The organism is Paenibacillus guangzhouensis (assembly GCF_009363075.1).
GTDB lineage: Bacteria > Bacillota > Bacilli > Paenibacillales > Paenibacillaceae > Paenibacillus_K > Paenibacillus_K guangzhouensis.
On record NZ_CP045293.1, the window covers coordinates 3229599 to 3287269 of the forward strand.

At 45.8% G+C, this 57671-nt stretch carries 48 protein-coding genes, 1 pseudogene and 1 riboswitch (2 of these 50 cut by a window edge); of the genes and pseudogenes, 6 read left to right on the forward strand and 43 right to left on the reverse strand.

The genetic code is table 11. From position 1 onward, the window contains the following. The 34 genes from GCU39_RS14530 to pyrH form a co-directional block, all read right to left on the reverse strand. Window positions 1-1210, reverse strand: the 5' end (the start) of a protein-coding gene (locus tag GCU39_RS14530; protein ID WP_152394183.1) for a transglutaminase domain-containing protein. It extends 1412 nt beyond the left edge of the window; only the first 1210 of its 2622 coding nucleotides appear in the window; it begins with the start codon at window positions 1208-1210; the stop codon falls past the left edge of the window. A gap of 179 nt (window positions 1211-1389) precedes the next feature. Further along, window positions 1390-1602 carry a CAT RNA binding domain-containing protein gene (locus GCU39_RS14535; protein ID WP_227793577.1) on the reverse strand — a complete coding sequence of 71 codons (213 nt, stop codon included), beginning with the start codon at window positions 1600-1602 and terminating at the stop codon, window positions 1390-1392. Window positions 1603-1809: 207 nt separating this feature from the next. Further along, a complete protein-coding gene (locus GCU39_RS14540; protein WP_152394184.1) occupies window positions 1810-4143 on the reverse strand; it encodes a M60 family metallopeptidase in 2334 nt (777 codons plus the stop codon). Between the two features lie 34 nt (window positions 4144-4177). Further along, window positions 4178-5836, reverse strand: a complete 1659-nt coding sequence (locus GCU39_RS14545) for an extracellular solute-binding protein (RefSeq protein ID WP_152394185.1) — start codon at window positions 5834-5836, stop codon at window positions 4178-4180. Window positions 5837-5880: 44 nt separating this feature from the next. Beyond that, window positions 5881-6765 carry a carbohydrate ABC transporter permease gene (locus GCU39_RS14550; protein ID WP_152394186.1) on the reverse strand — a complete coding sequence of 295 codons (885 nt, stop codon included), beginning with the start codon at window positions 6763-6765 and terminating at the stop codon, window positions 5881-5883. Window positions 6766-6781: 16 nt separating this feature from the next. Further along, window positions 6782-7732, reverse strand: a complete 951-nt coding sequence (locus tag GCU39_RS14555; RefSeq protein ID WP_193726929.1) for an ABC transporter permease — start codon at window positions 7730-7732, stop codon at window positions 6782-6784. Between the two features lie 146 nt (window positions 7733-7878). Further along, window positions 7879-8940, reverse strand: coding sequence for a LacI family DNA-binding transcriptional regulator (locus tag GCU39_RS14560; protein WP_152394188.1), 1062 nt, complete (start codon window positions 8938-8940; stop codon window positions 7879-7881). Window positions 8941-9522: 582 nt separating this feature from the next. Continuing rightward, on the reverse strand, window positions 9523-9714 hold the full coding sequence (locus GCU39_RS14565) for a hypothetical protein (protein WP_152394189.1): 192 nt from the start codon (window positions 9712-9714) through the stop codon (window positions 9523-9525). Window positions 9715-9726: 12 nt separating this feature from the next. Further along, complete coding sequence (locus GCU39_RS14570) at window positions 9727-9969, reverse strand: hypothetical protein (protein ID WP_152394190.1); 243 nt, start codon at window positions 9967-9969, stop codon at window positions 9727-9729. A gap of 352 nt (window positions 9970-10321) precedes the next feature. Next, complete coding sequence (locus GCU39_RS14575) at window positions 10322-10657, reverse strand: hypothetical protein (RefSeq protein WP_152394191.1); 336 nt, start codon at window positions 10655-10657, stop codon at window positions 10322-10324. A gap of 412 nt (window positions 10658-11069) precedes the next feature. Further along, the gene (locus GCU39_RS14580; protein WP_152394192.1) at window positions 11070-11441 is read right to left on the reverse strand and encodes a DUF779 domain-containing protein; all 372 of its coding nucleotides are present in this window, start codon (window positions 11439-11441) and stop codon (window positions 11070-11072) included. A 15-nt stretch (window positions 11442-11456) separates the two neighbouring features. Then, window positions 11457-12977, reverse strand: coding sequence for an aldehyde dehydrogenase (gene adh / locus GCU39_RS14585; RefSeq protein WP_152394193.1), 1521 nt, complete (start codon window positions 12975-12977; stop codon window positions 11457-11459). 194 nt (window positions 12978-13171) lie between these two features. After that, window positions 13172-14542 carry an MATE family efflux transporter gene (locus GCU39_RS14590; protein ID WP_152394194.1) on the reverse strand — a complete coding sequence of 457 codons (1371 nt, stop codon included), beginning with the start codon at window positions 14540-14542 and terminating at the stop codon, window positions 13172-13174. Window positions 14543-14557: 15 nt separating this feature from the next. Continuing rightward, window positions 14558-15442 carry a CehA/McbA family metallohydrolase gene (locus GCU39_RS14595; RefSeq protein WP_152394195.1) on the reverse strand — a complete coding sequence of 295 codons (885 nt, stop codon included), beginning with the start codon at window positions 15440-15442 and terminating at the stop codon, window positions 14558-14560. 39 nt (window positions 15443-15481) lie between these two features. After that, entirely contained in the window at window positions 15482-16351 is an 870-nt protein-coding gene (locus tag GCU39_RS14600; protein ID WP_407671712.1) for a carbohydrate ABC transporter permease, read from the reverse strand. Between the two features lie 231 nt (window positions 16352-16582). Beyond that, a complete protein-coding gene (locus tag GCU39_RS14605; RefSeq protein ID WP_152394197.1) occupies window positions 16583-18304 on the reverse strand; it encodes an extracellular solute-binding protein in 1722 nt (573 codons plus the stop codon). A gap of 75 nt (window positions 18305-18379) precedes the next feature. Next, entirely contained in the window at window positions 18380-19348 is a 969-nt protein-coding gene (locus tag GCU39_RS14610) for an ABC transporter permease (RefSeq protein WP_152394198.1), read from the reverse strand. A gap of 28 nt (window positions 19349-19376) precedes the next feature. Continuing rightward, window positions 19377-20120 (reverse strand): glycerophosphodiester phosphodiesterase, encoded by a 744-nt coding sequence (locus tag GCU39_RS14615; protein WP_152394199.1) that lies wholly within the window; start codon window positions 20118-20120, stop codon window positions 19377-19379. A gap of 289 nt (window positions 20121-20409) precedes the next feature. Continuing rightward, the gene (locus GCU39_RS14620) at window positions 20410-21198 is read right to left on the reverse strand and encodes a DeoR/GlpR family DNA-binding transcription regulator (protein ID WP_152394200.1); all 789 of its coding nucleotides are present in this window, start codon (window positions 21196-21198) and stop codon (window positions 20410-20412) included. Between the two features lie 22 nt (window positions 21199-21220). After that, a complete protein-coding gene (locus tag GCU39_RS14625) occupies window positions 21221-22975 on the reverse strand; it encodes a LamG-like jellyroll fold domain-containing protein (RefSeq protein WP_227793578.1) in 1755 nt (584 codons plus the stop codon). A gap of 12 nt (window positions 22976-22987) precedes the next feature. Further along, complete coding sequence (locus GCU39_RS14630) at window positions 22988-23530, reverse strand: 5' nucleotidase, NT5C type (protein WP_152394201.1); 543 nt, start codon at window positions 23528-23530, stop codon at window positions 22988-22990. Window positions 23531-24623: 1093 nt separating this feature from the next. Continuing rightward, window positions 24624-25088, reverse strand: coding sequence for a C40 family peptidase (locus GCU39_RS14640; RefSeq protein WP_152394203.1), 465 nt, complete (start codon window positions 25086-25088; stop codon window positions 24624-24626). Next, window positions 25089-25224: riboswitch (cyclic di-AMP (ydaO/yuaA leader) on the reverse strand. A gap of 273 nt (window positions 25225-25497) precedes the next feature. Continuing rightward, window positions 25498-26640, reverse strand: a complete 1143-nt coding sequence (locus tag GCU39_RS14645) for a response regulator (RefSeq protein WP_152394204.1) — start codon at window positions 26638-26640, stop codon at window positions 25498-25500. Between the two features lie 760 nt (window positions 26641-27400). Then, complete coding sequence (gene srtB / locus GCU39_RS14650) at window positions 27401-28180, reverse strand: class B sortase (protein WP_152394205.1); 780 nt, start codon at window positions 28178-28180, stop codon at window positions 27401-27403. Window positions 28181-28199: 19 nt separating this feature from the next. After that, complete coding sequence (locus GCU39_RS14655) at window positions 28200-34598, reverse strand: DUF7601 domain-containing protein (protein ID WP_152394206.1); 6399 nt, start codon at window positions 34596-34598, stop codon at window positions 28200-28202. A gap of 459 nt (window positions 34599-35057) precedes the next feature. Next, the gene (locus tag GCU39_RS14660) at window positions 35058-36395 is read right to left on the reverse strand and encodes a GntT/GntP/DsdX family permease (RefSeq protein ID WP_152394207.1); all 1338 of its coding nucleotides are present in this window, start codon (window positions 36393-36395) and stop codon (window positions 35058-35060) included. A 32-nt stretch (window positions 36396-36427) separates the two neighbouring features. After that, window positions 36428-37780, reverse strand: coding sequence for a D-serine ammonia-lyase (locus GCU39_RS14665; protein ID WP_152394208.1), 1353 nt, complete (start codon window positions 37778-37780; stop codon window positions 36428-36430). Between the two features lie 20 nt (window positions 37781-37800). Beyond that, a complete protein-coding gene (locus tag GCU39_RS14670; RefSeq protein ID WP_152394209.1) occupies window positions 37801-38175 on the reverse strand; it encodes a RidA family protein in 375 nt (124 codons plus the stop codon). Between the two features lie 277 nt (window positions 38176-38452). After that, the gene (locus GCU39_RS14675) at window positions 38453-39007 is read right to left on the reverse strand and encodes a helix-turn-helix domain-containing protein (protein ID WP_152394210.1); all 555 of its coding nucleotides are present in this window, start codon (window positions 39005-39007) and stop codon (window positions 38453-38455) included. Between the two features lie 117 nt (window positions 39008-39124). After that, window positions 39125-39673, reverse strand: coding sequence for a sugar O-acetyltransferase (locus GCU39_RS14680; protein WP_152394211.1), 549 nt, complete (start codon window positions 39671-39673; stop codon window positions 39125-39127). A gap of 182 nt (window positions 39674-39855) precedes the next feature. Then, window positions 39856-40668 (reverse strand): hypothetical protein, encoded by an 813-nt coding sequence (locus tag GCU39_RS14685; protein WP_152394212.1) that lies wholly within the window; start codon window positions 40666-40668, stop codon window positions 39856-39858. 289 nt (window positions 40669-40957) lie between these two features. Next, on the reverse strand, window positions 40958-41242 hold the full coding sequence (locus tag GCU39_RS14690) for a GHKL domain-containing protein (protein WP_193726930.1): 285 nt from the start codon (window positions 41240-41242) through the stop codon (window positions 40958-40960). 67 nt (window positions 41243-41309) lie between these two features. Beyond that, window positions 41310-41510, reverse strand: coding sequence for a DUF6366 family protein (locus tag GCU39_RS14695; RefSeq protein ID WP_152394214.1), 201 nt, complete (start codon window positions 41508-41510; stop codon window positions 41310-41312). 241 nt (window positions 41511-41751) lie between these two features. Beyond that, the gene (pyrH, locus tag GCU39_RS14700; protein ID WP_152394215.1) at window positions 41752-42489 is read right to left on the reverse strand and encodes a UMP kinase; all 738 of its coding nucleotides are present in this window, start codon (window positions 42487-42489) and stop codon (window positions 41752-41754) included. Between the two features lie 1046 nt (window positions 42490-43535). Between pyrH and GCU39_RS14705 the strand changes: the two genes are divergently transcribed. Beyond that, the gene (locus GCU39_RS14705; protein WP_152394216.1) at window positions 43536-44648 is read left to right on the forward strand and encodes a DUF4303 domain-containing protein; all 1113 of its coding nucleotides are present in this window, start codon (window positions 43536-43538) and stop codon (window positions 44646-44648) included. Window positions 44649-44940: 292 nt separating this feature from the next. Here the strand turns inward: GCU39_RS14705 and GCU39_RS14710 are convergent, their stop codons facing one another. From GCU39_RS14710 to GCU39_RS14720, 3 genes are all read right to left on the reverse strand, one after another. Further along, entirely contained in the window at window positions 44941-45618 is a 678-nt protein-coding gene (locus GCU39_RS14710; RefSeq protein ID WP_152394217.1) for a hypothetical protein, read from the reverse strand. Window positions 45619-46040: 422 nt separating this feature from the next. Beyond that, entirely contained in the window at window positions 46041-46853 is an 813-nt protein-coding gene (locus tag GCU39_RS14715) for a helix-turn-helix domain-containing protein (RefSeq protein WP_152394218.1), read from the reverse strand. Window positions 46854-46871: 18 nt separating this feature from the next. Then, complete coding sequence (locus tag GCU39_RS14720) at window positions 46872-47663, reverse strand: VOC family protein (RefSeq protein ID WP_152394219.1); 792 nt, start codon at window positions 47661-47663, stop codon at window positions 46872-46874. Between the two features lie 332 nt (window positions 47664-47995). Here GCU39_RS14720 and GCU39_RS14725 point away from each other — a divergent pair. Further along, window positions 47996-48088 (forward strand): annotated as a pseudogene (locus GCU39_RS14725) (IS3 family transposase); the annotation flags it as partial. Window positions 48089-48188: 100 nt separating this feature from the next. Here GCU39_RS14725 and GCU39_RS14730 read toward each other — a convergent pair. The 6 genes from GCU39_RS14730 to GCU39_RS14755 all read right to left on the reverse strand — a co-directional run bounded on the left by GCU39_RS14730 (window position 48189) and on the right by GCU39_RS14755 (window position 52113). Next, window positions 48189-49046, reverse strand: a complete 858-nt coding sequence (locus tag GCU39_RS14730) for a putative RNA methyltransferase (protein WP_227793635.1) — start codon at window positions 49044-49046, stop codon at window positions 48189-48191. Between the two features lie 506 nt (window positions 49047-49552). Beyond that, window positions 49553-50323, reverse strand: a complete 771-nt coding sequence (locus tag GCU39_RS14735; RefSeq protein WP_152394220.1) for an ABC transporter permease — start codon at window positions 50321-50323, stop codon at window positions 49553-49555. Then, the gene (locus tag GCU39_RS14740; protein ID WP_152394221.1) at window positions 50324-51082 is read right to left on the reverse strand and encodes an ABC transporter ATP-binding protein; all 759 of its coding nucleotides are present in this window, start codon (window positions 51080-51082) and stop codon (window positions 50324-50326) included. It abuts the gene before it with no gap. Between the two features lie 15 nt (window positions 51083-51097). After that, on the reverse strand, window positions 51098-51448 hold the full coding sequence (locus GCU39_RS14745; RefSeq protein WP_152394222.1) for a DUF1048 domain-containing protein: 351 nt from the start codon (window positions 51446-51448) through the stop codon (window positions 51098-51100). Window positions 51449-51460: 12 nt separating this feature from the next. Then, a complete protein-coding gene (locus GCU39_RS14750; protein WP_152394223.1) occupies window positions 51461-51808 on the reverse strand; it encodes a DUF1048 domain-containing protein in 348 nt (115 codons plus the stop codon). After that, window positions 51805-52113 (reverse strand): PadR family transcriptional regulator, encoded by a 309-nt coding sequence (locus tag GCU39_RS14755; protein ID WP_152397254.1) that lies wholly within the window; start codon window positions 52111-52113, stop codon window positions 51805-51807. The genes GCU39_RS14750 and GCU39_RS14755 overlap by 4 nt, the downstream gene beginning before the upstream one ends. Window positions 52114-52378: 265 nt before the next feature. On the opposite strand from GCU39_RS14755, the gene GCU39_RS14760 reads away from it, so the two are divergent. From GCU39_RS14760 to GCU39_RS14775, 4 genes are all read left to right on the forward strand, one after another. Then, complete coding sequence (locus GCU39_RS14760; protein WP_152394224.1) at window positions 52379-53752, forward strand: response regulator transcription factor; 1374 nt, start codon at window positions 52379-52381, stop codon at window positions 53750-53752. After that, window positions 53749-55467: a cache domain-containing sensor histidine kinase gene (locus GCU39_RS14765; protein WP_152394225.1), complete on the forward strand. Its 1719-nt coding sequence runs from the start codon at window positions 53749-53751 to the stop codon at window positions 55465-55467. The genes GCU39_RS14760 and GCU39_RS14765 overlap by 4 nt, the downstream gene beginning before the upstream one ends. Before the next feature lie 153 nt (window positions 55468-55620). After that, a complete protein-coding gene (locus GCU39_RS14770; protein ID WP_152394226.1) occupies window positions 55621-57282 on the forward strand; it encodes an extracellular solute-binding protein in 1662 nt (553 codons plus the stop codon). A gap of 85 nt (window positions 57283-57367) precedes the next feature. Further along, window positions 57368-57671, forward strand: partial view of an ABC transporter permease gene (locus tag GCU39_RS14775; RefSeq protein WP_152394227.1) — the start only. Its footprint extends 587 nt past the window's final position; the window shows 304 of its 891 coding nt (coding positions 1-304); its start codon is at window positions 57368-57370; its stop codon lies off the right edge, out of view.

Here is a 57671-nt window from a genome sequence, read left to right on the forward strand (position 1 = left end):
AGGTCTGCTCATAGGAAGCACGAATGCTCGCACCCTCTTGCACCCGGCGCGTATTCTCTTGCTTCTCTTCATCCGTAATCCCTGTATTGGCCGAATCCGGTTGCTCTACCGGAGGCACCATATCGAACTCCAAGAATCCATCCTCAGGCTGCTGCTCCGAAATAATGATTTCCATCTCGCTTGCGTCTGCGACACGAAGCTTTTGCACGCCCCAGCGATTGCCGCTCACGGCATGAATCCACAAGTCGCCGTAGCCTGTCGTCAAGGATGCTTGACCTTGCTCATCGGCCGTAATCGTTGCAATCGAGGTAAACTCCGCCGAGTTATACAGTTGGAATTGGACCTTCGCGCCTGAAACGGCATCCCCCTGCTCATCCTTCACCTGAATCGTTACCTTCTTGCTCTCTGCATACGTCGGCAGCACATTGATCTCGGTGTACCACGTCTCGGATAGCGTCGCTTCCTCTGGACCTGGATAGTTCGCGGGAACACGAGTATTCACGAGCATCGCACGCAGAGCAGGCGCACGGAACCAGCCTTCATTTAATCTTGCTTCAGGCTCGCAGGCCCCTAAGAAGTACCATGTTCCATCCGCGTAAGCTTCGACCCATGCATGGTTCGAATCGCAGTGCGCCCAGCGCGGCGTATAACATTGGCGTGCCGGAATGCCCAAGCTGCGAAGTGCAGCTACAGCGAGTGTGGACTGTTCTCCACATCTCCCGAGCGTCGTACGAATCAAAGTAAGCGGAGAGACCGTTCTCGGGTCATTTCCGATATATGTCGCTTTCTCATGACACCAATGGTTAATCTCGAGAATCGCCTGCTCCATCGACAGAGCCTTCACCCGATCGAAGATTTGATCGAAGAACCAACCGCGGCAATCTTCAATATTCTCATTGTTGACGCGATACGGTAGAACGAAATGAAGAAACAGATGATCTGTAATTTTCTGTCCCCAAGGTACTTTCTTCCGGATATCAAGGGAGGTTCGTACATGGCTCAAGAAGAGCTCCCCATCGTAATCCGCCAAATCATTTAATGGCATATAAGCATATAAAAACGTAAGCGCGAACCTTTCTTCCTCACTCATCGGCTGTTCGAATACATCAAAAAGTTCCTTTTCTTTCGCTTGCGCTAATTTCTTCTTCAACTCAAACTTCTCTACAATGTTTTGAACTTGACGATCGTCTAACGAAAACGGATTCTTCATTCGTTCAATCCACTCCTCACCCATGATTACCTCGAATCGAATTAAAAGGATATACCTTTTATTCTATTCTAAACAATTTGGTATACTTAATTCAAGTCCCTTAAATCGTTTGTTCTTCCAAAAATAAACAAAAAAAGACTGAACCCTTATCATTTGGCTCAGTCGCTTCATGTTCTGATTTACATCGATTTCGAGCCGGTAACCGGCTGCATCATATACTCCTGAATAATATCCGATTGTTGGATCATCATGCCTTCTTTTTTCTTAAATCCGATTCCTTTACCGAATGCGACGAAATGTACATTACTCGAACCTTTCACAATCACAGCATTATGGGAAATAATTTGAACGATCTCACGATCCATCCCTGTCATCTCTCCATTCCTCTTCAATGTTATCCAGACGAGTCAACGACAACCTCTCTATCTATTGTAATTGAATTCGCTTTCATTTTAAACAATGAAATGATTGAAATTTTCTTTATTTTGATTGAAAAAATTACTTTTTTATCGTAAAAATCCCGCCAAACCTTAACTTGACGGGACTTTACACGCGATTACGGTTTACTCACACCAACCTCAAACCGAACATGTCTTAACTTAAGATTGCTCCGTCCATGTCCAGATCGGATCTGCAGGCGGAGCCAAGCGAAGCTCGGCAACCTTCCGTCTCGCCTCGTCCGTCATCGGGATTCCCCAGTGCTCGAAGAACTCAACAAGATCGCAGCCGCTAACTTGGGAAGCCATGACAACAAACAGATCGATTTTCTGCTGCTCATCCTCATCTTCATCCATAGATACCTGCTCCCTCGGAAGCTCCCGATAAGCGATATGCAGATTCGTATAGAACCCCCAACCGAAGGCCATCTGCAACTGTTTGATCATCACGAGTCGCTCGAAGTAGCCGGTGTCCTCGAAATTTTTGCCGGGATCGTCGCTGTTCACGAACGCCATCGCCTTCTCGTAGTAATTCTTACCGTTCTTATCCAGCTCGAACAGTCTCGATCGATTCCCATATGCTATCTGAATATGCAGCGAATGCAGATTAACGGATACTTCAACGATCGGCTCCCAGAACCACGGAATCTGCTGATAGTTATGGCCGAGCTCATGCCAGAATCCCCACGCATTCGTCTGGATCACGTTCACGTCGACCGCTTCGCGGGAGGTCACGCCCTCGAAGAACATGATCGGATAACCGGAATGCATCCAACCGGCGCTAATCTGGATATCCGCGACGAGCCGTTGTGGATTGTCTGGACTCCGGTGCGGCATATCAAGATCATGTCCGACACCGACCAACGCATCGTACCTCTCCGCGATTTCATCCCACTTCGCCATCAGCTGCTCGGGATGCGTAAGCGCCAAGACATCAGCTGTTGGGACCGTCACGATAATCCGTTTGCCCTGCAGCTCCGCCCATGGCGCAGGATAATGCTTGATCGTCTCATGCCACTCCTGATCCGTTGTCTGGCCCAACACGAAATACGGAGCCCGCACAGCGCCATGGATCGTCACCTGTAACCGCACACCTGCTTCCGACTTCCGCGGAATGAGATAGATCAGCCCGCCGTACGGGCTATTCAATCGGTTTACACCGGGATGCAGCCTCTCCTTCAATGCGACCACCGGCACACGATCCCATACAGGAAGATCACACAGATGGTCCGTGTGGATGCCGATTTGCGCATCGAAATGCAGGTACCCTGCATCCTCAGGCACGACAATGGTAATCACGCTGCCAGCTGGCGCATACAGGCCCGTGCTATGCCAGTTCTCCGGTGCAGATAACATACGCATATAGCTTAAATCCAAATAATCGAAATTGACATCGATGACTTGATCATTCACGATCGATGCATCTTCGCGGACGGCTCGCGGGAATACGTCGGCATACGGCGACTTCACATTGTCCGGATCCAGCGTCACATGCTGAAACGCATAGGATAAGATCGTCGCTGTATACGGCAGCTTCGCTCGATCGAGCGGCAGCGTAGCCGGCTCGATGACAGCCGCTTCCGCTTGAATTGTCCGCAGCAGCGGTGCTTCGTTCGGCAGGGCACGGACGACGCCATCGACGATCGCGGTCATCACCCGCACCTTGTCTTCGACGCTCGCGTCCGATCTGCCGATCTCAAGCTGCTCGAACGTCAGCATGCCGCTCTCAATCGCTGCCATCTGCTCCCACAGCTGCATCGCGTGCGTATGGATCGCTTGATCGGCGGCTAACTTCGGCAGTTTATCCGTAGGCCGCACGTACCACTGCGCTACGCTGTCGAGCATTAGCAGCCCAAATTCGTACAGCAGCTGCTGCAGCGGGTGATCGCCCAGCTTCGTTGGCCGGCCCACAGCACGGGCACTGAACGCCTCCGCTGGCGATGCGCAGAGCTGCCATCCTTTTTGGGCGACGATGATCGCCCCGCCACAATGGACATATGACGCAAGGACAGGAATAGCTGCAGCATCGATGGAAGCATCGACATTCAGAACGGGATAACGAGACGGATCGAGATCCGCCGACGACCAATCCTGGAATGGCATAATCTCGATAGGCAGGGCCGGATCAACGGTGAGTGTCTCCACAGCCGTTGCGAGCAGCAAATACTTGCCGCCTTCCAATGCCCCTTGATAATTCCCTTTGTCCTCCGTCAGCCATAGCAATAGATTACGTGCAAGTGTGCTGCATACAGTATTCGAACCCGTAAGATCGAAATAGGACGCGTTACCCAGCAGTACGACACGCCCTTCGCCGTAACGTGACGCTGCGATGATTGGACTCGACTCCGGTGCGATAAGTACAGAGAATGCTTCGTCGCCGATTGCAGCGACGCCACCGCTCTTCACGAACACGGGAAGAGATTCGATATCCCGATAGATCAGATCAAAATCATCTTGCAAGCCTGCCCACTGTCGTTTTTCAACTTCGATTCCCATCCTTCAACCTCCCGTATCAGCTCTCGATTTTCTTCTATTTTTCACCCATATATCGGTCATACGCTTGTTTATAAATCTCCATATACCGTGCCAGGTTCATCTTCTGAATCGTCGATACGTATTCATCCCATTTGTCGAAGGATTCGTCTCCGATAATGAACTTATCCCGCATTTCGCCTACATAGGTCGTAATGTCGTTCGCGATCGTCGTCAGCTCTTCCGTCTCCTCCGCTGTATAGTTGAATGATGGCCATACGTCGTCGATCTTGATCGTGAACGGCTCCGCTTTTTTCGCATTGTCGACCGAGGTTGGACGTCCTTCCGCACCTTTGAAGAACTTCTGCTTCACGATGCCAGGATAATAACCGCCCGGCCACATGAGGTATTGACTGATCGCTTGGTCGAGCGTTAGGCCTTTCGGATTTTTCGTGATTTCATCCGTATATTCGAATTCGCCGTTCGGCATTTCCTTGTACGTCACGTCTTTCCAACCGAGGAAGAACATTTTGGCTCCTTCATCGCTGTAGAAATAATCCATCCATCTAACCATTTCAGCTGGATTTTTGTTATTAGCGGTCAATACGAACATACCAAGTCCGCCCACCGGTGAACCAAGCATCGTATTTAGTCGGTCGCCATGCGGTCCTTCGAGCACCGGTGTGCCAATGTACCCCTCTTGGCTGAATACTGCTGTCGGATCTACACTGTCAAGGAACCCGTACACGCCGGTCGAGGCTTTGGACGTGAATTCTGTATCTTTACCGTTCAATGTGAACAACTCACTGTCGAGTAATCCGTCTTTGTAGAGTTTGTGTGCATATTCGAGCAATTCCTTATAACGCGATTCCGTCGGGATGAAGCGCAAGCTGCCGCTGCTTGGATCCGTATCGACGTAAGGATGCGTCGAGCCATGGTTGCCGAGACCGAACGAACCTTTCAAGAAACTAATAAGTCCGTCCGCACCGTAGCCGCTGCCCCAACCGATTTCATCCGCTTTGCCATTCTTGTTCGGATCTTTTTCCTTAATGGCTTTGAGCACGTTATAGAAATCGTCTAGCGTCTTCGGCTCCTGCAAGCCAAGATTGTCGAGCCATTCTTTCTTCATCCACGGCGTACCATAGAACAAGGACTTGAATTCCGGATCGTAAATCGTTGGCATCCCATAGATGCTGCCATCCGGCATCGTGATCGCCTTCCGCACCAGCGGGTATTTCTCCATAATCGCCTTGAAATTCGGCGCATATTGATCGATGTAATCATTCAGTTTCAGGAACGCGCCTTCTTGTCCATATTTAATCAAGTCCGCACGTGGAATCGCTGCGGCGAAGAACATATCCGGCAAATCCCCGCCGCCCAGCACGATATTGCGTTTCTCCTTCAAATTCGATTGCGAAGCAACCGTCCAGTCAATGTGGATGTTCGTCATCTTCTCATATTCTTGCCACAGCTTTAGCTTATTCCAATCCGCAAAATCATACAGCTTGGAGCCGAACCCTTTAATCGTAATTTTATCTTTGACGATCGGAAAACCTTCCGCTGTCGCATTCTCTGATGCTGGCGCCGAATCTCCTGCCCCTTTCGCTGAATCTTTGCCACGCTCTGATGACGCATTGTCCCCTCCGCTGCATCCTGCAAATAATGAAACCATAAGTGTAAGCACGAGCAGTAGTAGACTGAACTTTCTTCCCTTCATGTCGTTACCCCTCCATTATTTTTTTCATATGGTCATATCGTCGGCTAGCCCTTCAGCGCACCGATCATAACGCCTTTCACGAAATACTTCTGCAAGAACGGGTACAACAGCAAGACCGGCAAATTGGCGACAACGATGATGGCATATTTGATCCCCTCTACACTCATCGCCTGCTTCGCGACCGCTTCCTGCGTCAGCTTCGCCATATCCTTCATCGAGTTCTGAATGAGCATTTCCCTCAAGATAAGCTGCAGCGGAAACTTATCCTTGTCGTTCAAATAGATCAAGGCATTAAAAAACGCGTTCCAGTGGCCGACAGCATAGAACAGAATCATGACCGCAATGACAGGCATCGATAACGGTAGCACGATTCGAATCAAAATCTGCCAGTTGGCGCAGCCGTCGATCATCGCGGACTCCTGAATTTCATGCGGAATGCTGGATTGGAAGAACGTACGCATGATGATAATGTTCCAGACGGATACGGCATTTGGAATCACCATCACCCAGAACGTGTCGAGCATATGCAGTTTTTTGATCAGCAAATACGTCGGAATGAGGCCGCCGCTGAAGAACAGCGTGACCACCATCATCGCCATCACGAAATTCCGGCCTGCAAAATCTTTGCGAGACATCGGGTACGCAGCAAGAATGGTCATCAGCAGATTAATCGATGTGCCAACGAGCGTATAGACTATCGTATTTCTGTAGCCAATCCACAAATCTTTGTTCTGAAAAATTTTCGAGTATGCATCCAAGTTAATGCCTTTTGGCAGCAGCCACATTTCGCCGCGCAGCACAAAATCCGGTTTGGAAAAAGAAGCGCTAAGCACGAACACCAGCGGATAAATGACAACGGCGGCGATCAGCGCGAGTAGGATATAGTTGATAATCTCGACCAGACGGTCTCCACGGCTTTGCAATCCCATAGCATTATTTCACTCCTTACCACAAGCTGGTATCGTTCACTCGACGGGCCACATAATTGACCGTGACGAGCAAGATGAAATTGATGATTGAATTGAACAGATCTACGGCTGTAGAGAAGCTGTATTGCGCATCCAGAATCCCGCTGCGATAGACGTATGTCGAGATAATATCCGATCCAGACATGTTCAAGTTGTTCTGCATGAGGAGCACCTTCTCAAAGCCGATGCTTAAGACCGAACCGAGATTCAAGATCAGCAAAATGACAATGGTCGGCATAATACCTGGAATATTGATGTGCCAGATACGCTGCAGCTTCGTCGCGCCGTCGACTTTGGCTGCCTCATGCAGCTGCGTATCGATACCCGCCAACGATGCTAGATAAATGATGGAGCTCCAGCCAGCTGTCTGCCACACATCTGAGAATACATATAGGGTCTTGAACCATCCCGCACTTGTCATGAATGCGATCGGGTCACCGCCAAAAGCTTGAATAATATGATTGATGAGGCCTGTTCTAGGTGAGAGGAAGATGAAGAGCATCCCAACGATTACAACGGTGGAGAGAAAATAGGGTGCATAAGTAATCGTCTGAACGAATTTCTTGAACCGGTTCGATTTGACCTCGTTCAGCATAAGTGCAAGGATAATTGGAATTGGAAAGCCGATCGCGAGAGAGTAGACGCCTAGCAGGAAGGAATTGCGAATCAACCGCCAAAAATAATAGCTGTCAAAAAAGCGTTCGAAATGTTTGAAGCCGACCCATGGACTGTCCCAGATGCCTTTGAATGCGGAAAAATCTTTGAAAGCGATTTGTATGCCGTATAGCGGAAGGTAAGCAAAGATCACGAAGAAAGCGATTACAGGAATAATCATGAGATATAAGTCCCAGTTTCGTTTGACCGTTTTGAGTAGCGGTGAGGTCGCTGTGCGGGTTCGGTCTTGCTCCACTCGGAGTTCAGGTGTCATTTGTTCCAAAAATTCATCGACCCTCTTTCATAAAATCGGGTATTGAAGCTTACATAGTTGGGCACAAAAATATGACAACGTTTGCCTGTAGGGCATAGGAAATGATAGGCATCTCAGCTGACGGATCGAACGTCCCGTAAATGCCCTTAATCATTCCGATGGTAATCTGAAGACTGACGTGTAATGAGCTCATGCGGCATTAATAACTGAAAGGTAGGCCGGAAGTCGCTCTGCATGTAGTCGATCAATGTCTTGATCGCCGTTATGCCCAGCTCGAATTTCGGCACATGTATCGTTGATAATGGGGGTGAAGTATATTGCGACAATTCAATATTATCGATCCCGATAAACGCGATGTCCTCCGGAACACGGAATCCCCGTTCAATGGCTGCTCGCATAGCCGGAAGCGCCAATCGATCGCTTGCTGCGAATATCGCCGTAGGCAGCTGCTTGCCTTGGTTCCGATCGAGCATCTCCAGCATCCAGCTGTAGCTCCGATCAACGACCCACTCCGTATTGATGAGCCATTCTTTTCGGATTTCTAGACCCGCTTTCTGCATCGATAACTTATACCCGATATACCGATCTTCGCTCTCGAGTTCGCCGTCGTAACCATATCCACCAATATAGCCAATGTGCCGATGGCCTTGTTCAATCAAGTGATTGACGGCTGTCTCCGCAGCGGCAATGTGATCGAAATTGATATCTTGGATATTCGGGCTGTCAGACATTACACCTACGATTGCCGGGACATGCTTCTGAATCAAGCTGACCATGTCGTTATCCTCGTAAACATCCCCGAATATGACGACGCCGTCGACGCGCTGCTCATAGAGCACCTTTTGTAATGCAGCTTCATTCCGTAGCTCCTTGAACGTGTACATATAAGCGAACGTATAGCCGAAGTCCTCCAGCATCTTGCGCATGCCGGCAAAAATCGTTGTGAAGAACGGATCCTGCTCTGCGGAGTATAGTGTCCAAGAAGAGATCAGCCCGATTTGCATGGTAGGCTGCTTCGATCCCGCATGTTTTTTCATCACCAGCTTGCGGGCAGATTCGTTGGGCTCATAACCAAGCTCTTGAACTGCGCGCCATATCTTGCTCCTTGTCTCCTCACTAACATGTTTGGTTACATCGCTGTTGATGACGCGGGAGACCGTAGAGATCGACACGCCGACAGCTTCTGCAATATCTTTTAATGTTGTCACTTGCGGTTGGCTCCTTTACTGCCATTCATGTATGATTCGTAACTGCACTCTTCCATTGTACTGGAAGCGCAAACTCAAATCATACCCAAATGTGCTGGCACTGGCACATGATTATCTGCAAATCACCACCCCAACTTTTGCCCAAAAATCAGGGCAAATATGTGTAAAATGTCATTGATTTTTCACCCAAATCTTTACAAGGCTCATTGTATTATGAATGCGTTTTCACGTCAACTGATTTTGATCAAATATTAAATAACTGCTAAAAAGCAGTTATTGAGCTCAAATTGGCTGCGGCGCGCTGAATTAACTGCAAAAAAGCAGTTATTCGGCTTGGATTGGCCGCGAGGCGCTGAATTAACTGCAAAAAAGCAGTTATTGAGCTCGAATCGGCCGCGGGGCTACGAAATAACTGCAAAAAGGCAGTTATTTTGCTCGAATCGGCCGCGAGGCACCGAAATAACTGCAAAAAAGCAGTTATTGAGCTCAAATTGGCTGCGTAGTGCTGAAATAACTGCAAAAAGGCAGTTCTTTTGCTCGGATCGGATGCGGGGCGCCGAAATAACTGCAAAAAGCAGTTATTCAGCTCGCATTGGCCACATCGTGCTGAATTAACTGCAAAAAGGCAGTTCTTTTGCTCGAATCGGCCGCGGCGCGCTGAATTAACTGCAAAAAAGCAGTTATTTTGCTCAAATCGGCTGCAGGGCGCTGAATTAACTGCAAAAAGGCAGTTATTTTGCTCGAATCGGCTGCGGCGCGCTGAATTAACTGCAAAAAAGCAGTTATTTAGCTCGGATCGGCTGTAGCACGCCAAAATAACTGCAAAAAAACAGTTATTCGGCTTGGATTGGCCGCGGCGCGCCGAAATAACTGCAAAAAGGCAGTTATTTTGCTAGAATCGGCCGCGGCGCGCTGAATTAACTGCAAAAAAGCAGTTATTTTGCTCAAATCGGCTGCAGGGCGCTGAATTAACTGCAAAAAGGCAGTTATTTTGCTCGAATCGGCTGCGGCGCGCTGAATTAACTGCAAAAAAGCAGTTATTTAGCTCGGATCGGCTGTAGCACGCCAAAATAACTGCAAAAAAACAGTTATTCGGCTTGGATTGGCCGCGGCGCGCCGAAATAACTGCAAAAAGGCAGTTATTTTGCTCGGATCGGCTGTAGCACGCCGAAATAACTGCAAAAAGGCAGTTATTCGGCTCGGATCGGCTACGGCACGCCGAAATAACTGCACAAAAGCAGTTATTTGGCTCGCATCGGCCGCGGCGCGCTGAAATAACTGCAAAAAAACAGTTCAACACCGACCACCTTCGCAGAGGCGAAGGTGGTTACACGTGCTCGCTCACGCCCACGGTGCCCACGATGCGATACACGACCGTTGCTTACCTCGTAGCCAACAACAAAAATCCCGTCAAGCCGATCGCTGGACGGGATCCCAAAGTATCATCTGAATTATGAACCTGCAATGATTTTACCTGCGATCGCAGCCAATGCTCATCGCCATTGTAATTGCCTGTCACGCCGGTACTCGTTCCCCAGGGGCCGACGTATTGAAATTGATTCACATCCGGTCCAACCTCCGTATCATTGATGATTATTGTCGTCTGCTCCCCTGCAGCAGCATTCGCTCGCGACAGGAGAAGCCCGTTCTGGACAAATGCTGTCAGCAGCATACATAAGATGAGCGTCCGTGCGACGATTGATTTCTTCATCAACATTCTCCATAAGCCTCCTTTGAACATCGATTAACCTTAGCCACGCTTCCAACGATGCTGAGAACCACTCGATCTATGATGTGATCAACCACCTCCTCTGACAAATGAAAAAGACACGAGCTTAAGAGATTTCCCTTAAGCTCGTGCCCTCGTAATACCGGTAACACGCCTAACGAATAGCGCTGACGGTATGAAATTGTGAATAAATATGCTCGCCGTTACTCCTCTAAAATATAGAGAATGCGCTTACAGTTCAATACCTTCGACAAAGGTTCTAATAAAGATGCAGAAGTCAACAAAAATCACGCAGTTCCAGCCACCGAAGCTCTTCGCCCCTATCTCAAAATCATAAATATTCCAATATAGAAAATAACCCTGCTCTCGTCTCGCGAGACAGCAGGGTTCGCTGTACTTCTTATGATTCCATTAGACCTAACGCACGCCGTTCTTCTTCGGTGAACAACCTAGATCGCGTCAGGAACCGCTTGCCCTCCGGTCCTTCAAGGGAGAACATCCCGCCTCGTCCTGGCACGACGTCGATGATCAACTGCGTATTTCTCCAATAATCGTATTGGGCTCTGCTCATATAGAACGGCGCTCCACCAATCTCCCCGAGCCGCACGTCGCTGTCTCCGATCAGGAACTCCCCTTGCGGATAGCACATCGGTGAGCTGCCGTCGCAGCAGCCGCCAGACTGGTGGAACATCACAGGACCGTGCCTTGACTTCACCATCTCGATGAGCGCTAATGCTGCGTCAGTCGCGATGACTTTCTTCACCTCTGCCATCGGATGCCGCCGTTCTTAGAAGAACCCGAGTGCATCAGGACTGTAGCTGACAAGCAGGTTCTTCGTCTGTTGATAATGAGCGAGCATCATTTTATGATTCTCGCGTCCGATGCCTGAATGCTTGTAGCCGCCAAATGCCGCGTGAGCAGGGTATGCATGGTAGCAATTCGTCCATACCCGGCCCGCTTGAATGCCCCGGCCGAATCGGTAGGCCGTATTCATGTCGCGCGTCCATACACCGGCGCCAAGTCCGTACAATGTATCATTGGCAATCGCCATCGCTTCTTCTTGATCTTTAAAGGTCGTTACCGAGACCACGGGACCGAAGATTTCCTCTTGGAAAATTCGCATTTTATTATGTCCTTGCAAGACGGTAGGCTGAACATAATAACCATCAGACAGATCGCCTTCCAGCGCTGCCCTGCCTCCGCCGATCAGGCATGCCGCACCTTCCTGCCGCCCAATGTCAATATAACTGAGAATTTTCTCGAGCTGCTCCGTGGATGCTTGGGCTCCAATCATCGTCTCCGTATCCAGCGGGTTCCCTTGTTTGATTGCGGCGACCCGCTGCAGCGCCCGCTCCATAAATTGGTCATAGAACGATTCCTGAATGAGAGCACGCGACGGACATGTACATACTTCACCTTGATTCAAAGCGAACATCGTGAAGCCTTCCAGAGCTTTATTGAAGAACGCATCATCCCTTGCGAATACATCCTCGAAGAAAATGTTCGGAGACTTCCCGCCGAGTTCTAACGTCACCGGAATAATGTTCTGCGATGCATATTGCATAATGAGCCGACCTGTCGTCGTCTCCCCTGTGAACGCAATTTTCGAGATCCGGCTGCTCGAAGCGAGCGGTTTGCCGGCTTCAAGACCAAATCCGTTCACAATATTAACGACACCCGGCGGCAGAAGATCTTCAATCAGCTCCATGAGGACTAGAATGGATGCTGGGGTCTGCTCGGCCGGCTTCAATACGACGCAGTTGCCTGCGGCGAGTGCCGGTGCCAGCTTCCAAGTCGCCATGAGCAGCGGGAAATTCCATGGAATGATCTGACCGACAACGCCAAGCGGCTCATTGAAATGATACGCCACGGTATTGTCATCCACTTGGCTGAGTGATCCTTCTTGCGCGCGGATGCATCCGGCGAAATAGCGGAAATGATCGATCGCAAGCGGCAGATCCGCATTTAACGTCTCCCGAATCGGCTTGCCGTTGTCCCACGTCTCTGCAACCGCTAACAATTCTAGATTCGCTTCAATCCGATCAGCGATTTTGTTCAGGATGACAGCCCGCTCTGCAACGGATGTGCGCCCCCATGCTTCCTTCGCCGCATGTGCAGCGTCCAGCGCCAGCTCAATATCCTCCGAAGTAGAACGCGGTACCTCGCAGAATATGCGATGATTGACCGGCGATACATTCTCGAAGTATTCGCCCTTCACCGGCGCTACCCACTTCCCGCCAATATAATTCTCATAGCGCTTCGCAAATGTTATCTTAGCTCCTTGTTGACCTGGTTGTGCATAAATCATTCCATTCAGCCTCCTCATCATTTGTTCACATTACTGATGTATATAGGACAAGACCTGAATGTAGTACGAATTCATTATGCTAGAACGAAAATTCCTCCAAGTAAGACAATAAAAAAGTGTGCTGACCGATGACAGTCAACACACTTCGATAACATCCTAATTCGCCAGGTACCCGATTTGTAGCATACCATGCATTATCCCACTTTCCTCGTCCCTAACTCGCGTGCTGCAAATAGATTCAATTGCTGCCATCCCCGATGCTGCCAGCGCAGAAGCATAACGAGCGAGCGGACCCATTCGTCCATAGCAAACGCGATCCAAATGCCTACCAGTCCCAAGTTGAACACAATCCCCAGCACGTAGGCAAGCGGAACGCTGATTCCCCACATGGAGATGAGACCGATCATCACAGGGAATTTGACATCTCCTGCGGCATTTAAACAGCTAATGAGCACCATATTGCTCGCGCGTGCAGGTTCCAGCAGGATAGACAGCAGCATGAGCAGCTTCCCTAGCCGAATAATCTCAGGATCCGTAGTGAAAAGTTTCAGCAATGGCTCTGCCGTCACATATAACAGGCCACTGATCACGAAGGAAACTAATACAGCCAACTTGAGATATTGTATACCCGATCGATAAGCATCCTCTTTATAGACTTTGCCAATCAAATGCCCGACGATGATTTGCGTCCCCTGACCAATCGCCATGGAGAAAATAAACACAAAGGAGGTAATATTCTGCGTATAAATTTTGGTCGTTAATGCTGCAGCACCAAGGATTGTTACGAGATAAGTAATGACAACCTGAGAGAGATTGTATGATATATGCTCTCCTGCAGAAGGAATACCAAGCTTGAAAATGAGGCTGATATCCGCCTTCTGCATTCGCCAAGGAGCTGCAAGGCGTACAGGCTGATCCAACTTGTGCTTACATACAATAAGGTATGCGATGACAGCTACGCCGCGGCTGATCCACGTCGATACCGCGACGCCATGAACACCGAACGTCGGTAAACCGAAGGGTTCCATAAGCGCCACGTAATTTCCTATAATATGAAAGACATTGATACCAAGTGAGATCAACATCATCTCCTTGACCATCCCTCTGCAGCGAAGCATCGTGCCAAGCGCCATGTTGATCGCAATCATGAATACGGAGCTGCCGACAATCGATAAGTAGATGCTTCCCTCCGCTAATAGATTCGAGGGCAGCTTGAAGAGCAGCAAGGCCTCATCCGCGAATACCAATAACCCAACGCTCATTAAAAGACCCATTCCTACATTCAGCGTGAGCGCTGTGCTGCTCAATCGGTCCACATCACGGAGCTTCCCCGCACCAAGCCATTGATTCAGAATGACACCCATCCCGACGGTAACGAAGCCGAACATCAAGGAGGCCACTGTCAGAATCTGATTGGCCACCCCGACAGCCGCTACGGCGCCATCAGAGTTATGACTTAACATCAGCGTGTCTGCTGTACCAAGAAGCATGCCGAACAATGACTCCAAGAAGATTGGCCAAGTAAGTGACAGAATCCCGAAACGCATACTTTCTTTTTTACTCATATCAATTCCCATTTCCTATTCGATGAACAATGGCTGCGAGAAGGCGCCATAGCCTCCTTCTAAATAAACCGCAAGGCGGACATACCCCTCGTCTCCTTTGCAGTCGTATACAATCTCTTGAAAGCGCCCCGTCTGTTCATGCAGTACTTGTCCATACTTGCCGATAAGTGTGGCATACTTGTACATCCCGTCCAGCTGATCACTGCTTCGAAGCTTAGCCACAATCGTTGATCCCTCGACATGAATGGACTCAAACCCATACCCCGTTGATACATAGAAGCTGCCTTGCCGAATGGCTTCCAGTACAGCTTGCGGATTGTTCTCCTTCACCAGCACCATGTTCCATGCTCTGCGCTCTTGACCGTAGGCATGAAAATCATCATTGCCGAACCCCCACACTTGACGGCCGGAAGATAAGACGGCATCCCATTTGTCGAACGCGATATCATACTCTGGATGGCCATCCCCGTTAATCACCTCGATGCCTGTATACGAAGCCATGGCCAGCATATCCGGAAGCTTCCAATACTGCGAATAGTAGCGGTTCGGGTGAACAAGAACAGAGAATCCTCCATGCTGGACACACATCTCCGATAACCGCTCATAGTTATCGATGGTGAATTCGTTCGTATATCCGTTCATGATCTCCTGCGGAGGCTGCACAAGGAGCATATGCGCCTGTGGACTGCTGACTTCAATCGCTTCATACAGCGTTGGAATCGAACTCTCCCCCGTATGTGGTGTAATCCGATCGTGATCGGAAATCGCGAACACGTCATAGTCGTTATACATGCGATAGACCGTGCTGATCGGGTGGTGGCCGTCACTGTTCGTCGTATGGTTGTGGAAGCTGCCGCGCAGCCATTTACCTTCTTGGGCATAAGGATTATGAATCTTCATCGTTGTTCCTCCTGCGATGCGTTGTTTTTGATTTGTTTTCTATTCCTTCATAGAGCCGATCATGACTCCCTTGGCGAAGTACTTCTGCAAGAAGGGATATACAACGATGATCGGCGTCACGACGATAATGATCGTCGCCATTTTCAGCGATGTTCCCGTCACTTGAATTTTGTCGAGCATTTGCATCTGCATCGAGCCGGTAGAGCTCATGAGCGTATCGGTGAGCGCCTGCTGCTTCGTTAGCATCTCCTGGAGCACCGTCGAGAGCGGCTTCATACTCTGATCACGCACATAGAAGGAACCCGTGAACCAATCGTTCCAGTGACCTACCGCATTAAACAGAGAGATCGTGGCTATGACCGGCTTACTCGTCGGCATAAGGATGCGGAAGAAAATACCGAGATCACTGCACCCATCAATCCGCGCCGCTTCCTCAAGTCCTTCGGGCGTCTGCTCGAAGAAGGAGCGCATAATCATCATGTTCCACACGCTGTAGAGCGAAGGGATGATATATACCCAGATGCTATTCGTCAGGTGGAGCTCCTTGAGCAAGATATAATACGGAATCAACCCCCCGCTAAAAAGCATCGTGAAGAAGACAAAGAACGTCAGCTGCTTCTGTCCAGGCATGGTTTTGCTCTTCAGCGCATACGCAGCCATCGCCGTCAACACGACGCTTAACAACGTGCCGAGCACGGTACGGAAGATCGAAATAAAAAATGCATTTAGGATATTCGACTGTTTGAACACTTCCTTGAAATTATCCAGCGTGAATTGTCTCGGCCAGAAATAAACGCCGCCCTTTGCCGCATCTGTCCCTACATTGAGCGATAGCGCGAGTACGTTTAATGTCGGCAGAATAATAGACAAGCACAGTAGGACCAGTAGTCCATAGTTGAACACCGTCATCAGATTGCCAGGTGTTGCACCAAGCGACCACTTCGTCTTTTTCATCACCGTTCCTCCTATTCGATACAGAGAGCCCTCCCACAAGGAGGGAAGGCTCGCATTACAGTTGCGTGTGGTGAGAAAACCTCTATCGATGCCTGTCCAAGATGAGCGACCGCGTTTAGATGTAGGTTTTATCGCCAAATAGAATTTTTAGTTTCGATACGTCGAAACTTTTAAATTCTATTGTGGTTAGAAAATCAGCTTCGTCTTTGGATCCTGATCCTTTTGTTCCAACAGCTTGATGTAATCTTCCAAACCTGCAGTTTTCAGCTGCGCTGCGGCCGCATCCATGATCGACTTCGCTTCCATCATACCCTTCGCATAGTACGCACGGATCAAGCTTTCTTTGTACTTATCCAGCGCCATCGTCAACATCGAGCCTTTCGTAAATTCGCCAATGAAGGCAAGAGGCGCGTAACCGTCACGCAAATCAATCTGTTTCTTCTTCTCGTCATAGTGCCAGTACTCTGCGATGTCGAGCGGACCTTTGTTCATGTCTTTGTTGACCGATTCTCCGTAGCTTGCTTCGCCGAAGTCAGCCAAATCGTTCAAGTCCGTTCCACCCAAATACCAGCCCCAGTCATTGCCTACGCCTGCAAATCCTAGCTCCTTCGCTTTCACCGGATCTTTCTCGAGCAAGTCAAGCACTTCTTTCTTCGGAACAGGATTGCCTTTCGCATCCAGATCATAATCTCGTCCCTCTAGACCATACTTCCACAATAACTTCCCTTCACGGCTCGCAAGGAAGTCTGCCAGCTTCACAATATCTTCAGGATGCTGCGTTGTCGTTGGAATGGACCACGCACCGTAACCGCCTTTGAACGTTGAGGTCATGCGATATGGACCATCAACCGTATTGAGTGGACCGATCGGGATGTAACGATTGTCTTTGTTCTCCATGACGTAGTTGTGCATGTCACCAACAATCGCGAAGGAATCACTCAGCACGCCCTCTTTAGCACGGTTTTCCTCCATGGAGTAATACTCTGGGTGCATGAGCTTCTCTTTTAGCAGCTTTTGTACGAATTCCACACGCTTCATGCCATAGTCAGTCTGACTTTCATGAAGAATTTTGCCGTCTTTACCACGGCCGAACCCTTCGCCGTTAAAGCCTGTCCATACTAAATCGTTATACAAACCACTGCGGTCGATGCCGCCCCATACGGTTGGCCCGATCGGGTACACTTCTTTGCCGTTCTTGTCCTTGAAGTTGCCTGCCTTAATCTTCTTTGCAAGCTCATAGAGCTGCTCCGACGTTGTAATCGTGCGCGGATCTACGCCGAGCGCATCAGCAATGTCTTTGCGAATGTAAGGACCAGATACATACTTGCGTACCTCATAGCCGCCCTCGCGTGCAACATTCAAGTGAGCCACATAGGCAGAGCCATTGAATTCCGGGCGGAACATGACGCCATATTGCGTATCCAGCGGCAAATAGCCCTCCTCGGTATACTTCTTGTAAATTGTTGTATTTTTCAAGAGCGGAGCAAGATCATGGAACATCTCTTCACGGGCAGCCTTGTTAATCATCTCCATCTCAGGTCGTCCACTATGATTCAAGTAATAGGCAATAAAATCTGGCAAGTCGCCTGCAGCAAGACCGGCAGCGAGCGCCTTCTGCGAACCGTCATGTCCGACCGCTTGAAGCTCGAGTTCGATCCCTGTCATTTCTTTGAGCTTGGCTGCAATCTCCGGGTTCATCCCTTCCGTCACATCACTGCCCATGAAGACAAGTCCCTTGATCTTGCGATCAGCAATCCAAGTGGATGGTTTGCCGGCAGCTGGTTTGTCACTTGCGCCTCCGTCCTGAGCGCTAGGCTCTTCCTTCGTTCCGCACGCCGTCATCAGCATGGAAATGACGAGCGTAAGCGCCATGAATTTAGACCAGACATACATTCGATTGTGAGACATTTCCTTCCCTCTCCTTTAAATCATTTATATTTATATTGAATGGTACAGCGTCGAAGCGAACTTCCACGCCGCGTCTTACCACAGAGATGATTGGAACCACTTTTTGGCTACCTTATTGACAGTCAATACCAAGAACAGACCGACGATGCCCTGCATCATGCCAATCGCTGTACCGAAGCCGAATTGGCCGCTTTCGAGCCCCATATAAATGATGTATGTGTCAAGAATTTCGGAGACATTCATATTGCCTGGTGTCTTCAAGAGATAGATCTGGTCGAAGCCAGCCGACAAAATATTGCCTAGTGATAAGATGAACAGTACAATGATAGTCGCGCGAATGCCTGGCAGCGTAATATGCCACATCTGACGCCATTTGTTCGCGCCATCGATCTTCGCTGCCTCGTATAACGCGGGATTAATGCCAACGATCGCCGCATAGTAGATAATCGAGTTCCAGCCGATATCCTTCCATATATAGCTCCAGAACATCATCGGGTGGAATGCGCTCTCCTCCATGAGGAAGAAGGTGCTGCCGTCACCGCCGAACCACTGGATGATCTGATTGACAAGCCCTGTATCCGGTGCGAGAATTCGCTGCATCATCCCGACTACAATGACCCAAGAGAAGAAATGGGGCAAATACACAATACCCTGGAATACATTCCGAAGCTTCGAGTGCCTCACTTCATTGAACATGAGGGCGAGAATGATCGGAAATGGCATCGCGAAGAATACCTTCATCCCGCTAATAACAAGTGTGTTGCGAATAATTTTCAAACTTTGCGGATCTTGAAAGAACATTTCGAAGTAAGTTAGTCCGATCCAAGGACTGCCGAAGATTCCTTTGTTGAACTGATACTCTTTGAAGGCAAGAACAAGTCCCGCCATGGGGATATACGAGAAAATAATGAAGAACACGATACAGGGCAGCAGCAGCAGGTACAACTGATAATGAGACAACATCCTCTTCCCTAAGCGAGATCGATGTCGGGCCGAAGCATACCCATCGAGAGACGATTCCATGACCGATGTGTTCTTATCCATTACCACGTTCCCTCCCTCTTTCGAGTGATCATTGAGCTTCGCATGAAGCTTGTCCACCTTTCTTGAGCTGCAGCAGCCGTTCCGGCATCATCGTCGTAATACTATCTACCCCAAGGTCGATCAGCTGTTGCATCCGAGCCAAATCATCTACCGTATAGACCGAGACAAATAGATCATGGACATGTGCCGTATCAACGAATGCCTTTGTTACCATCTCGACATGGAGATTTACACCGCAATACCCCGCTCGGCTTGCCTGCTCGCAGAACTGCTGAATCTTCTCCCGATCTTCCTTATCATCCAAGATCATCGACATCGGTGCGTTGAGAAGGAGCGAGATGCCCGATGTATCCACGAGAATCCCCTCCGTACATCCTGTCACATAAGTGAGATGCTCTGCACCAAGCGCCTTCACCAATTGCAATGTGGGATTGACCGCCTCTCCGTTCTTAATATCCAGATTCAGCTTCATGCCTCGGTATAGCGCAATGCGAAGTACATCCTCCAGCTTCACGAGTTCATGGTCCATATAAGGGGCTCCTAAACGAGATCGAAGCGGCATCCGATTGAGTTCATCCGCGCTATACTGTTCAAGGAGAGTAGAGTGGTCATGCATTAGGACAGGTTCTTGCCTATACGTTACACGAATGTCTATTTCAGCGATGTCTACACCTAGCGCACATGCCTCCATAAAGGAGGCCCAGGTGTTCGCTGGCGCTCGTCCGGATCCCGTGTGTGCGGTTATGAAAGGCCGAACGTTGTTGTTCAACATAAGGTTCACCCCAATCTGGTTGCTGTACCTATTTGATAGGCCGTTTACTTCCGGTTAACGATTGCAAATTCAACTATTTTTCGCAAGCCGCTTATTCTTTTACCGTTGTGATTTGTGTTTGTTGTTTGTTGACTGATCTTGTTACATCTTCACTTTAAGGAGTGAATGTTTTCGTGAGATTAACCCGTTATTAATGTTTCTTAAAGGTCAATTCGACGCTAACACGACAAAAAAGGCCCTCGGCTGTGCCGAAGACCTTCTCGCATCGATCATTCTATTAACCACTATTTCACTCGTCTGCCACGATCCAAGTAATTCCCTTCATTTCTAACTCTTGCCCCCAGGATGAAGGATAAGCTTGATCACACACAATCACGTCAATTTTCTCCATAGGTCCAATGTGGCAAAAAGCTTGAATGCCTATTTTACTATAGTCAGCAACGACGATAATCTCCTTTGCTCTATTGGTCACGGCTCTGGAGATCACAGAATCGTTCATGTCATAATCGCTAATGCCTGTCTGAATCGACACGCCGCCTACCGATATAAAGGCTTTATCAACGTAAAAATGAGTTAGCATATCAAGACCTAGATGACCGCTAACCGACTGCTGCTCCGGCGAGATTTCTCCACCAAGAATGATGATGCGGCCGCTGAATAACCCTTGCGATACGGAGTCGCGAAGCAGACACGCAACGGTTAAGGAGTTGGTGATGACCGTAATCCGTTTTCGCCCCTTCAATGCTCGAGCCAGTTCAAGCGTCGTTGTGCCGGTGTCCATGTAGATCGTATTTCCATCTTCGATCAAAGATGCTGCGCATCGTCCGATCCTTTGCTTGGCCTCATGTTGAAGAACTTGCCGCTGCTGATAAGGAGGTTCTCCGGTATCATATTGTATCTTCACGGCGCCGCCATACACGCGCCGAAGCCTTTTCTCCTCATCCAATGCACCGAGATCCCGTCGAATGGTCTCATTGGACACTTGGAGCTGCTCTGCGAGTTGAACGACATGAACTTTCCCGCCTCCATCGAGCTGTTCTAATATATACTGCTTGCGTTCTTCCGATAATAGAGACACGCCGTAACTCCTCTTTTCCTCATCAGATATCCGGTTGAAGCAGTCCAAAACGCGCCTTAAAGTGCAAAGGAATCGTAAAGGAATGATCTTCACCCGTTAAAAAGCGGTAATCAGGATAGCTTAGCTCTTCATCGGCTGCCATTTGATCGACCCATGGTGAAAAGGTGCGGAACTTTACTTGGTTGAGCGCTTCATCAAACTCCGCAAGCCGCAGCCAGCCGTTGCCGCCCCGATAACTATCTTGATAATTGATTAATAGTTGAATCACATCCTGTCCATGCTGGTTCGATCGAACCTGATATCCCGCTCCATCATAATGACCGTTTACCGTCATGAACACCTGATTATACGGATCAACAAGCTGTTCCCAAATCATACGTCCATTCGCCGATTCTTCTAATTGACGGGTATGATTGTGGTATAGAATATCATGAGAGATAACAACCGTAGGCAGCTCTAGGTGTTCATCTAGGATTTGCTTGCACCAATGAATATCTGATGTGAGGTGCTTCATATCGACTATCAGCCATAGATAGTTGTAACTTCCCGCTTCCATGATGCCATAGGAGCTGTAGCGCGAAGGGGCGTATCCCTTCACATAGGGCTTATCCTTGAAGCGATGCGGACCGAAATATCCGAGATACGTATCCGCATCATCATAATCATGATTGCCTGCCGTCATCAAATAAGGGATCTCATCATGATCGAGGATGGATATCGCCAGTGAAGCCCGTTCCCATTCTTCTCTAGCATCACTATGGTCTACCACGTCGCCAAGAAATGCCGTCATGGCAATATTCCCATGGGAAGACCACTTCCTCACCCACTCCACCTGCGCATGGAACATATGTGGATTAAGATATACAAGTTTCTGCGGATCAGGAATGAACACAAAATGGTAATTACACTGCATGTACGAAGCGACTTCTCCTTCATTTGTACCCTCGAGAATCTTAAGCGGCTTCAGATCATCCAGCCATGCCGACTTATGCAGCGGCTTATCCGTTAGTCGGATCTGGCTAATTCGCCCTGAGAATAATTTGTCGAGCTTCCCTTGCCATTCAGATGCACCAACATTCCATCCCTTCCCCGGGACGACAGAGAGCCCCTGAAGATCTTGCTGAAGGCAAGCATAGTCACATATGCCATTCACATAGAGCAGCGTCTGTTTGGTATCGTTCACGATCACAACATGATGCCATTCCTCCTCTTTCAAATACCGCGACCAGCTCGTCGCTGACGTATTCCCCTGTGCCGGATGGTAGACCCACTGGTACTCCATGCAATTGGATACCGATAACGTCGCAAGCAGCTCGTGTTCTGCCTCTCGCCCAAGCTCTGCCCCGCTCCCCTGTCTCGTTAGCACGCCCATCCAACTGTGTGAGGCCTCATCAAAAGGATGGGGCAGGTGCACAATGGCTTCGATCGTATACCCTTCTTCAAAAGAGAGTTCGTTGATCGGTGCCTTTTCAGTCGTCCGGAAATAACTGCGGCCAGCAGCATCGAGGTCATTATTAAAACTCAATACCTCTCCATGGTATGGATCTTGCTCCCACTTCATGGATGGCCGCTCCTCTGACAGATCTAATGGATTAGCAGCGCAAGGAATCGATACGGCCTCCAAATGATTTCCATTTCCACTCTGATCTTCAATGATGAGATCACCCGCTTCCATGGAGCCCGATAATACATGATCCGAACGGAAAACCCAGTGTGCAACAACACGCGGCAAAGACGCATGGCTCTTCAAATGATCGTCCATTTCTCGAGAAGTCATGTCTGGCACCTCTCAATCACACGGCTGGAGTTGAGCCATGAACCACGCTTTTGCTTCCAACCAATTATTCACACGTACATATCCGGTCTCATGAACATTGCGAGGCGCTGTAAAGAGAATCCCTTGCCCCTCGAAGGCACGAAGCTGATTCACATTGTCATCGACCATGTAGTCTGCGCGAATGATGCTCTTATCGCCACAGAATACAAAGTTCATCGCATTCAAAAAATCAAAATGCTCCAGCAGCCACTCATACTTGGCCTGGAAAGAGGCCGGTACTTCCATGGCTGCAGTAGTAATATAGATCTCGTAATGTTCCGAGAGCTCTCGAAGCACTTCTTGGCTATGCGCCATCACCTTAATATTGCGAAAGAAATCTTCCCGATCATAATAACTTTCAATCGCCTGTCTGGCATTAGGCCTAGCCTGAACCAAGTTCATACCTTCAAGTTCTGACACCTTCAGTTCATCTTGATAATCCCGGTTATACCACTCCAGATGTGTAGTCAGCGTGTCTGCAATGACTTCATCCATATCAATGGCTATACGTTTCATCGTTCGCTCCCCCTGCAAGTCATGATCACATCCAACACAATCAGGCAACAATACAAATAAGTCTCACAGAACCAAAACGGATGTCTCCATCATAGAAGATATATGTTAGCTTTATTTAAAACTTTTGTTAAATATTTGTAAATGGATGGTGTTTATGCATATTTAGTTTGGTGTCTATGGTTTAAGAGACTATACCTCTTGAAAGTAGTTAGAATATACTATCGTAACTCGTGTTAGTTAAATTAGTTCATGAAAGGTTGAGCAATGATGAGATCAGATAATAACTTCACGATCAACGACGACGGTTATTCCCCAGATGAGCAATCTCCACCAATGAATAGTCCTCCTTCCAAATCTTTTTTTGAGCATATCGGTGGAATGGACGGTGTGATGTCCATCATGGGACAATTTCAACAAGCATATGGATTGTACAAGCAAATGCGCCCTACATTTGATTTGTTTAGCTCGTTTATGCAGCCCAAAGCATTCGTGCAGAACGTGAATTCACATAAGAATAGAAACAAGAGTTCGAGATCCCGTAATGGTAATAAAAGAGCCAATAGTCATGCTGCATATAGAAAAAGAGTTGCGAAGGGAAAGCGGATCTGAATCATTCGGTTCCTGATCCTCGCCAGATTAAAAAAGACTGCCTAACAAACTCTAGGCAGCCTTTTTCTTGTGTTTTAGTATAATGTAGGAATTGGAGGACATGAAACTGCACTGATAAATCTTGGATCCATACCGTAGTACGACCAGAACACACCATTCCAACGATAGCCCGAAACTTCACCATATTCCACACGTGTCGGATAAAACCAAAAGCTTTCCCCATTTATTAACCATACATATGTGTATTGATGAACGCAGTCTACGATATAGGATACAGCAGGTTTTTGTGGGACGAAATTTGGGGGTGGGGACTGTGGCATATATGTCATGTGATTTCACTCCTTATGAAGGGGAATCAATTTGAGCTATGTATTGTATGTAGGTTCATAACTAAATGATCGTACAGACGCCTAATTCAATAAGAAAAGGACAAGTCGGTAAGTAATTTTACTTACGATCTTGTCCTTAAAAGCAATTGCTAATATTAGCTCATCATTTTATGATAACTTTGCTGACTGACAACACGTCTAGCCGTAACATACCGATTTTTATAATAGGATTCAGACAGACTACTTATCGTTACACCTTTACTGCTTGATGAATGCGCAAACTTATTGTCGCCAAGGAAAAGACCAACATGAGAAATCCCTTGTCCATCCGTATTGAAAAACACCAAGTCCCCTGCGCGTAGATTTGCTTGATCTACCTTTGTACCTTCTGTTGCCTGCGTTTTTGAAGTACGTGGTAAATCTAACTTGAACTTATCAAAAATATATTGAATGAAACCCGAGCAATCAAAGCCAGATTTTGTCGTACCTCCCCAGAGGTATGGCGTTCCAATAACTTTATCCACTTCATTTGTAAGATTAGACGAACTAGCATATGTACTTGTGGTACCAGCGGTAAACAACATTGCCGCTCCTAACATGGAAATAATGACTTTCTTCATGATGTCTCCCTTCGATGCCTACGGAGTTAGCTGAGGGTTCGGTAGAAGGTTCCCTATATTCTTCAATAGATTAGAATAATTCACCCAGAATTGGTTCCCCCGTTTTCTCTAAATAGAAATTCGGCCAAATATTAATTTTTTGTAACCTTTAATACTGTATTATATTTTCAGGTATTTTGTCAAATCATCTTGTAAGAGCTTACTATAACTAGATCAGAGTCACATGCTAGATGTCTAAGTGACATGAGACCTTGATACTGTAGACTTTTGTCCTATTCAGCATTGACGAAATATCATAAAATTACAATGACAAGTAACAATAATGAGTCGAAAATACCAATTACAAAATTGTAAATAGTTATTCATAATAAAAAAAGAGTGAAGCACATGAAGTACTCCACTCTTGTGTTCATATCAAGTTATTACACCACTGCTCATACCAACGGATAATTTCTTCACTGATCGGGAGCTCCATATCACTTTCCATTCTCGTCTTCAGTAGAAAAAATTGTTCTTCTACACCCACTTGATTATCAATCGCATGATTAAGCTTCATTAATAAGAAATAGTAATCTTCCTCATCCGGTTTTATCCGCTGAGCGTCCTGAATCAACCGAATGGCTTTATCCATTAAGCCTTGTTGCTCATAAAATTCGCTTACTCTTCTTATTTGGTACAGCCATAACATTCGCAATCGTTCCCGTTCATGCTCCGCCCATAGGTACTCGTAATTTCCAAGATAATCACCAGTATACATCTTTAACACATGTTCATGAGAATCGACGGTGTCTGCATCAAGACGACCCAATTGCTTCAAATCTTTTTCCCATAACTCCGTATCAACGTGAGCATTCCCCATATCCAGCCGATAGCCTGTCTCCAATTCACCAATGCGGATGGAAATCGAATCCATCCTGTAATTTTTTAAAGTCTGGCGTATATGGTAAATCGCCGTATAGAGATATTGTACCGCTTTATCCTCTGGCGTGTCTGGCCATAACAATTCAAGTAGTAAGTTCCGACTGACTACCCGCTTGCGATGGTGGAGCAGATAAGCGAATAATTCCTGTGCCTTACTCGTCCGCCACTTCACGTTCTGCGTCTTCATGGCATTTAACTGAAAGCGGATTTGTTCGAAGCAGCAAACCATAGGCGTATTCAAATCCTGCGTTTCCTTTGTTCCTTTTAGATTCATTTTATCCATAACGCGCATGACCGTTTGGTTTAGTCGCTCGAGTTGTACCGGCTTCATGATGTAATCCACAGCATAAAGCTCGAATGCACGCACGGCATACTGATCGTAACCAGTGACAAAAACAATTTCCGTACCAGGGACGACGGTCTGTATCTGCATGCCCAGCTCTAATCCATCGATCTCAGGCATTTGGATATCCAAAAAAACGACATCGGGGCGATGCTCTAAAACGCCTAAGGTCACTTCATTCGGATCCGAATATGAGGCGACGATCTCCACACCACTAACCACACGTTCAAGCAATTTCTGAAGTCTACTCAATGCTAGCGGCTCATCGTCAACCAAAATAACTTTCATTTATTAACCATCCCTTTTGCATATACTTGTTAAGAATAATATTTTTAGTAATAAAGTGAACATTAATCATAAGGATGCTATTAGTGAAAGTTATGTCTTCCAATATATCGACACTTTCATTATTTAATATCGGTCAGGTAACATAATGGAATGATATTATGGATAGATTGCCAACATAATAAAACCATAATACAATACGCTTATTTCCAAGCGAGGCAGTCTAAACAGGCCTTCTTCGCTTTCGATAGCACACAGCTCACGCTCCACCTTGTTTAGAATTTGTCGAGTTTTGTCGTATATAATAGATTTCACAATGGAACTCGAAAGATACAAGGGGGATTACTGTGCATCGGAACGTTCTCAAAGAATTACACAAGCTTAGCCATGACGACGAACTGAGATATCATCTGCTCATGAGATATTTGCGAACCATCGGAGAGGAGAAGAAACAACGCGGTTTTCTTAAAAAATTCAAAAAACAATGGAAAACGTACGTGTCAGCAAAAAAAGAGAGTCCTCTGATAAGATCGATGGATACATCCCAGTCTTCGAATGAATAGTCTTTGCCGATATCATTCCTTCATTCATAAATCAACAATGGCCGACTTCATGTCGTCCATTGTTGCACAAATCCTCACGCTACTCTGCCGATTTCCCTTCACTCCAAAAATTCTTTGATGAAGCGTTAACTATAACAAAAAATCGCGCCCCATAATGGAGAACGCGATACGATGCAACTTAACTCCGTATTTTAACATCTTCATTTACGCTTTCGGGCGATTACTGCTAACCTACCATCTTCGGTTGAATATTCACACGTAGACAGCACAATAAGTTTATCACCATACCCGGCTGTCACGCCCGTGTCGTAAAGCGCAAGTTTTTTGATATTCTGAATATAAGCGTCAAACTCAGCGGGTGTTCCTGTCTTTTCAATCTGGTAGTATTTAAAAACATCATCCGATTTGCGATAAACCTTTGACAGAATAACGGCAAGTATCTCATACTCTTCCTTTTCGTAAAGCGTACTGAACTGGAACGTAGCATGCTCCTTATAATAGCTTTCTTTCTTGTACTCCATCAAATCTGCAAACATCATACCGCTCTTCATGTGATGTCCATGAATCAACAAAATGCCTGAGCTGTTTATCCGACTGTACGCGTCCAGAAAAGGGAGTCCGTTTTTGCTCTCCTTTTTATCGAAATCATGATTGAGATAGAATTCCGAATCCTGTTGGTTTTGCATGATCGGGTAATCAATTCGGGTACCGTCGATTCTCAGCCAACCGATGATGTCCGTGTTTCTCCCGTAAAGCTCTTGAAATTCGGGGAGCATGACCGTCTCATGCGCCTTTGTGATAAAAGGTGAGGCTGTTGCAGCCTCACCCCCAATGGTTGATTCTTTGTTCCATAATTCTGCTATCTCTTTGATTTTCTGCTGTTCAGCATAATCCCGCAGGAGAATTCTCGCAATATTGACGAGAGAAAAAATCAACACAAGAATGGAAATGGCAATAAGAATTTTTTTGATTTTGCTCATTTTCTTACCGCCTTTCCGATTACTGAATGTGCTTTTCCTTCTTCCTATTGGACAAACAGAACCCGATCACAATCAAGGACATCATCGCCAAAGCCATGTAGAAGATTGGCGATGTGCTATTATCTCCTGTTTGCGGAACATCGTCCAGCTCGTTGTTACCGGTGCCGGTTCCATTGTTACCGTTGTCGGTTCCATTGTTACCGGTGCCGGTTCCATTGTTACCGGTGCCGGTTCCATTGTTACCGTTGCCGCCACCGTTGTTACCGTTGCCGCCACCGTTGTTACCGTTGCCGCCACCGTTGTTACCGTTGCCGCCACCGTTGTTACCGTTGCCGCCACCGTTGTTACCGTTGCCGCCACCGTTGTTACCGTTGCCGCCACCGTTGTTACCGTTGCCGCCACCGTTGTTACCGTTGCCGCCACCGTTGTTACCGTTGCCGCCACCGTTGTTACCGTTGCCGCCACCGTTGTTACCGTTGCCGCCACCGTTGTTACCGTTGCCGCCACCGTTGTTACCGTTGCCGCCACCGTTGTTACCGTTGCCGCCACCGTTGTTACCATTGCTGCCACCGTTGTTACCATTGCCGCCGGAACTGATCGGCGTCAGTTGTACATCGTAGCGCACAATGTCGCTTCCAACCGAGATTGTTGCGCTCGTATGCGTCACATACCCGGCTTTGGATACAACCAGATAGTAATCCGTATCCGGGAATACCATATATGCATATGCTCCGGTTGCATCGCTGATCTGGCTTGGGCTGGCGTTATCGTTCGGAGCAAAGCCAGGAATCACAGGCAACGTTACTTTTGTGCCTGGAACGATGCCGTTCGCTTTGTTCCTTGGTGTGTCCGCATAATACAGCGTCACTTCAGCGCCTTCAATGAATGCGCCGGTTTTTGCATCTGTAATTTTACCATACGGGTCAACCAGTTGCTCGGAGATATTGAGCTCCCCGCTTGCACTCACATTCAAGTCCGCATCCTTGATCACGGTCAATTCCTTGCCCAGTTCAAATTCATAGCGAAGCTCCAGCTTGTAGCTGCCTGTAGACAAGCCTTCTGCAACGAATGTGCCGTTAGATTGCAAGTCGAATGCTTTTGGAACTCCGTTCTGATCCAGAATGTAGTCTCCAGTCGCATCCCGCAAATAAATATGCATTTTGCCTGCAAAAGCGCTGTTAAGCAGCGAAGATTTCCCATCAGGCTGCTTCAGAAGCACGATACCAACAGCCGTTATTTCCGCTGGAACTGGCTGGCCTCCTGTCACGCCGCTGTCGATCTCTGCTTTTTGCGTGAAGGTAACAGGCGTTGGCGTTCCGTTGATATTGTATTGCTGCGTGTAGCTGACAGTATAGCTTCCACCTGGAGGAACAGGAAGGAAATACACGCCGTTCTCATCGGTCGTGATCGTATGTTCCTCTTTCGTGTCATCATTTTTCACCGTAACTGTCGCATTGGGAATGACTTTGCCCGTCGTGTTGTCCCTCAGCACACCGGTGATTGCCGCCGGCATAGCAGTTACGGTCACAGGCGTTGCGATTGCTACGCCGTCTACCGTGCTGGTCGACTTTGCGCCGATCGTGTGTACTTCTGGTGTCGATCCAGTCAGCTTCTGCGGCGTATAAGTGATAACTGCCTTGCCCTCTGCATTGGTCGTTGCCTTCACTTCCGTGTTGTCCGGGAGCGTGAAAACAATTTCTCTGTCCGCAACTGGCTTTCCTTCGTGGTCGATCAGCGTAGCCGTAATCTCCGAAGGCGTCTTGCCGTCACCAGGAACAATCGCAGGATTTGCTGTCAGTGTCAGCGTGCTGGACAAATAGCGCGTATTGATGAAGCGTGCCTCGGCAATCTTCTTCTCCTCGATCGTACCGGTATGCACGAAATTCTTAGGGTCAGTCGTGTAACCGTCCGACGTATAATCCGTCTGGGTGACGGTATAGGTCACGCCCTTGAGAATTTGGCTGGCATCAAAGATGGCAGTCTCTCCATGCTTGAGGGAGATCGTGCCGCCGGATTGGATCGTTCCCGTCCCACTCGTGCCATCGATTTTCGTATACGTATAAGTATACTCCTTGCTAGGATTTGCGCCATCGAACTTCACGGTGTACGTAAACAGCTTGTCCTTCTCTCCGCCGTTACCTGCCACCGTCTGCCCGATCAACAGACCGCCGTACACCATCCGCGTGTTGACGAATGATGCTATAGCGTCTTCGCCATCCGTGATCGTCCCGGTAGACTTCCATTCCGGCAAGTTCACCGCATATCCGTCTGTTGTATAGTCATTCTCTGTCACGGTATAGACCGTATCCTTCGATATACCGGTAATGACGATGTTCTCTCCATGCCTCAGCATGAATGTTCCGCCAGATTGGATCGTACCTGTCTCATTCGTGCCGTCGATTTTCGTATACGTATAAGTATACTTCTTGCTAGGATCTGCGCCATCGAACTTCACGGTGTACTTAAACAGCTTGTCCTTCTCTCCACCGTTGCCTGTCACCGTCTGACTAACCGTCAGTTGGCCGTCGAGATACTTGGCATTGATATAATGCGCTTCGACAGTGCTGTTCTTTACAATACTGCCTGTACGCGTCAAATTCGCCGGGTTCGTTGTATAGCCGTTACTTGTATAATCGTCCTGAACGATCGTGTAGGTGATGCCGTCAGGGATGCCCTTGAAGGTTACGACATTTCCGCCTTTCAGCGTAATCTTTCCGCCGCTCGTCACAGTGCCAAGCTTCTTGCCGGAAGCATCGTAATAGTCATAAGACTTGCCGTTGCTGAACGTAATCTTGTAGCTAAAGTCCTTAGTCTGGTCCGCAGCTTTCCCTTCAAGCTGCATATCCAGCTTCAAATCGCCAGTCTCCCACAGTGGGGTTGGCACAACCAGCAGATTATTCGAATCTACCTTTATGCCGTCTACCCAGATGGGCTTTCCTGGCGTATTTCCTACATATACTTGATAAATTCTTGTCGTTGGTAGCCAAGTATTTGTGTCAATATAAGTTTCCTTCAGCTCATAATACCCCGGATCCGGGAATAGCAGATTGAGCTTGCCATCATTTCCGGTTGTTCCTTGGGCAACTTGCGTTCCGCCCTCTTTCTTATACAGTGTAAACTGTACGTCCTTTAGCGGGTTGCCATTGGGATCTACCTTTTTCAGGGGCAGCAAGGCATTGGAGCTTGAACTGCCGGCTACGTCCGAGCTGTCCAGCGTGCTTTCACTCTTGGCGCTGATAGATTTCAGCTTATCATCGCCCACCAGCTTGACCTCGTTGCCCATTTTGTCGCCAGCTTTCGCTTTGGTGTTGTCCACCTCGGTCTGGTATACAAACTGGTAGAACTTATTAGGGTCGTTCATTTTAAATTTTAGAACTGTCCTGCCGTTAGCACCCGGTTCAGCTTCTACCTGAACTTCAGCATTCGGATCGCTTAGGTCGAGTGCTGCGCCCTCTTTTTCCAGAGCACCACTAGCAGTCAGTTTTGCACGATACACCGCCATACTAGGCGCTGTCAGCACCAGCTTGCCGTCAACATCATAGCGCAAGTTCATGTTAGCGCCTATCGTATCCTGCAAAAACACACCCTGCTCCATATTAAATGGAGGCGTATAGTTTACCGTCCATTCCAGCACGCCCGGCGTCGGCTTGCTCACCGACTTGCTCAATGTCTGAATCGGTACGATTACCTTACGCTGTTCAGTGACCGTCTTCTCCACCCCGCCCCATGTCATATGGAGGTCGGCTTTGTTATACATGACTTGCTTCGTCGTTCCACTTTTTGTGTATTCCTCTAAGTATTTCTCTAATGCTGCATTGGAAGGCCTTGCCTTTACCAGAATAACATAAGGGCTTTCCAACTTGGAGAAGCTGAATGTGCCCACGTTGCTGCTATGAGAGAAGCTTACCACATGAGCATTCGTACCTGGTTCAATAAGTGTTCTGGCATCGTTTCTGACACCATACTCGGTACCTCCAGCATTGTCCGAATAGCCTTTCCAAAGCTCAAAATCCTTCCCCTCGGAAAACGGCACGAACTCCCAGCCCTCAGGCAGTGTGTCCACCAGCTTGATATTGCTGATTACTCGGTTCCCGCCGGCCTTAGCGAATGCATCTGTGTTGTATCCTGGCATATTCAGACCTAGACGGAAAGTGACAGTCTTGGTCGTCCGGTCATAGGCAGAAATCGTCCATGCTTCATTGTTATCGTCTCTAATGTAGCTACCAACGTTATTTGGGGTAACATTTTCAAGCGTACCATCTGCTTTCAAGGGCTTCGACGCAAAGAGCATATCCTTGTTCAGCATACGCAGGTGAAGATTTGTCCCATTTTCCGCCGCTTTTACGGTTTCGCCGTCAAACAGCAAAGCCCGATTCCATTTCCCTTTTCCTACGTTTATATCCTGCTTAAATAGGAAATCTGAATTGGTCTCAAGGGCACGGAAGCTGAAGGATGCAGCTTTGTCGGTGTATCCTGTCACTTTAATCAAATCCGCTACAACTTCACCGTTCACTGTCAAAGGAATAGCCTTCATGGTCAAGCCGTTTGCGCTCTTCAGCGTATCTTTATGATACTGCTTCCACAGTTGCGAAGTATTTACATTTGCTTTGATTTTCGCAATCGTTTCCTTGGTCACCTCGCCGGTTTCATCCACAGCGCTGTCCAAGACATTCAAATCTCCGCCATGCACCAACACATCATATACCGCCGCATTTGGCAGGGCATATTGTGGAGTTAGGTTGACTGTCCATGTAACACCGCCAAAATTGAAATCTTCCATCGAAATAGATCCACTTTTTGTAAAAGTGTGCGCGCCGATGGTAACAATTGCCTCGTCAGTTACTGCGGCAGGTCTTAAACCAGTTATTACATCGTTGTTCTGTATGCCATCCGGTGTATCTAACACCCAGTTGGCACGTGGATCGATTCTGAAACTGGAGCCGTTTTTCACCTTACTCTTAATCACTAGCTCCACTTTACCGTCAATATCCCCAAAGGAATAAACACTGTTCGCATCCGGTGTAATGGATACTTCTCCAGATGCAATACCATCCACCCATGTCTGCCATGTGGCCGAGGTAAACTCCAGCCCTGTAGGCAGTACATTTGTGATGGTAAAGTTTTTTAACCCTTTTTTGTTATATTGGTTCACAACAACTGTCCATGTAATGGTTTGATTCAGATGGTCATACGAGGCGGACGCTTGAATCCAGTCTGGAGCAAAAGAAATCTCCTGACCTGCACTCACTAAAACAGTGTCATCGCTCTGTTTTAATTCCACTGTGCCTCTCATGTCCCGATAACTGCGACCAAGATTCCCCGGTGGGTTCTTGTGCTCGTAATAGTAAGCGTCCTTTGGAATCCATGTTTTATATTCGACCTTCGGATCTACACCTGTTCCCACTGGGAAAGTATAGGTTAGCGATCCGTCCCCACCGATGCTTGGGGTTGCCTCAATACCATTTACTTTGAATGAACCTGGCACATAGATACCGCGGACATTCCCTGGACTGGTATTATAAGAAGCAGGGTTCGTATAAAACGTCTTCCCGTCCAGCGACAGTTTAATAGTATTATCAAACTGATCGAAAGCAGATACGGTTGACTGCCAAGTAATCGCTCCCTCAACAAATTGTGCGGGTTGAAGTCCACGATAACTATACTGATCCCACTTGATCATTCCCGGCGAGGTCAATGTGATGCTGTATGCCGCTGTGACGTCCGGGTTTTTTAGCTGGTAAGCTCCCCCAAAGATGTTAATCGGCTTTGTCTCGCCATACGCCATTCCTGTTACATCGGCATCGGCAGTGGTTTCAAAGCTGAAGACAATACCACGTCCGACACCGTTGAAAAAGTAGTCATCACCGTTAAATACAATCCTAATGCTGTTCGGAGTGAAATAGGCGGTACCAAGCGGTTTCATACCTGATTCAGTCTGTGCATTCAGGGTTTTAGTAGCTGTCGGGAGCACCACTTCCTTGAAGTAGTCTTCTCTCTTCAGCTCGATCCAGTCACCCTTCTGAATGTATTTTTCAGAATCTGCATTCGTCGGATTAGGATCATCGCCATTCACCGGCACCTTGAGACCTTCCGACTTAAGCGTAAATTGCTGTCTGCCCTGAATAGTACCGTTTGGATCAATAGCAGCATTTCCCTGCGTCACATTCAACGGAAAGGTTGAATTAGCCTCCATAAACACCGCCGTTTTTTCCACGGGTACTGCCACTGCCATAACTAAATTATCCGGCACAGCATATACCGCCTCAGACACCGACGGGTCGCTCACAGTCTCCGTTCCGGGGTCGGTTAGCGCACTCTCCGCATAGGCAGCAGCAGAGAACATCACGGTCTGTAAGGCAAGCAAAACAGCGAGACAAAAAGACAGCACCGCTTTGCTCATACTTCGTTTTCGTTTCATCACAACGTTCTCCTCCGTTTCTGAATTTTTTTGTCGTCAGCAAGATCACATGCCCAATTTAGCGCACGAACGTATAGACAGATGCTATATGTCTGAACCCAGCAGCCTTTCACATCATCAAGAACTTTCGAAAATGCAGATGACCTAGTGAGTACCACAGGTGTGCAGGCTGTTGATCATTGCTTAGTAATTCTCTCCCCCTCTCTTTCGATGATCTTTGCCAGTCAAATCCAGTAAACTGACAAAATACGTTATAATTAGACAACGTGCTTCGACATTGTATCACCCCGACCTAGACAAAAACTAAACAGACACTCGACAATCATTTTGGATATATGAATCTCGTTGTTATAAATCGAAAAAACCCAAAAAAGGAAAAGCATCTTAAGACGCTTTTCCTTTTTCATGTTTTTCAACCGTTATTCCTTCTTCACCAACGAGGGGTCATTGGGTGAATTTTTAAATGACTAGTGATAAAAGTAGAATACCACCTAAAGAAACAAATGATGCAATAAGGCAGGCCGCAGTAAAGCTCTTGAACATATCCGGTAACGATAACCCTAAATATTCTTTGACGAACCAGAAACTCGAATCGTTGACATGGCACCAACCAATTGCACCGGAACCAATGGCGAGAACGATAATTTCCGGACTCACACCAGGATAAGCGGCCAGCATCGGTGCCACCATGCCTGCAGTACTAATCATGGCCACCGTGGCGGAACCAATCGCAAGGTGCATGAGCCAAGCGATGAGCCAAGCAAGAATAATGATGTTCATATTTAGCGACATCAAAACCTGAGACAATTCATTCCCTAACCCACTGTCGACTAAGATCTGATTAAAAGCTCCACCGCCTCCAATAATGAGCAAGATGCCGGCAATTGGTCCAAAACATTGCTCTGTAAGCGTTAACAAGTTTTTCATTTTTAAACCACGAGAAAGGCCTAATGTATAATAAGCTACAAATACCGAGATGAGAAGTGCGATAATCGGATTGCCTAGGAACGTAACAATAGGCAATAACGCAGAATCTTTTGCGAGAAACAATGTACTAACCGTTTTTCCTACCATAATGATTAGGGGCAATAGGATCGTAAATAGGGTGATGCCGAAGCCTGGAAGATTCTCAGTTGGTGTTGCAGCAGTTACTTCGGTTTCCTTTATCACCCCAGTCTTGCACTTCTTACTGATAAACTTGGCCCAAATTGGACCCGCTAAAATGGCCGTAGGCGTTCCAACAAGAAGAGCATACAGAATGACCTTCCCTACATCGGCCCCCAAACTTGTCGTAATCGCAAACGCTGCCGGATGTGGAGGCACCATCGAGTGAACGACCATCAACGATACGGCCAAAGGAATGCCTACACGGAGTAACGACATCTTAGCTTGTTTGGCAACGATGAAAACCAAGGGGAACAGTAAAACAAATCCGACTTCAAAAAATACGGGGATGCCGCAAATTAACCCGACAATAGTCATTGCCCAGGGAGCTCTTTTTTCTCCCATTGTTTCTAGTAATGTTCGTGCAAGGCGCTCCGCGCCGCCGGATACCTCCAACATTTTGCCTAAAATCGTACCAAAACCGATAACGGTGGCCAGAAAACCTAACGTTCCAGCCATTCCGTTCTCAATGGAAGTAGCAATCTTAGGAAGAGGCATACCTGTAGCAATTCCCACAAATATACACACTAATATTAAGGATAGAAAAGGATGTATTTTAACTTTAAGAATGAGAAAGATGAGAATTGCTATAGATGCGACCAATACGAGCATCATCATTGTTGCAGTGTCCATTGTCTTAACCTCTCCCTATACGATAAAGTAAATTAGCTGATTACGCCTTTGCGGTAGAAATCATCCATAACATCTTTCGGAACCATGCCGCCGCCAGTAGCCCAAAGAATGTGCGTGGCATTAGACATCTTCTGTTCCAGGTGATTATTGTTCAAATAATCTTGTCCCATGGAAGAAGCGTTCAGTTGAACAGGCCCGATAAATCCTGCAACGGCCGATGGTTCTAGGAATATTCCTTCTGAATCGGCTAGCTCTCTAAGGATTCGATAGAGACAATCGTCTTGAACCGTAAAGACACCACTAATATCTTTCTCTAGTGCTTTGCCCACGAACCCTGATGGTCTCCCTACCGCAAGCCCGTCTGCATCAGTAATATTATCAACGCCAAATTCCTGAGCGGATACCTCGCTATGCTTACGTGTCATTAAACCTAGCAGCATGGCCGGTGAATGGGTTGGTTCTGCATAGAAGCAATGAACATTGTCTCCAAATACAGTCCGCAATCCGAAAGTAATTCCGCCAGGAGCGCCGCCTACACCGCAAGGTAGATATACGAATAGAGGATGATCCTGATCGACTGGAATCAACATGTCATTGAGCTGCTTTTGGAGGCGCTTAGCTGCTACGGCATAACCAAGGAATAACGTTTTGGAATTTTCATCATCAACGAAGTGGCTATTGGGATCTTTCTGGGACTCTTGTCTGCCTGCTTCTACAGCTTTCCCATAATCGCTATTGTGCTCAACGACGATTGCGCCTTTTTGCCGTAATAAGTCTTTTTTCCATTTTTTCGCGTCCGTAGACATATGCACAACAACTTTGAAGCCTAATTGGGCACTCATAATACCGATACTAAGACCTAGATTACCGGTTGATCCGACCACAATCGAATAATTCGAGAATAGCGCCCGGAATTTTTCATCTGCCAGAATGGAGTAGTCATCATCTATTGACAGCATGCCGTGTTTAAAGGCGATCTCTTCGGCTACTTTTAATATTTCGTAAATGCCTCCGCGAGCCTTTACAGAACCGGAGATAGGCAGGTGACTGTCACATTTAAGATATACATTTCCCGCTATTTCCTGATTGAACATTTCTGATAACTGCTGCTGCATTTTAGGAATGCTGACTAATTCAGATTCGATGATTCCGTTTTTTACCTTGGTCTCCGGGAATACTGTTGCTAGATAAGGGGCGAAGCGAAGCAGCCGTTGCTCTGCATCCTCAATATCTGCGATCCCTATTTCCGTATTAATTATTCGGTTGTTGCAGCTCTCAAGCTGCGGGTTAACCCAGAAAACTTCCTGAGTATCAATGATATTCTGCAGTTCCGGTAATTCATTTTTCCATTCTTCGATCGTTTTTCCAGCAATGAAGTTCGTCATGGTTGCCTCCGATTTTATATTTATTTTTCAGCGATGAATTCGATTTCAACTTTGGCTCCCTTAGGAAGACCTGCAACCTCGAAGCAGGAGCGAGCGGGCGTGCAAGACTTGAAATAAGTGCCGTAGATTTCATTCAGACTAGTAAAGTTGGCAAGATCGGTCACAAAAATAGTCGTCTTTACAATGTCCTCGAAATCGTATCCTGCCTCGTTCAAAATTGCGGCGATGTTCTCCATCACTTGTTTGGCTTGTATTGCAAAGTCATCATTCATTTCGCCTGTCTGGGGATCAATCCCAAGTTGACCAGATGCATACAAACGTGAAGCGCTTACAATTGCTTGCGAGTAAGGTCCAATTGCAGCGGGAGCTTTATTAGTCATAATTGTTTTTTTCATACAAATTACATCTCCTTGTGTTGAAGTAACATTCCCTTTAAAATTGAATTGCAGATTATGAATATAGGTGCACCTCCATTGTTGATGTTATTCTAACGGAGATCCAAAGAAATTAAATGATATTTAATAAATTAAGTATAGGTGAATATTAGCACTTTGCTTGTATGAATTCAAGCATAATATTTAGCGTTTTTTTGGTAAAAAAAACCGTTTCCGTATTTACTAGTGTGAAATACACTTGCAAATACAGAAACGGTCTATGTTTAGATATTGTTTTCTAAAATGTCGGAGGCGTAATAGCAAAAATAACGTTTGCATCTTGATCCGATTTATTTTCCCACTTATGTCCTACCCCGGGTGGTATTTTGACACTGTCCCCCTGATATAAGGTCTCTACATCATCCCCAATAAATAATACAACCTCACCCGACATCACATACGCGACTTCTTCACCAATGTGTCTCATAGGTTTTTCGGCAGACTGGGATTCAGGCGGTAATTTCATTAAAACCATCTCTATTGAGCCGCTTAAATCCGGAGACAATAATGAATATTCCCAATTGTTCGATGATGGAAATATGACTTTTTTTCTAGCGTTTGCTCTGGTAATTAAATTTTTCGTTGGCACAAATTCCGTAAACAAACTAAATAAAGGAACTTCCAACGCCTCGGCAATCACGCGCAGCGTATTCAGTGACGGACTAGAAAGTCCCCGCTCAATTTGGCTTAACATGGATGACGTTACATTCGTTAATTCTGATAATTGTTTAATCGTATAATTCTTATTTTTGCGAATTTTCGCGATTGTTTGACCTAATTCTAGATTATCCATCGTTCATCATACCTCATAAAAATACCTCAAATTTAATTAATATGCTGTCCTGAATTAATAGCCTATAAATATAAAGATATCATAAATCTTAGAAATACTAAATACAGAGCTAATTGATTACTCGGTTATTTGTCTTAATATTTTTGCTGGATTACCCGCGACGATTGTATTTGCAGGCACGTCCTTCGTGACTACTGAACCTGCAGCCACAATGGAATTATCACCAATATTTACACCAGGTAAAATTACACAACTACCGCCAATCCATACATTGTTTCCTATCGTTATCGGTATCCCATAACCACTTTTATTTCTATCCTTTGGTTCTACAGAATGCCCAGCGGTATAGATCCCAACATTCGGAGCTATCATGCAATCATCACCAATTCTTACCTCTGCCATGTCTAAAATTGTACAGTTATACCCTGCATAAAAGTTATTTCCTACGTGTATGTTGTAACCTAAATCGCAATGAAAGTTGTGCTCGATGCTAAGCCCTTCTCCTACACTTCCAAACAATTCGCGTATAATATTTTCTTTCTTTTCAAATTCTTCAACGTCGCTCCTGTTAAATTCTTGAACCAGTTTCTGAGCTCTTATGCTCTTCATCTTTAATTCTTCAGTACCTCTTTGATAATAAATTTTTTCTTTTTTTCCATCGCCCATAGGTATACCCCTTATATATTCAATTTGTGTAGTTCGATTAAATCAAACTTATCGGTTAGGCGAATCAAAGTACAACCCAATCATACCGAGGCGTTCCTTTCTTGACAAACTGAAAAAATAAAGAGTGAAGTACGTCAAGCACTCACTCTTGTCTTTATACATAGTTATTAATGGTTAGATGCTCACTTCTTCTCAATAAACTTTCCCTGGTGAAGATGAAAAATCTTCATCGTGGTCTTGGAGTCTCCTTCTTTCTTGTTGTCCTCTAAGGATGCGTCCATTTCGGTCTGCCAATAGAAAAGTTCCCCATTATCATCATTGAACTGGTAACTACCCATGGCAACATGATATTTACCTTGAAATACAGAGCGGTCTTTAAGAGTACCTTTCCAAGCTTCTGTCCATACTCCAGAATCGTTCATATACATTAGATGAGATTCTCTAACATCGACATCTGTTCCGCCTGTGCGCGTAACGATATTAAATAAAGGATTCATTCCATCAGCTCGAAAATTCTCAATGTTCCAAGAATCGACATGCCATGGCTTCTCAAAGATTAATTTGTATGAACCGTTGGACTGTTTGTCAAAGATGAAGAAATCACCAAGATGAACCCCTCCATCAATTCGCACAAGTACTTCTGGTTCGGAATCGCCATCTACATTCATTTCTTCAAAGGATAAACCATCAAAATAATAGTTCTTCTTTTCATTGCCTTGCTTTCGTATCCAATCTTCAACCATCTCCTTTGTTATTTCTGCGGAAATGTTTACCAATCGAGTCTCTTTATCCCATATTTCGGGACCGCCTCTTGCTTCCACCAAATCTTGTACTGGGGCAATAACCTTTCCATTATCAAGTTTAGTTTCTTCTGGACTCCGTGCTTTACCATTAACGAACAGACCAACAGAATTACTAGCCACAGCAGTTCCGACAAAGATCGTACACGCCCCCAGAATTGGAAGTAACACTCGCAAACTTCTTTTTACTTTCATGGCTCTTCTCCTTCTAGAATGATTATATTATTTAGACGCAGTACGTTAGTCAAATGTTTCCTGCTTAATAACTCGCGTACTTCTTGTTATCGGTAGAAACTTATTTTGAACTCGTTGCTGGTGATTCCCCGCTCCCGGTTAAAGAAATAAGGAAATCCCTAACCTCGTCGGTAATCTTTTTTTCATAAAAAATCCTCCTAGTATCGCGTGTTTTTTCAACATTATAGCGCAACACAAAGAGGACTTTTTGAACATGCCAAAATTGAACATTATATTCGTTAAAATTAGTTTATAGGCCATATAGGACAATTTCAACTGAAAAAGAATCCGGTTTGCTTTCGATATGAAGTGACCCGCTTGACTCAACTTTTTGCTGTAAACTTTTAAGGCCCAATCCGTGGTTTATTCGGTTTGGTTTCATTGTTACTGGTAAAGAGCCCTCCCATTCGCTTACTTCTCTTGATGCTGCATTTACAATGCTTATAATCAATGACCAGTTAATAAAAGATAAAGTAATACGCGACCAACGTTCATGTTCCGGCAGAACTTCACAAGCCTCTTGTACGTTATCCAATAAATTACCGAAAATCGTTGATGCCTGCTCAAACGTGGTGAAAAATGTAATATCGTCGCTTTAATTTTTAATTTAGTAATTTGTAAATTATATACCCTATAACCAATATTAAAATTATAATTCCAGTTCCTTTCCATCCCAAACCAGTTAAATTTCCATATTCAGAACGATTTACTCCATCACTAAACGCACCAAAAGGGTTATTTTTTAATTCTTTTTGTCTTAAACGTTCTTTTAGTTCTTCAGGTGTTTCTTTTCGAGAACCCATTTGACCACCTCCTGAATAAACTTGCCCTTTCCTTCATCAAGAGAAACTCAGATCCGTACTTCTAACTATGATACGGTTCACCGTAATGAATCAAAGCACAAAGTATCTTTTGACCACAAGATATACATATCAGTATAAACACAAACCCACTCCTTTGGCGGAGTGGGTTTGTGTTTATAACTTTTCTTTTATGGAACTATCGTTCCGCTAAATCAAGGGAGAATAGTAGTTCTAACATATTTCATTCCAACTCTAAAACTGATTCGCCACTAATTATCGTACCGTTATTCTTACCTTCACAAATTTCTTTCATCGAGCCTGGTTTATCGAAGTTAAACACATGCATTGGCAGATTGTAGTCTCTTGCTAAAATGAAAGCTGATTGGTCCATTACCTTTAAGTTGTGTTTTAAAACGTCATTGTAATGAAGCGCACGAAATTTCCTTGCATCTTTATCAAATTTAGGGTCTGCATTAAGAACACCATCAACACCTTGCTTTGCAACTAATAAAGCGTCACAATTAACCTCGATGGCTCTTTGTACTGAAGGATAGTCTGTTGTAACGTAAGGTTGACCGTTCCCCCCTGCAAATATTACAATATAGCCTTTTTCTAGATGGTGGATTGCTCTTAGACGGATGTATGGTTCTGCAACTGAAGTAATAGGTATGGCCGTCATTACTCGTACTTCCTTTTTGATCTTGGCTTTAAGAACTCCACGAAGCATTAAACTATTTACTACAGTCGCAAGCGTTCCAATGTTATCAGCTTCTGCCCTTTCTATCCCCCAGCTTTCCGCCATATTACCTCTGAAAATGTTACCCCCACCTATAACTAACGATACTTCAACGCCTAAGTTTACTACTGACATAATTTCATCCGCAATATGGTCTAACCTTTCTGGCTCAAAACCAAATTCAGAGTTTCCTGCTACTGCTCCACCACTTAGCTTAACGAGAACCCTTTTGTACCTTGACAATTATTACACCTCCATAAAATAAAAACACTAAAGCAATAAATGCTTTAGTGTCCTAATGGAATGGAAATATGAAATTACGCAAGTCGACTGAATGTAAGTCTTCCGTTTCCACCTCATACTCCCACTCCTACATGTTTTTTCCATCAAGTAATTTTACATTACGTAAAGGTAAATTGCAATTATTGTAACCTACATATTTTACTTGCTATCGTATCGCTTTAAATTATAGTCATTTCGGAAGTTAACTATGAGTATAAGGTTCTTGGATTAGAATTGACGAAGTTTCAGAATGGAGACTATCAAATAAGCGGCAAAAGAATAGACGTTCAGTTGAACGAGAATAGAGAGTTTAGTGAGTCGATCGTGATCAATGAGCCAGGCTCTTTTGGAGCCGAAGCATTATGGTACATTGATACCGTATTCGCTAGGGGGAGACGACCCCTTAGATGGCATTAAAGACAGATAAATTTGTTGAATAGAGATTTAGTGGTTTGTAACATTTTGGTTATTTTCACTTTTCTTCCTACTCATTTCACATTAACTTTGTTTTTGTGACTTACAGTTATTTTCATGCCACATGATGTCGCAAACATGACTTACTGAAAAAATAAATATATTAATAATTTCGTTTCTACAATTACACTATCCTGCCCTTTACCTTAATGGCCGCGGCCATCCTTCCATTGAACATTTACATACCTACTATGTAGTTAAACTTGAATAAAATCATTAATTTCAAATCTTTGATTTCTCCACGATTATGCATTTATGTTTGTGTCGTGAGCTCCCAAAAGGCAAAAAATATATTGTTTATTATTTTTGGCGGAGTTTTATTATTAATAATGCTATTGCAGGAATCCCTAATTATTCCAGCAGTAATAGCTATATTTTCTTTAGCACTAACAATGATTTCCATGAATTCACCAAAGAGTTAGTTTTGATTATAATACAAGCCAGCCTAGAGGCTGGTTTTTTGTTGTATACTAGCAACAGCAGGAGAATTTAAACGCATTTTGCTCAAATAGCACAAAATAAAGGAGAAAAATATGAATCTATATTATACGGGAATTTGCCAACTACTAGACGGAAATAAAGCTTTAAAAGGTGAAGGTTACTATGTCAAAACTGATGATAATCGTCTGTTGTACTCAGAGTCAGCACAAGAAACTAAAACGGTAACCTTTCAGGATCTAGAAGATGCATTATTTGAAGGATGTAAAAAAATTATAAATAATTTCTCTATCTCCAAGAACAATACTGATGTCTATGCGTTCAATTTATATGCTGACGAATACAACAGCTTCTACGTCTACATGAATACGATTGCTGGCTTAGAGAACACAGTGAAGAAACACTATCCAAACTACTCTGATGAACAGATACAAAGTTTGAAATATAACCAAGGGGATTTTGCTTTTCAGTTCTATCCAAGCGATATGGGTGAAGTAGCAAGTACAGTTGAAGGGTTTGAAAGAATGGCTTCAGATTTGTCGTATGAGGACGAAGAAACTGAGGAGTTTTCAAGCGATGATGTTCCAGTTGTAGCATATGAGAAGAAAATATTTAAAGACGGTCACTACTTAGCTGCACTAAATGTAGTTAAACGGCTAGCTGAAGCAGATGCGTTCTCCAATTTAAACAAAACTGAGGATTTCATATATTACGCGGCTACGGGACATGATTACAATGATTACAGTCTGGTGATGAGAAAAACAATTGATCCTGAACTATTTTATCAATGTTTTCCTGATCTGAGAGTTAAGGATGAAGAGTTTAAGTCAATTTTAGTTCAGCAAGCTAACAACAGTGTTGAAGAGTGCCTTGACTACTGGGTAGAAGCATTTAAGAGTGAATTTAATGAAAAGTCTCCTTATCAATATACGAAAACGGAATACAATGTATTTTTGAGTCTAGAGAGATATGGCCGCGAACTAGCTAAGGAATGTGTAAGTAGACTACATCAGAAACTAGGTGATGGCTTAGAAGATAACCTAGATGAAATCTTTATTTATGTCAAAGCTCTAGAATTTGTTGTACATAATTCTGATGATGAAATAAAAAATAGTTGCAAGCTAATATTAGAGACTTTGGATAATGAATCAGATGAAATTTCAGTTTCAATAAGCAAAGATATTAAAGAGATCTTGAATGCTGCATAGTTCAACAATAGCCAGCCTAGAGGCTGGTTTTTTAGAGTAACAAATTATTCTAGAAGGACAATTGTGTATATTAATTCTGCGTCATTGTCCGTGAAGTACAAAACCTTAGCTCCGTCCATTTCAATAGGCGTAGTCAAATTTGCACCCTCCTAGTGAAACTTTCCACTCCATACTACCACAGCATAGCTGCTGAATACTGTGTTAATCTGCCGTTACTTCAATGAAAAGGCAGCTGATCATTTAACCAGCTACCTCTATATCATGATTGCGGTATAGTGTTCCGTTAGCGTAATCAACGCTGATAAGGAGGATCCGTACCGTCTCCTCCTTTCGCATCCATCGTACCACGGGTGACTTTATAGATCATTCGATGTTCTCCAGATTCTTCTCTTTTTCGCCAGCGCTCAATGAAATAAATAAGGTACTGTTCATTTGTTGTATCAATTACTTTCGTTTCCCTCTCCACTTCATATCCTTCAATCTTCAGCTTTATTACTCCCTCTTGTTTTGGGAATAGATCAATCAAAGTACCGTTACCCGAAGTTGCGAATTCTACCGCATCCATAACGGTGAACGGCGGTTTGGGCGTTGAAGATATGTATATTGAACTCACTGCGATCCCAAAGAGCAGAAGCGGTGCAATCATCAGAACTACGCGAACTCTCTGTTTGAGGAGTGGTAAGAACGTAATAATTATTCTGTCGAAACCGAAGAAAAGTAACGCCGCTGTACCGCCCACAATGCTGAAGAGGAAAGACTGAAGGATAAATCCGAAAAAAAATCCCAAGATGACATGGAATAAACCAGATACTACCCATTCAACGGTACTATCAACACTTAACTTTCTAGCTGAGATTTCTAAGAGTGATGAAATAAAAATGCCGTAGAGAAAAATACTCGGAACTGCATATATAGCAACGACGTAGGCCAATGACAAAAAATTTCCAGTCGCTTGCCATGTTCCACCCATCGTCAAAAAAGGGAAGGTGAACCATATTACGATTGTCCACGTAGTGAAATACGCAGCTGATATCTTCCTTACGAGCATTTACCGTCCTCCTTAGAGGGGGATTGGCAGCGACACTAAGTTGCATGACCAATCTCCACACATATGATCTTCATTCTCTATTGTTTATGAATTATACTGGATTTCCAGATGGAAAGTTGCGTACAACTACCCATAAGTGCAATGTGCTGCCGATCTATGCCGGCAGCCGCGTTTTAGATATTTATTAAGCTATAGTGTCCCGTTAGTTTAATCTTTCTTACCAGTTGCTGCGTAATATGCCTCTTTTAAGTGTGGTAACACCTTTCGGAAATTATGAACAATATCTGCAGTCGTTTTTATACGAACCCCAACCACTCCAGCTGTGGAATTGTTATTTCATTGTTTCATTGGTCTGATGTATAAGGTCCCGTTTCTTTACCATGAACCACTGGAATCATCCATTGGTAATGCAGCTTGTCGTGAAGCTGATACCGCTCCATATTTGGACCTGCCGGCTCGAATCCGAACGATTGCAAAACGAGCATTAAACTAAAACAAGCGTAAGGATCGGTAGACAAGCAATCAATTGTAACGAACAGTGTGGGCTGTATGACTTCAAGCTCAACTTCAAGCTCCGTTTCATGCTTCCATTCGTCCGGTAAGGCTGACTTCAAAGGCAAGCGAAAACCGACTTTGCCGAGCATCTCATCTCCGATCATTCGTTCCTGCCGTACATAAGCCTCTTTCGCATGCAAAAGCCCTCGCTTTTCCAAGAATGCCGCACTCTCATCCATGGCCTGTGCAAACGGATGAAGCTGGCGCTTGACACGATGCCGAAACCAAAGCATCCTCGTGGACTGAGACCATCTAACCAACCGGATATGCTCATCAACGGAATCGACACCATCCAGGTACTGTTTGGCTACATTCAGCGCCAACAGCTTCGCATCGACATCCTGACGCCATTTGCGCAGCCATCCTGCTTGCCCGTCGGCATCCGCAGCAAGATAATGACGGATCTCGATTAGGCCAATTCCCGCTTGGCGCAGCGTATGAATCTTCAAGGCGCTTGGAATCTGATCCTCCCGATAGTATCGATACCCGTTATCCGCCCGATGACTCGGCTGCAGCAGCCCTTCTTTTTCGTAATAACGAAGCGTACTGGCAGGAAGACCCGTCCGCTCGGAAAAGCCTTGGATGGTCATGTTGGTTTTCAACGGTTCCTCCTCCTACCATTAATAATAACTCCACACGTTTAATCGATTCCCGTCCGGATCATAGAAGTGGAATCCTTTCCAACGCTCCCCTATAATTTCTGATACATCAATTCCCTGCACCTTGAGCCATTCATTCGTCTTATACAGATCCTCTTGCTTTTTAATCCTGAAGTATAACCTGGCTCCGGGATTGGCCTTTTTTGATGATCGCTCGACGTTCACTTTTTCTAGCCAGACGAAGTCCCATGTTTCACGCATCAACGCAAATCCTCGGTCTTGAAAATTTTTCTTCGAACTTTCCCAACCGCATATCCGCGAATACCAATTAATTGAAGCTTCCAAATCGGTGACACCTAACCACAATGGCTTGGCAGCGTATTGAATGACGCGCGATTCAGGGAATTTACCTTCCAACTTCCTGTCTTCGCTTAACGTCAGGCGAACATTCCCGAATGTGATAATATCGGCAGACCGCGTTCCGTCCGGCATCTTTAACGGCGCGGTGCATTTGACGCCTTGATTATTGAAGTATTCCAATGTCTGATCCAGATTGGCCGTGCGAAAACAAAACCTGCAATTTCCTTCGAAATAATCTTCGGATGTAAAGTGGCTTAATTCGCTTTCGAACGACTTCAAATTGGCTTGTCCAGATCCAGGCATTTTGAAGAAAGCCTTCCTACCGACCGGCCCATCGCCCGTACCAATTAATTTCCAACCCATTTTATCGCCATACCATTCTACTGCCTCATCGAACTGATCCCACGGCACCATAATAAAACCGCCGTCAAACTTTAAATTAGGTGTCACCATTTATACAACCCCCCCATTTTTTGGAATGTTTCCAGGTGAGTTCATCATACACCTTAAAGTTGCTTTAAGGTCAATAGCTATTTTCCATATACTTGTTGAATATGTTGACTCCTTGTTGACCTGCCTCTCAAAGCGCCTTAAGTGTTGCTGCAAAAGGGGAGAACACAAACAATAGGACCCCAACAAATGACATGAAAAAAACGGCGATCTCGGCGGTCAACATGCCGTAACGATAGGCATCCTCTCGCCTATTCGAAAGCAGCCCCTACTTGTAATCATCGTTATATGGCAGATCAAACACTCGGCTATACCATTCAACTGCTCGTCCAAGATACATTGATTACTATAATAACAAGCGCATCAAGTCAAAATTAAAAGGCATGAGCCCGGTACAATACCGCGTTCATGCCCAACAGGTTGCATAAAAATATTGTCTAACAATTGGGGTGCAGTTCAGTAGCGGCTGCCTTCAAATGTCTTCATTGAGTTATCGTGTCCCGTTAGTTTAACGGTAAGTCATGTGATTCATTTCTTACCAATTAAAATTTTAAAGTCCATAGTGATTTGTTTCAGATTCATCTGTAAAATTTTTTCTATGCGTTCCTCGGAAGTCCCCCAGGATAATGGCGTCATACCGAGCAAAGGTTCGATCAAGGCTTCACTCAGGTTTACTTGATATCGTATGCTTTCAACATCTAATAACTTGAACTGTTCTTTGAAATGACTAATTGTAAGTGAATTTGAATAAACCTGTTTATCCGATCCTTCGTAAAAGATATCTCTTAATTCTTTTAGATACTTCTGTTCAGGGACAATCTTAATCATCAAACCATTATCAGTAATCAATCTCTGGAATTCCGAATAATTTGCCGGCGAAAGAATGTTTAAAATGAATTTAAATTGCTGATTTGCAAATGGACAGTTAGCAATGTCCGCGACACACCAAATCGCATTTGAATATCCAGCTGCGGCAAAACCAATTCCCTCTTTTGAAATATCCATTCCTACAGCCAGTAGAGGGTTGGGTTTTTTCTGCGTTATTTCTATTTGTATGTTATTTAAGTGAGAGCCTTCTCCACAACCTACATCCAGTATGCTTACAGGCTCATTATGCTGGAGTTGACTCATTATAAATCCACTTACCGCAGCATGTAAGGGATTAAATAAACCGCTTTTGATGATTACTCTTCTGTATTCGAAGATTTTTTTATCATATTTAGCATTACTGGCACGTGACAATAGGTTTATATATCCTTGCTTGGCTATATCAAAACAATGCTGATTGCTACAGACTAAACTTTGTAAATTGATCAATTGCATCTGTTTTTTACATAAAGGACATATAAATATCTCCTGAAACCTTTCAATTTTCCCGGCACTCATCAACTTTTTACTTTTTTTGAACACAAAAAACACCCTTTCATTCGTAGTTAGGTGAATGAAAAAAGGCACAGTCAAATAAACCCTAGCAATGTTGTTTAAAAAAGCTGGGTTATGTGAACCGCACCTTACATTACCTTAAACGAATGAATTGGATGATCAAGTTAAACTCTCCCTTATTGAAAATACATTAACACACTCTTATCGTAGCATGTTTCACTAGTATGAGAAACCACTGTATTAAACTGCCCGTTACATTAACAAAGCAAAAAGGAGCTGCTTCCATGCAAGCTCCTCCACTATCGTGTCCCGTTAGCTCAACGGCATCCACGATTTGACGCCTACTTCATTAAAAAAGAGAACAGGCCACCCGTGGCAGTCTGCTCCCTAATAATCTTGAATGCTCCTTACTTCGATATAAAAGGAGTGATTGAAACCCTTTGACAATGTGGAAGGCCCTTTACTTGATGCTATTATTGATCACATTTCCCTTATAATGCATACAAACATTAAGCTGCATTCCGCTTGTATGCGCGCATCGCAAATAGATATGCGACGATCATAATCCCTAAGCACCACGCTAATGCGATCCAGATATCATTGCCTACCGGTTGATTTGATAATAGTGCACGGATGGCCTCTACGATAGACGTCACCGGCTGGTTCTCGGCAAACGCGCGAACGGCTCTCGGCATCGACTCGGTCGGTACAAACGCCGAGCTGATAAACGGCAGGAAGATTAAAGGATAGGAAAAGGCGCTTGCTCCCTCCACCGTTTTTGCGGACAGTCCGGCAATGGCCGCGATCCAAGTCAAAGCCAGCGTGAACAGCACAAGTATACCGGCTACGGCAAGCCAAGACAGTACCCCGGAGGGCGAGCGAAAGCCCATCATGAGCGCTACGAGTATGATGACGACAACAGAAATGACGTTGGATACCACCGAGGTCAGTACGTGCCCCCACAGCACGGTGGAACGCGCAATCGGCATGGAGTGAAAACGCTCAATGATGCCCCGCTGCTTATCCAAGAACAGTCGGTAAGCCACATAAGCCACCCCGCTGGCAATAGCCATAAGCAGTATACCAGGCAACAGGTAGTTCACATAGTTATCCGTACCGGTTTGGATTGCGCCGCCGAACACATAGACGAACAGCAGCATCATTGCAATCGGAGTGATGCAGACCGTGAAGATGGTGTCCATACTGCGGAAAATATGGCGCATGGAACGTCCGAGCATCACGCTCATGTCGCTGAAAAAATGGTTTTTTGCCGTCTCCATTTACATGGCCTCCTTTTTACCGATAATTGCGAGGAATATTTCCTCCAATGTCGGCTGTTTTTCAACATACTCCACCTTTGCGGATGGAAACAGCTTTTTCAGTTCCGCGAGCGTGCCGCCGGCGATAATCCTGCCCTCGTGCAGAATGGCAATTTGGTCGGCAAGCTGCTCGGCTTCCTCTAAATACTGCGTGGTGAGGAATACTGTCGTGCCGCGGCCCGACAGCTCCTTTACAATTTTCCAAACCTCGATACGTGCCTCGGGATCAAGCCCGGTGGTTGGCTCATCGAGGAAAATGATCTGCGGTTTGCCCACAAGGCTCAAGGCAATATCGAGCCTACGGCGCATACCACCTGAATAAGTAGATGGCTTACGGTCGGCCGCGTCAGTTAAGCCGAAACGTTTCAGCAAATCGTCCGCAACTTGACGCGGATGATCCAGATGCCGCAGCTTGGCAATCATAATCAGATTTTCCCGCCCGGTCAAAATCTCATCAACCGCGGCAAATTGTCCGGTCAAACTAATCGACTGCCGCACTTGATCCGGCTTTGACGCGACGTCAAAGCCGTTTATGGTGGCGGTGCCTCCGTCCTGTTTGAGCAGCGTGGTGAGGATTCTAACAATCGTCGTCTTACCCGCGCCGTTGGAGCCAAGCAGGGCGAAAATCTCACCTCGCTTCACTTCAAAATCGACGCCCTTCAGGACTTCTGTGTTCTTGAAAGACTTTCGCAGACCTTTCACTTCAATTGCTTTTTTCATCCCGCGATCCCCCTTTTACTTTTTTTTATCCGTAACCTTTTTCATGGCCTTGCTGACTTCTTGATTAACAGATTCTTGATAGATGTCAGCGTAAGTTTTGGAATCTTTGATTAGATCGTCGCAGAAAGCTGCAACGTCACTGCCCGTCACATCGAGCACGCCTTTCCCCAAGGCCGCGCCCTCTTCAAAAAGATCGACAATCCCCGATAGCAAATCCGTACCTTCGGTTAGTTCAACAGGGCCAACCTTAAAGAGATATTTTTGAATCTCTTTATAAACAATCTGATAATCTCGCGGGAGCGCTTTGACACGCGCCACGTGCGCTCGCCACTCTTTTTTGCCTTCGATGATATCTCGTATTCTCATTTTAGCCTCCTCCTATTTACCTAGTTTTTTAGCGATATTATTGTTGAGTTGCTCGCGCCACTTGTCGCGATAAGACTTTGCCCCTTCTTCGCCGGCCAGCGCCGAACAGAAGCCTTTGATATCGTCACCCAATACCTCTTGGACACTCTGACCGTCCGCCGCCGCTTCTTCAAGCAGGCCAAGCACACCGTCAAAAATTGGCATGAGGTTGCGACCGGTGAAATCGGAGTGCGGCCATAGATTGGCACTAATTTTTTTCCATGCCGCTTGATAATCAGCCGGTAGCTTTTTTACTCGCGATTCAAATGATTTGAATTCTTTAGTCATGTCACTGCCAGTGATTTTTTCCCAAAAATTCATTGTTTTTTCTCCTTTAACTCGTTAATTTTTGATGATACGAACCCCCATTTTTCCCAGAACTTCCGCAGTTCCTCGCGCCCCGCGTCATTGATCGCGAAAAACTTTCGTGGCGGTCCCATTTCGGAGGGCTTCTTGGTGATCTCCACCAACTTGTTTTTTTCAAGCCGGATTAGGATGGTATACACCGTTCCCTCCACAACATCTGTGAAGCCAATGGCATTCAGCGTCCGCGTGATTTCGTAGCCGTAGGTTTCTTCGCGGCTTATTATTTCTAGGACGCAGCCCTCAAGCACGCCTTTGAGCATTTCCGTTAAGTTTTCCAATACAATCACCCTTCACTATTCTGTACGACTGGTATGCAGTATTACTTACTACCACTATAAAGTAACACGTAGTAGCTGAACTGTCAATAGCGTTTACGCTGATATTTACATTTTCAACTATCCCGCCCTTTAGTTGAGTTTATTTAGGTGACCGACGATCCTACTGTTTATACTTCATTGATCCACAAATTATGTATATAATGATCTCACGCTTCTCTATTACGAAGGAACGTAGGTGGTGAACCATATGTTGAAGGCATTAATCGTAGATGATGAAAGACTGGTCCGTAAAGGGCTCATTTCCACGATGCCATGGGAGAAATACGAAATCCTCATTATCGGCGATGTCGGGAACGGTCGCGCAGCGCTCGAATTCATGGAGCAGCAGAAGGTTGACCTCCTGTTCGTCGATTTAACGATGCCTACGATGAGTGGCTTCGAGCTGATGAAAGCCGTTCGCGCAAAATATCCGAAGATTTGGCTCGTCGTCCTCACTTGCCATCAAGATTTTAACTATATCCAAGAGGCCATGCGCACAGGAGCGATTGATTACGTTGTCAAAACGCAGCTGGACAAGGAAAGCATGGACGATATTCTAGACCGTATTGTTAAGCGAATCCAGTTCGAGAAGTCGAATCAAGCATCGGGCGCTCTTGTTACCCATTCCACAGCAGAGGAAAAAGCCATCTGGTTTGTTGCTGGAGTACACCCACGGGTTGTGGACGACTTATACGCCGAGCTGCAACGCGCCGGAATTCACTCTCCGGCAGCCCTCGGTGATAATCTATGGTCGATCCCCTCAACGGTTCAAGAATCCGTCATTATACAATTCATGAATCAGACGAATGCTTGTGTCTTCTTGAAGGTGTACGGCCATAATCAACCTTCCGTATCGGCGCTACGGCAATACTTGTTCTACGCATACGAGCCGCATCGGAAAGTATACGACGTGCTGCGGCCAACGGTACAAGAGGACGGACATTCCAACAAATATGAGAATATGCTTGATGAAATATGGTTCTCGTTACATTGGATTTATGATGAGAACGCTTGGAACAGCCTAACCGCCTGGATCGAACAAACGAAACCCAGTCTCCTCCAACTGCAGGACCTACTGAGCGAATTGCTGCAAGTATGTCATGAATTGCTCCCGTCCGAAACCTTGGATACGAACGAGCCACCCCCCCCTTCTTTAGGAACTTGGTGGGCGTTCAAAGCATGCATCAATGAATTACGAAGCAGAATCCAAGTCAGAATGAAGCAGCTGGACTATTTTGACGATATCATTATCTCCATTATGAAAGCGCTTCATATCATGAACGGCCTACAAGACTTCTATGTCAACCGCGATATGATCGCATCCAAAATCAATATGAGCAGCGGTTATTTCAGTGAATGCTTCAAAGAGATCACTGGAAAATCATTCGGTGAACATATGAAAACATTACAAATTAACAGGGCAAAAACGCTGCTCGAAACCACAACGTATCCGATTTATCATATTGCCGAACGATCCGGCTATAAGGATGATAAGTATTTCAGTAGAATCTTCCGCGAACGCGTCGGCATAGGACCTGCAGAATACCGAAAATTACGCGAGAGGAGCGGATCGAACGTATGAACTTCTCCTCCTTAAAGACACGACTGATCGCCACCCTCTTAATGAGTACGTTAATCCCTCTTCTTCTGCTTGGTGCGATCTCTTACTTGGCTCTGCAAAATGTGTTTCAACAAAAAATTGAAAACGGCATTCAAAACACGTTGGCGCAAACGCGCATGAACCTCGAGAATACATTAAGCAATATGGAATACGCCTCGTTGCAGCTCTCGCAGGATGGAAGCGTCGGACAATCGCTGTCCAAGTTACTGTCCTCCCAAAGGATATTCGAGAAAATGCAGCTGACATCAGAGATCCAACAGAACTTAAACTTAGTCAACTTTACGAATCCGTATTTGGGCGTGATGCTCTATTATTTTACCGATCCGAAAGAATTTCGCTTTGAGAACAGAGATATTCGCAAAGATTTTTCTATCGATACACTCCCTATGTTGTCTCAAATGAAGGGCGCGACGTTTTTCGGTCCCCACACAACAGCCTACAAACACAGTCAAAATCGCGTATTTTCCATGATCCGACCGATCGAGGTCCCGGGGATGAAACCGCAGTCGGTATATGTATATCTCGAAACCAATTTGCTCCTGTTCGAAAAAATAATCAACCAAAACCAGTACGGCATGAAGGCCTCGCATGCTCTGATTGATCAGAACGGAAAAGTCGCTTACAGCGACGATCCGAGCCTGTTCACTCCGAACGCTGATTTTTCGCTGCAAAAAACTGCCGGCGATTACTTGTTCCAAGAGCGCAGCGATCAAGGATGGCGGATCGTCGTCACCATTCAGAAACGTGATTTTGAAAAGGAGTTTCGATCTTGGCTTCTGAAATACGGTGGCATCAGTCTAGTATGTGTTGCAATCAGCATTGCACTCGCGCTGCTGGTATGGCGAACCGTGTACCGGCCGATCCGTAAAATTCTAAAAGAAATCCGCCTGATGTCCGATAGCAAGTTTAATTCGCAGCTCAAACTGACGCATATTCAAGAATTTGACACGGTGTTATATGAGTTCGATCAGATGCGGACGAGCATCAAGGAACTCTTCGCGGAAATCGAGCAAAAGGAGCGGACGAAAGCGCATTTGGAAGTGGAAAAGCTGCTTCATCAGATTAATCCGCATTTCATTCATAACACATTAAATACAATTCAATGGATTGCCCGCATGAACGGGCAAGATGAGATCGACCGGCTCGTCTCGATTTTTACGCGCGTCCTTCATTACAATCTCGGCAAGGAAGGTGCAATCGTCACGCTTAGCGAAGAACTCAGCGCAATGAAGGATTATGTCGCTTTACAGCGTATCCGATACGATTACCAGTTCGATGTCCGTTACGACATTGATGAGGCGCTGCTCGTACAGACGATCCCTCGGTTCATCTTACAACCCATGGTTGAGAACGCCTTGTATCATGGGCTTGGCGACGAATCCGGGACGATTGAAGTCATTGTTGCTGCGCAAGACGGCTTCATGAACATTCAAGTGAAGGACAACGGAGCAGGGATGACCGATGTGGAAGTGTCACTGCTGCTCACCCATCAAAGCGATAACAAAAAATCCGGGCTGGGCATCGGGCTGAATTATGTACTGAGAATGATCCATGTCCATTATGGCGAGCTCGGCCGCTTTCAGATTGAAAGCCAAATCGGACAAGGCACAACCATGACGCTTCAGATTCCGATGAACGAAGAGCAACGAATGATGGTAGGAATTCGGTCGACATAGGTAAGAATATGGTCGCGTATCATTGAGTCTCCGCAATTTCCGGATCGTTTTCTCCCTCTCATTGACCGGATTCTCTCTCTGCTGAATCAAGCCGCATAATACAATCAAAGGGCAAGACGATTTCATGTTATAAATCAAAGAGGGGGAAATCGAATGAAGATGAAATGGATCACGACATGCCTCGCGGCGCTCACGCTTTTCGCAACGGCATGCGGCAACAGTGACTCCGGACAAAGCCCAGACACGAACCAGAAGAAAGAGACGGAGGCAGCGGGCAAGCCGGACAGTGGAAAAGAAGATCCATACGGCAAATTTGACGAACCGATTACGCTCAGCTTAGGGAAATCGATCAGCACGAAAAACACCAATCTGCCGAACGGTGATACCGTCGACAATAACGAATTTTACCGGTATATCGAGAAAAAACTGAACGTGAAAGTGACGCATGCATGGCAGACCGAAACCCAGGACGCCTACCAACAGAAGCTGTCTGTATCCATCGCTAGCCAAGACCTTCCCGATGCGTTCATTGTGAACGAGAAGCAGTTGAAACAACTGGTCGAGGCAGACCTAATAGCCGATCTGACAGACGTTTACGATAAAAGTGTAAGCCCTCTAATCAAAGAGTACTATAGTTCATTTGATGATCGGGTTCTGAAGAGAGCGACATTCGACGGCAAACTCATGGCTTTCCCTAGCACAGAAATCGGCGGGCAACATAGCATGACTTGGATTCGTCAGGACTGGCTCGATAAATTAGGGTTGCAACCGCCCAAAACACTGGATGAGCTGTTTGCGGTCGCAAAGGCTTTCACTGAAAAAGATCCAGACGGCAACGGCAAGAATGACACGTACGGCTTTACGGGGATCCCTACTTTGGCAGGGTGGAACACGGTTAGCGGCTTCGACCCGATCTTTGGCGCGCTCCATGCATATAAAGGCCAATGGCTGAAAGATCAAGCAGGCAACGCGGTCTATAGCTCCACATTACCGGAAATGAAAACAGCTCTAGCCAAACTTCATGAATTATATACTGCAGGGATCATCGACAAAGAATTCCCGGTTCGCAAAGATTCGAACGAATTGGTCGCTGCGAACAAGGTCGGCATTGTGTTCGGCCCATGGTGGATACCATACTGGCCGCTGCCGGATTCGGTCAAGAACGATCCGAAGGCCGAATGGAAACCGTTCACCGCCCCGCTTGATGCAGAAGGCAAATTCAATACGTATGACCAGAATCCGACAGGTTCGTTCCTGGTTGTTAATAAAGATTACGCTCATCCTGAAGCCGTCGCTAAAGTATTAAATGTATCCGTCCAAGGTAATCGCAAGCTCGACCCGGATTCCAAAGATATTTATAAAGGCTTAAATGTCTCTTGGACGATCTGGCCTTTCAACTTACAGCTTGATTATGAGGATGCGGCGTACAGATCCCATTTAGAACTAAAAAAGGCATGGGATGCAAAGGATCCATCCAACCTGAATGATGAGTTCAAAATGTGGTACGAAAACGTGAAGGAAAATACAGATAATCCGAAAAAGGATCTTGCCGCTTGGTCGGACGCTATGGCACGCATGGACGGATCGGCTGAAATTGATCCAAGCAAGCTTACGATCATTCGCAACGTCTTCTTCGGGCAGACCAAAACGATGGAGCTCAAATGGGCTATTCTCGAAAAGATGGAGAACGAAACGTTCCTCAGGATCATTCTCGGGGAAGAGCCGATCGATAAATTCGATTCATTTGTCCAGGAATGGAAGAAGCTTGGGGGCGACCAAATCACGAAAGAAGTGGAAGAAACGTCCAAGAAATAACAGCAAGCGGATGTATTAAGCTCATGGAAGGCGCTGAGGTGTTATGCACCTTACGCCTTCTCTATTTCTTGCGAGGTGGGTGCTTATGAAGGACAAAAAAACGTTGTTCCATTACCATCTGATGTTGTCTCCCGGCATCCTATTGTTGCTCATATTCAGCATTATTCCGATGTTCGGCATCGCGATGGCATTTCAGAATGTCATTCCGGGGAAAAAAATCTGGAAACAGGAATGGATCGGATGGGATAACTTCACATTTATGCTGCAAATACCGGATATCAAACAAGTTGTCATCAATACCGTTGTTATCGCAACAATGAAAATTACCCTAGGGATCATCATACCCGTTACATTTGCACTGCTGCTGCATGAAGTCCGGACTCGCTGGT

Excerpts from the sequence above, each read along its gene's own strand:
- GCU39_RS14540 (WP_152394184.1), bottom strand. The coding sequence starts at position 4,143 with ATGGGAATCGAAGTTGAAAAACGACAGTGGGCAGGCTTGCAAGATGAT.
- GCU39_RS14545 (WP_152394185.1), bottom strand. The coding sequence starts at position 5,836 with ATGAAGGGAAGAAAGTTCAGTCTACTACTGCTCGTGCTTACACTTATG.
- GCU39_RS14550 (WP_152394186.1), bottom strand. The coding sequence starts at position 6,765 with ATGGGATTGCAAAGCCGTGGAGACCGTCTGGTCGAGATTATCAACTAT.
- GCU39_RS14555 (WP_193726929.1), bottom strand. The coding sequence starts at position 7,732 with ATGACACCTGAACTCCGAGTGGAGCAAGACCGAACCCGCACAGCGACC.
- GCU39_RS14575 (WP_152394191.1), bottom strand. The coding sequence starts at position 10,657 with ATGTTGATGAAGAAATCAATCGTCGCACGGACGCTCATCTTATGTATG.
- GCU39_RS14580 (WP_152394192.1), bottom strand. The coding sequence starts at position 11,441 with ATGGCAGAGGTGAAGAAAGTCATCGCGACTGACGCAGCATTAGCGCTC.
- adh (WP_152394193.1), bottom strand. The coding sequence starts at position 12,977 with ATGATTTATGCACAACCAGGTCAACAAGGAGCTAAGATAACATTTGCG.
- GCU39_RS14590 (WP_152394194.1), bottom strand. The coding sequence starts at position 14,542 with ATGAGTAAAAAAGAAAGTATGCGTTTCGGGATTCTGTCACTTACTTGG.
- GCU39_RS14595 (WP_152394195.1), bottom strand. The coding sequence starts at position 15,442 with ATGAAGATTCATAATCCTTATGCCCAAGAAGGTAAATGGCTGCGCGGC.
- GCU39_RS14600 (WP_407671712.1), bottom strand. The coding sequence starts at position 16,351 with ATGACGGTGTTCAACTATGGACTACTGGTCCTACTGTGCTTGTCTATT.
- GCU39_RS14605 (WP_152394197.1), bottom strand. The coding sequence starts at position 18,304 with ATGTCTCACAATCGAATGTATGTCTGGTCTAAATTCATGGCGCTTACG.
- GCU39_RS14610 (WP_152394198.1), bottom strand. The coding sequence starts at position 19,348 with ATGGATAAGAACACATCGGTCATGGAATCGTCTCTCGATGGGTATGCT.
- GCU39_RS14615 (WP_152394199.1), bottom strand. The coding sequence starts at position 20,120 with ATGTTGAACAACAACGTTCGGCCTTTCATAACCGCACACACGGGATCC.
- GCU39_RS14625 (WP_227793578.1), bottom strand. The coding sequence starts at position 22,975 with ATGACTTCTCGAGAAATGGACGATCATTTGAAGAGCCATGCGTCTTTG.
- GCU39_RS14630 (WP_152394201.1), bottom strand. The coding sequence starts at position 23,530 with ATGAAACGTATAGCCATTGATATGGATGAAGTCATTGCAGACACGCTG.
- GCU39_RS14640 (WP_152394203.1), bottom strand. The coding sequence starts at position 25,088 with ATGAAGAAAGTCATTATTTCCATGTTAGGAGCGGCAATGTTGTTTACC.
- GCU39_RS14645 (WP_152394204.1), bottom strand. The coding sequence starts at position 26,640 with ATGAAAGTTATTTTGGTTGACGATGAGCCGCTAGCATTGAGTAGACTT.
- srtB (WP_152394205.1), bottom strand. The coding sequence starts at position 28,180 with ATGAGCAAAATCAAAAAAATTCTTATTGCCATTTCCATTCTTGTGTTG.
- GCU39_RS14655 (WP_152394206.1), bottom strand. The coding sequence starts at position 34,598 with ATGAAACGAAAACGAAGTATGAGCAAAGCGGTGCTGTCTTTTTGTCTC.
- GCU39_RS14660 (WP_152394207.1), bottom strand. The coding sequence starts at position 36,395 with ATGGACACTGCAACAATGATGATGCTCGTATTGGTCGCATCTATAGCA.
- GCU39_RS14665 (WP_152394208.1), bottom strand. The coding sequence starts at position 37,780 with ATGACGAACTTCATTGCTGGAAAAACGATCGAAGAATGGAAAAATGAA.
- GCU39_RS14670 (WP_152394209.1), bottom strand. The coding sequence starts at position 38,175 with ATGAAAAAAACAATTATGACTAATAAAGCTCCCGCTGCAATTGGACCT.
- GCU39_RS14675 (WP_152394210.1), bottom strand. The coding sequence starts at position 39,007 with ATGGATAATCTAGAATTAGGTCAAACAATCGCGAAAATTCGCAAAAAT.
- GCU39_RS14680 (WP_152394211.1), bottom strand. The coding sequence starts at position 39,673 with ATGGGCGATGGAAAAAAAGAAAAAATTTATTATCAAAGAGGTACTGAA.
- GCU39_RS14685 (WP_152394212.1), bottom strand. The coding sequence starts at position 40,668 with ATGAAAGTAAAAAGAAGTTTGCGAGTGTTACTTCCAATTCTGGGGGCG.
- GCU39_RS14695 (WP_152394214.1), bottom strand. The coding sequence starts at position 41,510 with ATGGGTTCTCGAAAAGAAACACCTGAAGAACTAAAAGAACGTTTAAGA.
- GCU39_RS14705 (WP_152394216.1), top strand. The coding sequence starts at position 43,536 with ATGAATCTATATTATACGGGAATTTGCCAACTACTAGACGGAAATAAA.
- GCU39_RS14710 (WP_152394217.1), bottom strand. The coding sequence starts at position 45,618 with ATGGGTGGAACATGGCAAGCGACTGGAAATTTTTTGTCATTGGCCTAC.
- GCU39_RS14720 (WP_152394219.1), bottom strand. The coding sequence starts at position 47,663 with ATGGTGACACCTAATTTAAAGTTTGACGGCGGTTTTATTATGGTGCCG.
- GCU39_RS14730 (WP_227793635.1), bottom strand. The coding sequence starts at position 49,046 with ATGAGTGCCGGGAAAATTGAAAGGTTTCAGGAGATATTTATATGTCCT.
- GCU39_RS14735 (WP_152394220.1), bottom strand. The coding sequence starts at position 50,323 with ATGGAGACGGCAAAAAACCATTTTTTCAGCGACATGAGCGTGATGCTC.
- GCU39_RS14740 (WP_152394221.1), bottom strand. The coding sequence starts at position 51,082 with ATGAAAAAAGCAATTGAAGTGAAAGGTCTGCGAAAGTCTTTCAAGAAC.
- GCU39_RS14745 (WP_152394222.1), bottom strand. The coding sequence starts at position 51,448 with ATGAGAATACGAGATATCATCGAAGGCAAAAAAGAGTGGCGAGCGCAC.
- GCU39_RS14750 (WP_152394223.1), bottom strand. The coding sequence starts at position 51,808 with ATGAATTTTTGGGAAAAAATCACTGGCAGTGACATGACTAAAGAATTC.
- GCU39_RS14755 (WP_152397254.1), bottom strand. The coding sequence starts at position 52,113 with ATGCTCAAAGGCGTGCTTGAGGGCTGCGTCCTAGAAATAATAAGCCGC.
- GCU39_RS14760 (WP_152394224.1), top strand. The coding sequence starts at position 52,379 with ATGTTGAAGGCATTAATCGTAGATGATGAAAGACTGGTCCGTAAAGGG.
- GCU39_RS14765 (WP_152394225.1), top strand. The coding sequence starts at position 53,749 with ATGAACTTCTCCTCCTTAAAGACACGACTGATCGCCACCCTCTTAATG.
- GCU39_RS14770 (WP_152394226.1), top strand. The coding sequence starts at position 55,621 with ATGAAGATGAAATGGATCACGACATGCCTCGCGGCGCTCACGCTTTTC.